A 56962-nucleotide genomic window follows, 5' to 3' on the forward strand; every position below is an offset into this window, starting at 1 on the left:
AACTTTTTATTTACCTGCAAAAAATTCAGGGGAACTTGACTTTGCACATTTCCTGATCCCCCTTGGGGCAGTGCCGCTCCAGGGCCCGGTGAAGTGAATATCGGCTTTGTTTTTGAGAGCAAAATATTATATCATAATTATAAGGAGCTGCACTGTCCGATCTTTTGAACTTGATCTGTTGACAAATGTAAAATATCTTTTTAGTACCTGAGTGGAAGTACAAAATATGTTTAACATGCTGTAAAACTTCAAAATGAGATGGAGAGAAAAATGAAACGGATAATATTTATACTGGTAATTATTCTGGCAGCATCCGTAAGTCTGCAGGCGCAGGTTTCAACTGCGCAGGTAACCGGGCACGTATATGATGAGAATAAGGCACCTTTGCCTGGAGTAACAATTGTCCTGTTTAACCCGGCAACAAACCGTACAACAGGAACAATGACCAACGAAAGAGGGCTTTATAACTTAGTTGGAATTCAGCCGGGAAGATATCAGTTATCAGCTACATTTATAGGATATCACAAAACAACCTCAAACATTCAGCTGACTGTGGGGCAAAATGCAGTAGTTGACTTCAATATGGTCCCCTCCTCAGTTCAGTTAGCTCAGGTGGATGTTGTTTCGAACGCTCCAAAGTTTGAGCTGTCAAAGTCCGACATTTCAACTACCGTAAGAGCAGAACAGATAATGCAGCTGCCTGCCGAGTCGCGTAACGTGCTTAACCTTGCGGGCTTGTCGCCGGGAGTAAAATCATACTCGCCTGTCGGAGGGCAGACACTTCCTTCGGCCGGAGCAGTATCTTCATAAAATTTCTTAAATCTTTATGTTAACGGAGTTGAATGGAAAAGCCTTTACAACGGAAATATCGTAGGCCTGGGTCAGACCGGTTCCCCGCTGGCGCAGGACGCTATACAGGAGTTCAAGGTGGTTCTTAACGCTTATGACGCCGAATATACCAGAGGCGGCTCATTTATTATTTCGGCAATTACCAAAAGGGGCTCAAACGACCTTAGGCTGACAACTTTCGGAACATTCCAGAATAATTCTTTCCTTGCACGCGGACCTTTCCAGCAAACAGTGCCTGACTATAACCGCCAGCAGGCAGGAATTTCAATCTCAGGCCCCATCGTCAGGGATCAGACATTCTATGCCGTAACTTACGAATTGCAGAACATTAACAACTTCCTTGACGTCATTCCGGGCCAGCCTAAATTTAATCCTGGGCTCTGGTCGGGCTATGCCGGATCCTTTAAGTCGCCCAGAGTAAACCATATAGGTTCAGTTGCTTTAACACACTATCTCGATCAGGATAACGTGCTCGACCTGAACTGGAACACGAGATACACAGACGCCAAGTTCTACTTCGGCGGCAACGTGGCCTATCAGGCAGGACTGCATGGTACGTACAAGGTAAATGACATTTCCTTAAGACATACACACATGTTCACCCCAAAGGTGATGAATGAACTTACTCTGCAGTACCTGGCATGGAGGCATGATGAACCAACCATGTCATCGGGACCGGCCTATATTTATCCAAGCATCCAGCTTGGACGAGGCGATTTCCCGATCCAGCTGAAGGAAGACCACTACGGCCTTATTGACAGGTTTACCTATATGACAGGCGATCATGTTTTTAAGGCTGGTATTGAAGCTAAAAATATACATGCGGCACCCTGGTTCCCGTACTACGCCCAGGGACAGTTTAACTTCACAACCGACACGAGCAGACTTCCCTATCAGGCTTTAATAGGCATAGGTACTACAAATCCAAATTCAACTGATGATGCCAGGGGCAAGACCAGCGGCTGGGCCCTGGGAGCCTTTATTCAGGACAGGTGGGAATTGTCAGGACGCCTGACCATCAACTACGGCGTACGCTGGGATGGTGAGGTGAATATGCTTAACAACGATTACACAGTGCCGTGGGTTAATGACACCGCCATTGTAAACCATGTTCCGTCAAATTATCTCAACCGCGGCAACCGCAAAAACTCGCTGAACAATATAAGTCCCCGCTTCAGCTTTAACTACGATCTGTTTGACAATAACCTGACATTCTTAAGAGGCGGTGCGGGCCTCTTCTACGACAGAACCGTCGGCTACTTGGGATACTTTGAGTGGCTGTACTCCAACTGGAAAATTTATACAATACAGAACCCCACGACAACTGACGTCAATGCACTCAAGCAGCAGATCTTAAGCGGAACAGGCTCGGCAAAGCCTGACCTTTACCTGGTTGACATAAACATGGACGTTCCCAGGATTTTCAACTGGTCTGTCGGCCTCAGCCATCAGCTCAGTGAAAACTTCGCCGTCTCGGCCGACTACGTCTGGAAGCATTACGACCGTATCTATAAGTCGTATAACGCAAACTACTATATACCAAGCCTGAAAACCAGGGCAATCAGCAATAATTTCGGGAATATGGATCTTTATTCAAGCATGGGCAAGGCTGAGTACTACGGCATTCTGTCGACCTTTACCTTCCGCAGAGGCGAAGTATTTGCACAGCTGGCTTATACACTCTCCTGGACGTACTCTCAGAACGATGCCAACAGCTACGTGCTGAAATCCTTATACTACATGCAGAGGAGCAACCTGGATGAACGCCACCGCTTCGTCCTCAATTTCTCGTATGACTTCCCGCTTGGAATTCAGTTCGGCGGCATATTTACTCTCGCCAGCCCGACACCTTTTACAAGGTATATCGGACAGGATATAAATAACGACAACAGCTTTACCGATGACTGGATAAACGGTCAGCGCTGGGATATCAAGGACCCCGCAAAAATCAGGAACTGGTATAAAATGCTGGACGTAAGGCTTTCAAAATACTTTGACTTTACCGAGACCTTCAGACTGGGAATTATGTTCGAAGCTTACAACGTGGGCAACTGGTTTAATTCTTCCGGTTACTTCGGAAGAATAGAGGATGCAAGCGGTAATCCCCTCTTGAACTATGGAACGCCGTCAGGCACATATATGCCCAGATCCATGCAGCTTGGTTTCAGGTTGTATTACTAATATCTGTCATTAAAAAGGCGCCCTGAAGAAGGGCGCCTTTTTTTATAACCTCATATCTCTAAACAGGGAGCATCACTTATGCAGCCGGTCCGATTGCGGAAGTTACTTGCACTCATTATAGTTTTCTGCTGCCTTAAGGCGGAAGTTCCCGCCCAAAGGCCTCTTCCGTTTGAGACGATTGAGTCAATTAAAACCACTTCTGCGGCCGTGTGGGATAAAAACGGCGACACGCTTTATTTTACCTCCTCAAACCGGCTTTTAAGCTACAGCATCAAAAAAGGGCTTCAGAAGGAATTTCCTATTAAAGACAGTCTTTCAGGTGAGCCAAGAGTTTCTTCTGACGGGAAAAGCCTCGGCGTGCAGTGCGGAAGTAAGGAAGTCTGCATTATTAACTTAAGCGACGGCTCAGTTTCAAAAAAAGCCTCAGGGGAGCTCACTTCAAGATGGGACATATTGCCCGACGGAAGCGATATTGCCTTCGGAGGACATGGCTTCATATGGTCCAGAGTCTCAGTAAAAGGCCAGCAGGCACACGTTAAAATCTCACCCGGGATGTTCGGCCAAAATGAGCTCTATATTGATGACCATAAAGTCCTTACCGAAGAAGGGATCGTTTGGATATTTTCACCCTATGGTAGCCCCGTGGAGTGGTCACCTGACGGAATGAGGCTTTATTTCCTCTCGGCAAAGACAGGATGGACAAAAATCTGGAGCATGAGATATGACGGCACAGATATCCGTCAGGAAACTTTCGGAGAGGGCGACGACAGGGACTTCAGGGTACTAAAAAACGGCTCCCTTATATTCGTTTCAAACAGGAATAAAAAAATGGAGTGGTCTCTCTGGCAGAAGACACCGAAAGGAAAAGCAAAACTCCTTTACGGCCAAGACTGCATGATCAGGGGGATAAACCTTTCACCAGACGAGAAAAAAGTGACATTTCTATATTCCACACCCGTTTTCCCCGAAGAGCTCTTTATCTTTGATATGGCCTCAGGAAAGACACTGAAGATAACGCACAATGCGCCGGAGGGGCTCAAAGGCCTTATATTTCCACGGATCGTAAAATACCGCTCCGGAAGCCGTGAGATAGAAGGGATGCTTTTTATTCCGGATACTGCCAGAGGAGTTCAGACGCTTCCTGCCATTGTCCTTCTTCACGGCGGCCCTTCGATGCACGACGGACTCTCCTGGAGCGGCATGCGCCAGTACCTGGCAGCGCGCGGCTACGCAGTCTTTGACATAAACTACACAGGAAGTGCGGGCTATGGAAAAACATTCGAGGAATCCGACCGCTACAGAATTGGCATTGAGGATTGCGACGACGTTGCCAATGCAGCCTTTTACCTGGCCTCACTGCCTGAGATAAGTAAAAACAGAATTGGCGTTACAGGCAGCTCCTATGGAGGCTATCTTACAAACCTTGTAATTGGACGCTACCCTGAAGTTTTTGCCGCAGCCGTGGACTGGTTCGGCATTACCGACTGGAGGACTATATGGGTTCCAAGGCTTCACCCGGTAGTAAGAAACTTCTTCCGCGACCGCCTTGGCGACAGCCTGGAGCACAAGGACCTCTACAGAATCTCAAGCCCGGTAACATATTCGAAGGCAATAAGGACGCCTTTAATGATAGTTCACGGGGATTCGGATTTTGTAGTGCCCTTCAGGCAGTCAGTTGAGTTTTATGATTCCTTAAGGGCAAACGGTAAGACCGTTGAGTTCATAAAATATTCAAAAGAAGGCCACGGCTGGGAAAGAAAAGAAACAAGGCTGGATGCATTAAACAAAATGACAGGCTGGTTTGACAGGTACTTAAAGAAAGAGTAATAAAAAGAGCTCCCGCATTGCGCCCTGTTATTTCTCAGGCAGAAAAAAAGATGTCAGGAATATTGGGTCCCTGACATCTTTTTTTTATTCTTACTTGTATAGCAGGTACTTTGATCTTATCTTTTTGAAATCCGCCAGCTCTTTCTGCCACGATTTAATTATATCTTCGGGACTCTTTCCCCCGTCAAGCATCGTTCTAAGGCGGGCGGTTCCGGCAAGCTGGTCAATTGCTTTTGTTCTCCATTTAAGGCTGTCGGCTCCTGTCGTCTTAAATGCCCAGAGAAGATATACTCCTGCTTCAACAGGCATAAAACTCTTCCTGTCCTTTACGCTTAAGTAAACTCCCCTGCACACCTTAGCGTTAAATTTTGGAGGCCTTGCGTTATTGGGAAGAAGCTTCGGCGTAAACTCAACGGCCTTAAAGTCCGCCCCTTTTATCTTTTTATTTTTCAGCAGCTGTGACACCTTATTCCCGTCTGCCCAGGGAGCTCCTATATACTGGAAGGGCCTGTCTGTTCCCCTGCCTTCTGAAATATTGACGCCCTCAAAAAAGCACGTTCCGGGATATACCTCCGCGGTTTCAAGTACAGGCAGGTTTGGTGATGTCTTAACCCACTTAAGTCCCGTCTCATCATACCACATGTTTCTTTTCCACCCTTCCATTTTAACTACCGTCAGGTTAGCCTTGCGGCCCCCGGAGAGCATATGTTCGCCGTTATAAAGCTCAGCCAGTTCACCAACGGTCATTCCATGCTGCACCGGGATCCTGCCGAAGGCAACAAAAGAATGAAGCGAATCGTCTGTTAAAAAGCCGTCCACATGCACTCCTGTTATAGGATTCGGGCGGTCAAGCACAATAACCGGTATGTTGTTCTCTGCTGCTGCTTCCATTATGTGGCCGAGCGTGGAGATATAGGTATAGAACCTGGCCCCGACGTCCTGTATGTCATAGATCAGTACCTCAACCCCTTTTAGCATCTCGGGCGAAGGCTTGTAGGTCTTGCCGTAGAGTGAGTAAGCAGGAACGCCGGTCTTTTTATCCACCGCGTTTTCAACCGCCCCTGTTGTGTCGCCTCTTACGCCGTGCTCGGGGCCAAAGAGTGCAATAAGCTTTACGTCCTTGTTTTCATGCAGAGCATCTGCAATATGACGTCCGTCTGAAAGCAGTCCTGTATGGTTTGTAACCAGGCCGATCTTTTTACCCTTAATTAAATTAAAGTACTTGGTAAAAAGCAGGTCATCTCCCGTTTTAACCTTTGCTGTCTGCGCCGTTGCAAGTGTACCAAAAAGGAAAAAGAACAGAACAAAAAATATTTTTTTCATCAGAATATCCTCTTGTCATTAAAATGATTTAGTTACTCATTATCTGTTTTTGTGTTTCTAATAAGCAGAAGACAATTTCCAACGGGCCTTTCCCCTTCCTTGTCTGAAGGGCGGTTAACGACATTACCATCAATAACCATTGTGGTCGAGCCGCCGCCGTCTAGATTAAGCCCGTTATAGATACCTTCAGAAATCATTAGGTCGGCGAACTCTTTAAGTGTAGCGCCGCTGCTCGATTCCTGGCGTCCGTCTACTGTAATAAAATATATGGTCAGGCTGTCGCTTGAAAAGCCTATGCCGGTTCTGGGATGTTTAACCCTGGAGAATTTAGGGAATGTCCCCTCAACGCTGTCAGCCTCATCTGCCAGATTCATTCCATTGCGCACGATCTGAGGCCACCCGCCTGTAACTGTGCGGATTCCTTTATAGTAGGGATTAAGCCTTACTATTACTTTTATTGTATCACCATACTTAACGCCGTTCTGAAGCAACTGGGCAAGGCTTCCTGTTGCCGTAAGAATGGATTTACCTTTTGTAATGGTATGCCTGCCTCCTAAAAGAACGCTGCTGGAAGCAACACACAAAAAAGTATCCGATTGTGTTACTACCGGTGTCAGTTCAACTTCAGCTTCATTTATATTCACTTTGGCCTCGGGCGTTTCATCCCCCTCATAAAAGTTATAGAGAGTGAAAGAATTGCTGTCGGCAGCGGAATTTATGCGCGTGATGCTCCTTTTGCTTCCGCCCGGCAGAATAACTTCGCCTGAAAAGCTGAACTTCTCAATGAGGGGCTTCTTGTCGTATGTAAATGCAAACTGCGAATGGATTTTATGTGAAGGATCAAACGGGGAATCGGTAACACGGACAGCCTTTAAGAACTGCCCTTCAATAACCATGTTGCTTTCCACTTCACCGGTTTTCATGTTGAAGAAGTCGGCATTTACGGCAGCCAGGATCTCATGCGTGCTGTCCTGGAATCTTGAGGCTATGTGGCTGGTTTTTTCCCTTCCCAAAAGCCTGTCATGAGCCTTAGCCGCCCTTATGTAATAATCCCCCTGCCTTAAATCGGCTTTAAGCAGGTTGATTGACAGTGTATCCTGCGCCCTGTAGATTTTTGAATAAGTAACGCCTGGGGCAATCTCCTCGGTAATGAGGGAATCTTTCAGCTGTGCCGTTAGGGTACAGCTTAGGCTGAAAAGAATAATAATTAGTGCGGTCAGTCTGGAAATCCGGTTCATATTCTCCATAATTTTCCCTCAAAGCTGATATATGAATTTACAAAGATTACGCTAAAAATTCATATAATAATGGAGGTGAAAGCTATAAAGAAAGCAGACCGGCTTAAAATTTAAGAAGGAAGCCTGTTAAGGGGGACACCATTTCCCTGAAGCTCTCCCCTTTATAGATCACCTGCTCAAGGAAAAGTCCTGACGGGGGAGCAGTATATTTTGCAGGCTCCTGCGAATGGCTTTTAAGGAAGTGCATGATGTCTTTTTCCGACATATTGCCGCGGCCTACTTCAACTAAAATGCCTACCATCCTTCTTACCATTTTCCAGAGGAAATGAGACCCCTGGATGCGGATTAAAATAAGGTCGCCCTCTTCTTTCAGCCGTATACTTTCTATCAGGACCTTGGTGGATTTTTCCAGCTTGTCGTCGTCTGAAAATGAGCGGAAGTCCTTCATGCCCAAAAAGAGTTTTGAGGCATTTTCCATCGCCTTAAAGTTCAGTTTGTCCTTAATCCACCACACGTAGGGTTTGCCGAAGGCGGTTCTTCTTTTAGAAATCTGGTAGATGTAGCTTCTGCTTTCAGCATCGTGACGGGCATGAAATTTCGGGTGTGTTTTTTCCACTTCCAGTATATTAATGTCGTGCGGGAGCTTGTCATTAAATTTCATCCTGATGATCTCAGGGGCAAGCATTGTTCTAGCCTCAAGGTGTGCCACCTGGCACAAGGCATGCACACCGCTGTCGGTTCTGCCCGAGCCCTGTATGTCTACTTTTTCTTCCTTGAAGATCTTCTCTGCAACATCCAGAAGCGTGCCCTGGACTGTACGGCTCTGCTTCTGCACCTGCCATCCGCTGTAGCGTGTACCGTCGTACTCGAGGTATATCTTAAATCGCGCCATCTTATTCTTAAACAATATCCTTTCTTTTAGGTAAGAAGCAGTTTATTTAACTGTCGTCAGGTTTTCAAATCTCCTTCCGCCCATAAATCTTTTGTTGTAGTATTCGGTACCAAGTGAGGAGACCATTACGCCCTGACGGCTTGAAGAATGTGCAAAAAGGTTATCGCCAAGGTAGATGCCTACGTGTCCCGGTCGGACCCTGCGGCGGGTATTGAAGAAAATGAGGTCGCCGAACTTAAGCTGCGACATGTCGTCAATTTGCTCTCCCTGCTGAAACTGCTCGCGCGCCGTGCGGGGAAGCTCATAGGAAAATGTATTACCGTATACGGTTCTGGTAAAAGCCGAGCAGTCGATGCCCTTGCTTGTAACGCCGCCAAACTTATATGGAGTATCCAGGTACTTAATGATCTCCATAATAATCTTTTCTTTGAGGTTAATCGAGTCGCTCGGTTCAGCGTACTGGTTGCCCGAGACATACTTTTCCACCAGCTGGGAAACACTGATGACGTCTTTTTCAGTAGGAAGGTCCTCACCATCCTCCTCGTCTGAAACATTGTCAAAAGAGTTATCAAGCGTATCGTCTTCTGCCATCTGGTTCTCAGGAGAAAAGCGCGGAGTGCTTGGAGACTTTTTCTTATTAGAAGAAGTTTTCGTGGAAGACTTCTTCTTGGAAGAATTTTTCTTTTTGCTTTTTTTGGTAGTCAGGGTAGACTTATGCTTTTTTCCCGATTTATATCTCTGAGCGTAAGAAGAAGGGGAACAGCCTACTACAAAAGCAAGTATGGTCCCCAGTAGCAATATTTTAAATAATTTTTCTATAATCATTAGCCAAAAGTAAACAATTCAACCTAAATATGCACGTAAATTTTTACTTCTGGAGGCATGTCTGAGTCTTCTGATGGCCTTTTCTTTAATCTGGCGCACTCTTTCGCGCGTAAGGTTAAATTTTTCCCCTATTTCTTCGAGCGTAAGAGAATGCTCCTTATTCAGTCCAAAATATAGTTTTATAACCTCAGCTTCCCTGTCTGTAAGGGTTGAAAGAGCCCGTTCAATTTCATTTTTAAGAGATTCCGACATCAGATTAAAGTCAGGTGAAGGCTGCTGGTCGTTCTGTATTACGTCCAGCAGTCGGTTTTCCTCTCCCTGCAGGAATGGTGCATCCATGGATACATGGCGCCCCGAGATCTTAAGCGTATCGGATACCTCGCTTATGTCCATGCTCAGTTCCTGTGCAAGTTCTGTTGCACTCGGTTCCCTTTCAAATTCCTGCTCGAGGTTACTGTAAGCCTTGCCTATTTTGTTTAAGGCACCAACCCTGTTCAAAGGAAGCCTGACGATTCTCGACTGTTCGGCCAGCGCCTGTAGAATGGACTGGCGGATCCACCAGACAGCATAGGAAATAAACTTAAAGCCCCTGGTTTCATCAAAGCGCTTTGCGGCTTTTATGAGCCCAAGATTTCCTTCATTGATCAAATCACCTAAAGACAGCCCCTGGTTCTGATACTGTTTGGCAACGCTGACCACAAAGCGGAGGTTAGCCTTAACAAGCCTTTCCAAAGCTACGGGGTCCTCGTTCTTGATGCTGACAGCAAGATCAATTTCTTCGTCGGGAGTTAATAGATCTACTTTTCCAATTTCCTGCAAATATTTATCGAGAGACTGGCTCTCCCGATTGGTATATTGCTTTGTAATCTTCACTTTAACTCTCCTTACTTAGTGATCTAAATTTATATAGTCAACTATTCCCACAATAGATGCATCCACAGGAGCCATGTCCACATCCATTGGAATAACAGCCTCGCTGGCCGTTATGTAATAGATGATTTCACCCGGTCCTGCACCTATTGTATCGATAGCTATAATTGGCTCACCTGTTTTTTCCAGCTTTCCGTTCAATGGCTGAACAAACTGCATCTTATAGCTGGTAAGCGTACTATATTTTTTAGTAGCCCATATTGTGCCGATCACTTTTCCAAGAAGCATCTTCAGGCGCTCTCTTTTTCGCCCTGCCCTGAGTGTTCTTTTACGGAAATGTCGAGCTTATCGACTATTGCCATAATTACTGCATCGACAGGCTTGTTTTTTGTGAATGTGGTCTGGCGTGCAGAACTTCCCATTGCAGCCAGTACAACCTCGCCTATACCCGCACCAACACTATCGACAGCAACCACAAAGTTACTTTTCTCGGTATAATCCAGATTCAGTTCTCTTACGATCAGAAATTTTGCACCAACGAGGTTCTCGTCTTTTCTTGTTGACCAGACCGTTCCGATTACCCTGCCTAAAATCAATTTGACCTCATGCTAATTTGGATTACAGATAAAAGTTTCAGTTTATTTTTTTTGGGCTATGATTTTTCCTGTCACTAATCAGAATTTACAGAAGTATTTTTGTCCTTATATTCGAACTTTCCGGACAAATTATTTAGCAATATACCATTTACAGTAAGTAAAGATAAAATGGGGAACTGTAACCCCCGCAGCCTTTTTCAAGCTAATTTATCTTTTAGAAAATGAAAAAGCAAGCAGAGATGTGCTTTTTCCGCTTAATTTTCAAAGAAAACTTGTCCCTTTAAGGGAATTATCGACTCTGAAGAAACTGGCCGCGCTCTGCGCCACGTCGGAAAACGTCTCTCTGATTCCTAAATTTATGCCCTCTTTCCCCTTCCTGTAGAAGAGCAAAGGAACATACTCTCTTGTGTGGTCGGTACTGACATCCGTGGGATCATTGCCGTGATCAGATGTAATTATGAGGCAGTCCGACTCATCAAGATTAGAAAGTATTCCGGGCAGTTCACCGTCAAATTCCCTGAGCGCCTTAAAGAAGCCCGCGGGATCGTTCCTGTGGCCGTAGTAAACGTCAAAATCTACCAGGTTGGCAAATATAAGGCTGTCTTTGGCCTTCAGTGTATATTCCTGAAGCTTCCGGATCCCTTCCAGGTTCGATTTTGTTTTTTCAATAACCTTAATGCCGCGGTAATTAAAAAGATCGTTTATCTTTCCGATTGCAACCGTAGTAATGCCGCTATGACTTAAGACGTCCAGAATGGTGTCACTTTCAGGATCGAGTGAGTAATCCTTCCGGTTTGTCGTCCTTGTATAGTTACCGCTTTCACCGATAAAGGGCCTGGCAATTACCCTTCCGGCAGAATCTTTTCCTGTCAGGACCTCATTACGCGTTATTTTGCATATCTCATAAAGCCTCTCGAGCGGGATTACACTTTCATGTGCTGCAATCTGGAATACTGAATCTGCTGAGGTATAAACAATTGGGAATCCCGTCTTTACGTGCTCGTCGCCAAGCTCCTTAATGATCTCTGTTCCGGAGGCCGGTTTATTGCCGAGCACCCCTTTTAAGCCCGTTGCCTTAAGGAATCTTTGAATCAGTTCTTCTGGAAAACCTTCAGGGTAGTAAGGAAAGTCGAATTCAACCTTTATGCCGCCAATTTCCCAGTGTCCTGTCGTTGAATCCTTGCCGTTTGAAACCTCGTTCATTTTTCCATAAGAAGCCATGGGTTTTTCTACCCTGCTTACTCCCTTTATATCGGTAATGTTGCCGAGGCCCATGGCCTCAAGGTTCGGCAGATTTAAACCGCCAACAGCCCTGGCCATATTTGCAAGAGTATTACTGCCCGTATCGTTATACTTTCCGGCATCGGGCAATTCGCCTGCACCGATCCCGTCAAGAACTATAATTACGAAATTATTCATAATAAACGGTTTAGTTATAAAAGCCTTAAAGCTTAGTTAATGTTTCTTACCGTATTGCCGCCCTTTTCCAAAGCCTTCTTTAAGGCCAGGTCGGCATTCTGGAGTACTTCTTCGGCACTGGTTTTATTGAATGTGGCTGCAACACCGATTGAAACCGTGAATGTCGTCTGCTTTGAAACCACGGCTATCGGCTTGCGTGCAATTTTAACCCTCAATTTTTCAGCCCACAGAAAAACATCTTTTGTCGTAGTGTTGAAGAAATAGACTCCAAAAACTCTTTCCGAGATCCTCCCGAGCAGGTTTGTTGCATTGGTCTCCTCTGAGATCGTCTGTGCAACGGACTTGAGCACCTTGGGGAAGGGATTGCCCTCAAAGAGCGATTCCTGCTCAAGGAAATCATCAATGTATACCAGAACAATTGCGCCCGGGATGTTCAGGCTCAGTGACTTCTGCAGGTCTGCATTCAGCCTTTCTATAAATGTATCTCTGTTCAGAGTTTTTGTTTCAATATCAACCGAAAGAAGTTTCTTCAGGACCGACTGTGCCGAGAACGAGTAAACAATAAAAGCAATAATTCTGGCGGTATTTCTCATGAAGTGTACGTCGGCATTGGTGTATGCGTTTTTCTTCAGGCTTTCAAAACACAGCACACCATAGCTCTGGTTGTCGTAGACGAGAGGGATTGCCATAAAGGATCCGTCGAATGAGACATCTTCGCTTTTGGAGAAGCGTATGAATCCTGAGGATGAGGTATCATCTATTTTAACCGGCATGCCGTTAACAATTGACTTGCCTACAAGCGTTCCGTTTAATTCAACCTCAAGGTTTTCACCAATGTATTTTAGAGAAGTGTTGTTGACAATCTTAACTGACTTGAACTTCTGTTCCATTGGCTTAAAGAAAACAAAAGTAAAAGCGTCCCACTGCAGAAGATTCTTTAATGATCCTTCCAGGGACTTAAAAAGCTCTTCTTCGTTGCTGAAGAATTTATCCTCGTTGAGGAGTCCGAGAAGCCCGTTGAGTTTCTTTTCAGCAAGCGAGTCGCTGTACTTCTCGTCAAAAAGCGCAATTACAATGGAGATGACGCGGACGAATCTTCCGAGCGAGTAAACGGTCTCGATTCCGAAGGCATCTCCCACCTTTGAATCCAGGGCCAGAATTCCGGCCAGGTTCTTGCCGTAGTAAAGAGGCACACCAACAAAGCTTTTAATTCCCTGCACAGATGAATAATATCTTATTACGTCCGCCTCAGCCGTAGGTGTAATTTCCGTCAGGATTTCAGGCTCTTCCTTCTGGACAATTTTACTTAAAATGTCGTCTTCCAGGTCGAACTTTCTCTGTGTAATGTCGGTTGAGCTTGAAACGAAGCGTTCCAGTGTAAGCTTTTCTTTCTTCTTATTGTACCAGAAGAAGACAGCCGTATGCGCCAGATAGGCTTCCTTTATAATTGTAAGAATTTTTTCGAGCAGAAAAGAGAACTGTTCGTCGTGCCCCAGGTTTGCCGGGAAAGCCTCATTTGCAATCTTAACAAAATTTTCTTTCAGGTCAGGCGGCTTAAAGAAGTTCTTCTTCCCTGCGTGAAGTTCAGGCACATAGGTCTCAGCCGTAATTACTTCAACGTTTTTCGTTCCGGAAATAATTGTAATAGCTTCACCGTCATCGGGAGCATAGGTGGGAGGTTCAATTGTAATATTGGGAGCCGGATAGGTTTCTTCACCTCTTACGGAATCCCTCAGGAATATAATAAAACCGACATAAATTACGATCAGCAGTATTGTGATCCCCTTGAATAAAGGATCATCAACAAAGAATAAAAGAAGAGCCAGCAGTGGTATAACTGAAAAAATTAGTATTCTTTTCTTTAGTTTATCTAGTGCCATCGTAACAGTGTCTCTATATAATGATTTTATGATAATATACCGGACTAAATATAAATTTAGATTTTAAAAATAGCAACAATAAATCTATTTTTTCTCCAAATCTGAAAGTCTTTCCATTATTTCCCTGTGCCCTGTATTATTCAGGGCAGAATAAAACATTAAGGTTTCACCCGGGACGAGTTCGGGGAAGGTCTTTAGAGCCTCGCGTTTTGCCTTTGCAAGTTCAGACTGATTGAGTTTATCCGACTTGTTGAGAAGAACTATATAAGGGATTGAGTTTTCCTTAAGGTAGCTGTTTAGGGCCTTGTCCAGAGCTGTTGGTGTGTGGCGGCTGTCGATAAGGTGAATGGCAAGAAGAATGTTCCTTCCCAAAGAGAAGTATCCTTCCATAATTTTCTGCCAGTAATTTCTTTCCTCCTTGCTTACCTTTGCGTAGCCGTAGCCCGGAAGGTCGACCATATAGAAAGAATTGCCTACCTGGTAATAATTAAGCGAGCGTGTCTTGCCTGGCACAGAACTGGTCTTTGCGAGGTTTTTCCTGTTGAAGAGTGAGTTAATAAATGAGGATTTGCCAACGTTGGACCTTCCGCAGAGTATCACCTCTGGAAGATTTGCCGATGGCAGTTTCTGGATGGAAAAAGCCGCTGTTATAAATTCTATTTTATTTAGCATAATAAAAAAAGAGTAACCTTTTTAAGGGTTACTCTTTTATATAGTTCAAAAGTAATTATTATTTCGATTCTTCAATTACTTTAGCGTCCTCAACCTCAGCCTGCTCTTTGGCAGCTTTTTTAGCTTCTTTGCGCTCAGTTTTCTGTTCCTGCTTTGCAGAAGCCTTCTGGTTGGCAACTTCGTTAAAGTCGACCAGTTCGAGGATAGCCATTTCGGCAGCATCGCCAAGGCGTCTTCCGAGTTTTACAACTCTTGTGTATCCGCCCGGTCTGTCGGCAATCTTAGGAACGATTTCACCAAAGAGTTCCTTAACAACATCAGCGTCGTTAATGAATCTGGCGATATGTCTGCGTGCGTGCAGTGTATCCTGTTTAGCCTTAGTAATTAAAGATTCAGCAAATGTTCTGGTTTCTTTAGCTTTAGCAACAGTCGTTTTAATTCTTTTATGTTTAAACAAAGCAGTTGATAAAGATTTCAGTGTTGCATTTCGATGACTGGCAGTTCTACCAAGTTTTCTACCTTTATTGTTATGTCTCATTACTAAACCTTTTAATGTTGAAAATCCGCCTTTGAGCGGCAAAATTAACTGTTATCGTTTTTATCATTTAGGTATTTATCTACATCCATTCCGAATTCCAGGCCGAAGTTATCGACTATTTCAATAAGTTCAGCAAGAGATTTTCTTCCGAAATTTCTGAATTTCAGCATTTCGTTTTCATCTCTGCGCACGAGCTCAGCCAGGTTCTTAATGTTTGCGGCTTTCAGACAGTTATGAGAGCGGACGCTCAGTTCAAGGTCGTCAACACTAGTAGTTAATATCTTCCTGATCCTTTCTCTTTCAGCATCCTGTTCACTTACAACTTTTTCTTCTTCCTGCTCAACATCGAAGTTAATGAACAGTTGAACATGATCTCTTAATATTTTACCGGAATTTGTAAGAGCATCTTCCGGAGTTATGGAACCATCAGTTGTGATTTCCAGAGTCAGCTTTTCGTAATCGTTCTTCTCTCCGATTCTGACATTCTCAACATCATACCTAACATTTTTAATCGGTGTAAATATTGAATCAATAGGAATCAGGCCAATAGACTGATCCGGAATTGAATGCTCGCTGGAAGGGATATAACCCTTTCCTGTACCGAAACGGATCTCCATTCCGAACTTTGCTTCCTTGTTAAGTGTAGCAATGTGCAGATCGGGATTTAAGATCTCTATGTCAGAGGAATTCTTCTGCAAATCGGCAGCCGTAAAATTATATGGCCCCTGGAATGATATTTCCAATTTGTTGGTTTTCTTGTTAAGAATTTTCATTCTTACCTGCTTGAGGTTGAGAACGATCTCTGTCACGTCTTCAACAACTCCAGGTATGGTAGAAAATTCATGCAACACACCATCTATTTTTATTGCCGTTATTGCTGCTCCCGTTAAGGAAGAAAGCAATACTCTTCTTAAAGAATTTCCGAGAGTTACGCCAAAACCTCTTTCTAAAGGCTGTACTGTAAATCTTCCAAAAGTGTTGGTATATGTAGATTCATCCAGCACAACAGATTCGGGCATTTTTAAATAAGGGAAACTCATTTATAATCCTCTTTTATAATTTATACTTTACGTACTTATCTAATTTTACTTAGAGTACAGTTCAACGATCAGCTGTTCGTTTGCATTCAACGGAACTTCAGCTCTTTCCGGAACCTGGAGGAAAGTGCCTGTAAGGGCAGCTTTATCCACAGACAGCCAGGAATAAACGTTGTCCTTTGTCCTCTTAAGTGAATCGTGAATAATATCGAGTTTTTTGCTCTTTTCACGTAATTTAACTACATCTCCGGGAGAAAGCAACAACGAAGGAATATCCACGATCTGATCGTTGATCAGAAAATGCCTGTGCCTGATAAGCTGGCGTGCAGCTTTTCTTGAAGGCGCAAATCCGAGTCTGTAGACCACGTTATCGAATCTTCTTTCAATAAGTTTCACCAGGTTTTCGCCGGTAATGCCTTTTTGCTTGTTAGCGTTTTCAAAATAGTTGTTGAACTGAGTTTCAAGCAGGCCGTAAATCCTTTTTACCTTCTGTTTTTCTCTAAGCTGAACACCGTATTCTGAAAATTTAGCTCTTCTTGATAAACCATGCTGTCCCGGAGGATAATTCTTCTTCTCAACGGTGCATTTTTCGGAAAAACATTTAGCTCCCTTTAAGAACAATTTCTGTTTTTCTCTTCTGCATAATTTACAAGCAGCTCCAATATATCTTGCCATCTAAAGTTTCTCCAATAAATTAAACTCTTCTTTTCTTAGGTGGACGACACCCGTTATGAGGTATCGGGGTAATGTCTTTTATAGAAATAATTTCAATACCCGCAGTATTTAAGGCACGAATAGCAGCTTCTCTACCGGCACCAGGACCTTTTACATAAACGTCAATCTTCCTTAAACCTAAGTCATATGCTTCTTTAGCTGCTGCTTCAGCGGAAACCTGAGCTGCATAGGGCGTATTTTTTCTGGATCCCTTAAAGCCGTTTTTACCCGCCGAAGACCATGAAATAGTATTGCCATAGATATCAGTTAAAGTAACGATCACATTATTGAATGTAGCTTTAATGTGGGCAACACCTACCGCATCTACATGAACTCTTTTTTTAGTCTTTTTAACTACTTTAGCCAAGTCTTATTTCTCCTTTTTTTCAAACATTATTTCTTAGCTGGGGTTTTCTTCTTTCCTGCTACTGTTCTGCGCTTACCTTTCCTGGTTCTTGAATTCGTGCGCGTCCGCTGACCTCTAACAGGAAGACCTCTGCGGTGTCTTAAACCACGGTAAGATCCAATGTCCATCAAGCGTTTGATGTTCTGCTGAACTTCACTTTTCAATGCACCTTCAACCTTATAGTCGTTGGTCATAATTGATCTGATCTCAGCAACTTCTTCTTCTGTTAGATCACCGATCTTCTTATCAGCATTTACTTTTGCTTTTTCTAAGATGGATAAAGCAGTATGCTGGCCTACACCGAAAATGTAAGTCAAGCCGATGTAGGCTTTTTTATTCTTTGGTAAATCGATACCTGCAATACGAGCCAAACTCTAGCCTCCTAATTTTCTTTTTAACCTTGGCGCTGTTTGTGTTTCGGGTTCTTGCAAATAACCCTAACGGTGCCTTTACGTTTTATGATTTTACAATTATCACATATTTTTTTAACTGATGCCCTAACCTTCATTATAGCTCCGCTATTTATATCTGTAAGTTATTCTTCCTTTATTCAGGTCGTACGGAGATAATTCTATAGCTACCTTATCCCCAACCAGAATTTTAATAAAGTGCATTCTCATTTTTCCTGAAATATGTGCCAGTATTTCGTGCCCGTTATCAAGCTTAACTCTGAAATGGGCGTTTGGCAATGTTTCAGTAACAATACCGTCTACTTTTATAGGACCCTGTTTTGACATATTTTTTTCAACAAACTGTAAGAATTTCTGGTTTACCGCCGTCAATAGCCACTGTGTGCTCAAAATGTGCCGATGGTGAGGCGTCATAAGTCAGAATCGTCCATCCATCATCAGCCATCCTAACACTGTATTTTCCGTAATTGACCATTGGTTCAATTGCAATTGTCATTCCGTTTTTGAGCAGGGCTCCTGTTCCTCTTTTACCGAAATTCGGAATTGAAGGATCTTCATGCAGATACTTCCCTACTCCATGCCCGCACAGATCTCTTACAATAGAGAACCCGTTTTCTTCAACATATTTCTGTACGGCAAAAGAAATATCGTGAATCCTGTTGCCTTCTACGGCCTGTTCAATTCCTTCGTATAAGGATTTTTCTGTTATATCCATTAGTCTCTGCTTCTCAGCAGAAATCTCTCCTACGGCTACGGTCAAAGCCGCATCTCCAAAATATCTGTTCTTTACGACACCGCAATCCAGAGAGATGATTTCACCTTCGTTAAGTACTCTGCCGCCCGGTATTCCGTGAACAACTTCATCGTCAACCGAGGCACAGATACATCCAGGAAACTTGAATGAGCCCGCCTGGGAATACCCCTTAAAAGCTGATTTCCCCCCCTGGCTCTGTATGTAATCATCGGCAATACGGTCTAGTTCCAAAGTTGTAATGCCGGGTTTTACATACCTTTTGAGAAGCTGCAGTGTTTCAGCAACAATTTTACAGCTCTCACGAATATAATCAATTTCCTTCTTAGTTTTTACATAAATCACAATAAACTCTCATCTTCTTCCCTTGATCTTACCGCTCTTCATGAAACCGTCATAGTGTCTCATTAGCAGATGTGATTCTATCTGCTGTAAGGTATCAAGAGCTACACCAACGATAATCAGAAGGCTGGTTCCGCCAAAGAAAGATGAAAACTGTCCGGAAACTCCGAATCCTGAGATAAAAGCAGGCAATATAGCAACTATTGCAAGGAAAAAGCTTCCGGGCAAAGTAATCTTAGTTAATATATTATCAATAAAGTCTGATGTCTGTTTTCCGGGTCTGATACCAGGAATGAACCCGCCCTGTTTCTTCATTGTATCGGCAACGTCCTTAGGATTAAAAGCGATAGCCGTATAGAAATAGGTAAAGAAAATAATCATCAGAGCGTAAATTACAGAGTAAGTAGCAGAACGGTACTCAAAGTAATGTGCCAGGCTCTGCATAAATTCATTATTCGGGAAGAAAGAAAGTACAGTATTCGGAATAAACATGATTGACTGTGCAAATATTATAGGCATTACACCTGCAGTGTTAACCTTAAGCGGGATGTACTGTGTCACGCCGCCATAAACCTTTCTTCCAACAACTCTCTTTGCATACTGAACCGGAATTCTTCGCGTTCCCTGTGTTACCAGCACAACACCGGCAATAACAAGAACCATAAATGTAAGAATAACCAGCTCAATAATTAAATTTCTCTGTCCTGAATCAAGTAATCTGTATTCATCCAGGATTGCATACGGGAAACGATCGATAATACCGATAAAGATTATAAGAGAGATACCGTTTCCGATACCCTTATCTGTAATCTGCTCGCCCATCCACATCATAAACATGGTGCCTGCAACAAGGAAGAAAATAGTGGAAACTGTAAAACCGATTCCTCTTACAGCATCAGGAACAATAGGAAGACCGTTATTGTTCAGATTCAGCAGGTGAATTGTTACGCCCCATGCCTGTAAGGCAGAGATTAAAACAGTTCCGTAACGTGTAAGCTGTGTGATTTTCTTTCTTCCGTCCTCACCTTCCTGCTGGAGTTTCTGGAAATAAGGAACTACAGCACCCATAAGCTGGATGATAATAGAGGATGAGATATAGGGCATAATTCCAAGAGCAAATATAGCAGCATTATGGAATGCACCGCCCACGAACAGATCGTATAACCCGAAAAGATTGTCAGAAGTTCTGTTTGACATAGCATCTGCCAGAACTTTTGCGTCGATTCCGGGTAAAGTTACGTGTGCGCCAATACGCACGATAACAAGTAAGGCAAAGGTATATAAAAGCCTTTGCCTAAGCTCGTGAATCTTAAAGATATTTCTGAAGGTTTCTTGTATTTTTGCCATTATTTTATAATTTTAATTGTTCCACCGGCAGCTTCAATCTTCTGTCTGGCTGATTCACTGCAGGCATAAGTCTCAACATTTAATTTAGCTTTTAATTCGCCGTCTCCCAGGAGTTTGAAAGGAGCATTTGCATTTGAGATTAAACCTGATTTATAGAGTACAACCGAATTGACCAATCCGTCTGTAATTTTCTTATCGTCCACAAGTTTCTGAAGCCTGCTAACGTTAACGGCAATATATTGAATTTTAAAGATATTTGTAAAGCCGCGTTTTGGAATTCTTCTCTGTAAAGGCATCTGGCCACCTTCGAACCATGCCTTTTTATTTGCACCTGAACGTGACATCTGTCCGTTCATACCTTTTGTTGAAGTGCCGCCATGACCGCTGCCTTGACCGCGTCCAATTCTTTTTGTATTCTTTTTTGAACCTTTTGCGTACGTGAGATTACTTAAAATATCCATTTATGTTCCTTAATCTTTTACTTCGACTTCTTCAATGCTTATTAAATGAGAAACCTTGTTTAACATGCCTCTTATCTGAGGAGTATCGTTATGGACAACTGTATAATTAGGTCTGCCTAATCCAAGGGCTTCAATTGTCAGTTTCTGCTTTTTATTTCTGTCGATCACACTTTTGGTTTGGGTAATTTTTAACTTTTTAGGCATTGCAAATCTCGTCTCTCTTAAGATTTAAATAATTCTTGTGTTGTTATTCCTCTCTTGGAAGCCATTGTTCTGGCATCTGTCAGCTCAAGCAGACCGTTCAGTGTCGCTTTAACCAGGTTGTGAGGATTACTGGAGCCCAGAGATTTAGTAAGAATATCCTGAACACCTGCTGATTCCAGGACAGCACGAACGCCGCCGCCAGCAATAAGACCTGTTCCCGGAGAAGCTGGTTTCAATAAAACCTTACCGGCCCCATACTTACCCAGGATTTCATGAGGAACAGTGCCTTTAATGATAGACACCTTATAGACGTTTTTCTTTGCGTCGTCAATTCCTTTGGAGATAGCATCTGTTACTTCATTAGCTTTTCCGAGGCCAACCCCTACATGTCCCTGTCCGTCACCTACAACCACAATAGCGTTAAAGCTGAACCTTCTACCGCCTTTTACTACTTTGGCGACTCGGTTTATATAAACAACTTTTTCTTTGAGACCTTCAATTTCACTTACTTTTAAGTTCTTCAATTTATTCTCCGTTTACTCATTGCTCAATTTAATTTCTGGTTTCCTGGCTGCCGGGAGAGGATTCGAACCTCTACAGACGCCTCCAAAGGGCGTTGTCCTGCCATTAGACGACCCGGCAACTTTCATTAAAATTTTAAGCCGCCTTCTCTTGCACCATCTGCAACAGCTTTTATTCTTCCGTGATAACGGTAGCCGTTACGGTCGAAGACAACAGATGTAATATTGTTTTCCAGAGCCTTCTTAGCAGCAATTTTTCCTACGACCTTGCTCATTCCAACTTTACCCTTAACGCTCTTAAGCTCTTCTAAGGCGTCTTTTGACTTGCTTGATGCCGATACGAGCGTGCGCCCTGTAACATCATCAATCAACTGCACATAAACCTGCGTAAGGCTTCTTGTGATTGTCATTCTGGGTCTTTCGGCAGTACCAGAAATATGTTTTCTAATTTTAATTTTAGAACGATATCTTGAATTTTTTTCTTTTGAACTCATTTTTCAGAATCTCCAATTCTACTTACCGGCAGTTTTGCCTGCTTTTCTTACAATTACTTCGTCAGAGTACTTAATTCCCTTACCTTTGTAAGGTTCTGGTTTTTTGAAGGACCTAATTTTAGCTGCGACCAGACCTACTAATTCTTTATCTATTCCGCTGATTTTAACCTGTGTTGGTGATGTTACCTCAAGAGTAATCTCGGCCGGCGGCATGAAATATATCGGATGTGAATATCCGAGGTTCATAAGGAGATTTTTCCCCTTTAATTCCGCCCTGTAACCAACGCCAACTATATCTAAAGTTTTAGTATATCCTTCCTGAACTCCGGTAACCATATTCTGTATCAGAGATCTAGTTAATCCGTGTAAAGCTCTGTTTTCCTTACTGTCATCAGGTCTAGTGACTAAAACCTCATCCGTATTAGCTTCAATTTTCATGCTTGGATGAAAGGTCTTAACTAATTCACCTTTCTGGCCTTTTACTTTAAGAGTATTACCTGTTACGTTAACAGTTACTCCTTTTAATGATACGGGCTTTTTACCTATACGTGACACTGTCAAACTCCATACAATAAATTACCAAATATGGCAGAGTACTTCCCCGCCAACTGCTTCCTTTTTAGCCTGTTTTTCCGTCATTAATCCTTTTGAAGTAGATATGACAGCAATACCAAGTCCATTTAACACTTTAGGCAGATTATCTTTTCCGGCATATATTCTTAAGCCTGGTGTGCTTACTCTCTTTAATCCTGAGATTGAAGGAGAGCCCTGAATATATTTAAGCTGAAGCTTCAGAAAGTTCTGCTTGTTGTCTTCAATTACTTCGTAACCTGTTATAAAGCTTTCATTTTTAAGAATTTCAGTTAAACTCCTCTTCATTGCTGAAGAAGGTATTTCAACAAATTTCTTTTTTGCTTTTACAGCATTCCGAATTCTTGTTAAAAAATCTGCAATAGGATCCGTAACTGGCATTTAATATTCTCCTAAATATTACCAACTTGACTTTTTAATTCCAGGAATTTCGCCGCGAAGAGCCATTTCTCTAAAGACCAAACGGGAAACTCCGAACTTTCTATAAACACCTCTTGCTCTTCCGGTCATCAAACACCTGTTGTGAAGCCTGATAGGGTTTGCGTTTTTTGGAAGTGCCTGTAAAGCATCATAATTTCCGCTTTCTTTCAATTCCTGTCTGATTTTCTTGTACTTATCAACCATTTTTTGTCTTTTAGCTTCACGAGCCAGCAACGATTTTCTAGCCATCTAAAATTCCTTTTTACGATTGTTTAATTTCTTTTTTTCTAAATGGAACACCAAAAGCAGTTAAAAGTTCATATGCTTCATTGTCTGTCTTGGCGCTTGTTACAAACGTAATGTCCATACCTAAAATTTTTGTAACCTTATCGGTGTTAATTTCAGGAAATATGATCTGTTCCTTAATACCAAGAGTATAGTTCCCGCGGCCATCAAATGACTTGTCGGGGATACCTCTGAAATCTCTAACGCGTGGTAAAGCTATTGAAATAAGACGGTCCAAAAATTCATACATCCTTTCACGTCTTAAAGTTACCATAACGCCAATCTTCACGCCTTCACGCAGCTTGAAGTTAGAGATGGATTTCTTGGCTTTTCTAACGCTTGCCTTCTGACCCGTGATGGTCTCCAGGTCCCTTGTAGCTTCATCAAGGTTCTTAGGATCCTGAACGGCAGAACCTACACCCATGTTAATAACGATTTTCTGGAGCTTTGGTATCTGCATTACGCTCTTGTAAGAGAATCTCTTCTGCAATTCAGGACCAATCTCTTTTTTATATTTTTCAGCCAACCTGGGTGTAACTTTTTCCTCTTTAGCAGGAGCCTCAGCTACGGCAGTATCCTTGCCGGCTTTTGCCCTGGGTTGTTCTTTTTTCGTTGTTTCAGTTTTCTGTGATTTCTTTTCAGCCATAGTAATAATCAAACCTCTATAAATAAAGTATTATGAAAGCATTTCACCACTGTGTCTGCTAACTCTTATTCTTTTCTGTTTTCCAGTTTTTTCATCAATAATTATCTGTTTGCCAACTCTAGCCGGTTTATTTGCCTTCGGATCCATAATCATAACGTTTGAAGCATTGATTGGAGCTTCCTTCTCAACAATGCCTCCCTGAGGATTTCTCTGATTTGGTTTAGTGTGTCTTTTTCTGAGATTAACACCCTCAATAATAACTCTATTCAGTTTTGGAAATACTTTCAGGACTTTACCGGTTTTACCTTTTGAGTTGCCTGAAATAACCACTACATTATCATTTTTATGTATTTTCATTTTGAAATCCTGCTTTATAACACTTCTGGGGCTAAAGAAATAATTTTCATGAACTTCTTGTCTCTTAACTCTCTTGCAACGGGGCCGAAGATACGGGTTCCCTTGGGTTCATTCTGATTGTTAATCAGTACGGCAGCATTTTCATCAAACCTGATATAACTTCCGTCCTTACGTCTAACTTCCTTAGTAGTACGGACGACTACTGCTCTTGAAACCTCACCCTTTTTTACGGTTCCGCCTGGTATTGCTGTCTTTACGCTGACAACAATTGTATCTCCAACGCTTGCATATCTCCTGCTGCTTCCCCCAAGTACTCTGATGCACCTTACTTTTTTTGCGCCCGAGTTGTCAGCAACTACTAGATTTGTTTCTTCCTGAACCATTTTGGTATTCTCCCTAAAACTTTCCCGTCAAGCCGGGATTTTTATAAATCTCAACTTTTACTTAGCTTTTTCAATAACTTCAACTAATCGCCATTTTTTCCGTAAGCTAAGAGGCCTTGTTTCCATAATTTTGACAAGATCACCAACTCCGCATTCATTCTTTTCGTCATGAGCCATTAGTTTTGTAGTTTTCTTGAAGTACTTCTTATAAAGGCTGTGTGCGACTTTGCGCTCTATAGCAACAATAATGCTTTTTTCCATTTTATTGCTGACTACATAACCAATTCTCGTTTTTCTTAATGGCCGTTGTTCCATAATTTTACAGCTCTCACTCCCTATTTATTTTCTTTCTGAACTTGTTGGCTATTTAATTCTCTCTGACGCAGAACTGTCTGCATTTTAGCAATATCTTTACGGATAAGCTTCAGCTTTGCTGTATTAGTAAGCTGCTTCAAAGCGTGCGAGAAATTTAAGTCCAGAAGGTCTTTTCTGTCTTCCTGGATTTTCTTTTTTATATCATCAGAAGTCATTTCTCTGATTTCATGAATTTTCATCTTTATCAACCTTAATTATTGTTCAAAATCAGGTCTGGTTACGACTTTAGTTTTAATTGGCAGCTTATGTGAAGCTATCTTCAGGGCTTCAACTGCCAGTTCTTTCGGCACGCCGGCTACTTCAAATAACACTCTGCCCGGCTTTATAACTGCTACCCAGAATTCAGGAGCACCTTTACCTTTACCCATTCTTGTTTCAAGTGGCTTTTTAGTAACAGGCTTATCCGGGAAAATTCTGATCCAAACCTTACCATCCCTTTTCATTTTTCTGGAGATGGCAACTCGGCACGCTTCAATCTGGCGGCTGGTGATCCAGGCTGGTTCTAAAGACTTCAGGCCAAAATCTCCGAAAGAAACCGCACTGCCGCGGAAAGCCTTTCCGGTCATTCTTCCGCGCTGCGTCTTTCTATATTTAACTCTCTTCGGCATTAACATAATAAAAAATCTCCTAAGAATTACTCTGTTGCTCGTTTACCAAGAATTTCTCCACGGCAGATCCATACCTTTATACCGATAGAACCATAGATGGTCTGCGCGGTAGCCGTTGCATAGTCAATGTCGGCTCTTAAGGTATGCAATGGAATCCTTCCTTCTTTGTATTGTTCGGTTCTGGCCATTTCAGCACCGCCTAATCTGCCGGCGCACATGATTCTGATGCCTTCAGCACCCATTCTCATAGCTGAGGTAATGGCACCCTTCATAGCGCGTCTGAAAGAAATTCTTCCTTCCAGCTGGGAAGCAATATTATCAGCTACCAGAAAAGCATCTAATTCAGGTCTTTTAATTTCTGTGATCTGTACTTTTACTTCTTTATCTGTAATCTGCTTTAATTCTTGCTCAAGTTGGGCAATTTCTTTCCCGCTTTTACCTATAACCACGCCTGGTCTGGAAGTAAAAATTGTTAAGATTATGTTCTTAGAGGTTCTGTCAATTATTAACCTGGCAATACCTGCTTTTTTTAATCTCTTCCTGACGTACTGCCTTAACTGGGTATCTTCAACCAACTTGCCGGCATAACTCTTACTTTCGTACCAGTTGGATTCCCAACCTCTTATGATCCCTAATCTAAAGCCAATGGGGTTTGTTTTTTGTCCCAAAAGTCCTCCAAAAATTACTCTTTAGTAGCAACTACTATTGTTAAATGATTTGATCTCTTTTTCATTCTATAAGCTCTGCCCATTGGAGCAGGTAAAATCCTCTTCAATGCAGGGCCCTGATTCACATAAGCTTCCTTAATGAATACATCTGCCTGATCAATTTTTGCCTCTTCATTCTTGTTGAAGAGATTTGCAATTGCTGATCTTAAAACCTTCTCTGCATCCTTGGATGCATGTTTAGGATGGAAATGCAGGACTTCCATAGCCTTAGTGACAGAAACGCCACGAATCAGGTCAATAACCAGACGCATCTTTCTGGGAGATGAATTTATATATTTGTGTGTAGCTTTAGCTTCCATACTAGCTGAACCTCGACTCTTAAAAAATTATTTTACTTTTGACGTTTTTTCGGCTTTTGTTCCAGGATGTCCCCTAAAGATTCTTGTAGGAGCAAATTCACCTAACTTATGCCCCACCATATTTTCTGAAATGTAAACCGGAATCATTTTGTTTCCATTGTGAACAGCTACCGTGTGCCCAACGAAATCAGGAGATATTGTGCTGGCTCTTGACCAGGTCTTTACAATTTTCTTCTGGTTGTTCTCATTCATCTGAGTAATTTTGTTGAGCAACTTAGCGCTGATAAAGGGTCCTTTTTTAACTGATCTTGGCATTATTAACTCACTTACGACGTTTAATAATAAATTTATTTGATGGATTTTTCTTCTTTCTGGTCTTGTAACCCTTTGCAGGTGTTCCCCAGGGGCTAACCGGATGTCCGCCGCCGGAAGTCTTACCTTCACCACCACCCATTGGATGGTCAACCGGGTTCATTGCAACGCCACGAACATGTGAACGCTTGCCTAACCATCTTGATCTGCCTGCCTTTCCAAGGCTAAGATTTTCGTGCTCTGAATTACCAACTACTCCATAAGTAGCCATGCATTCAGTACTGAGAAGTCTTACTTCTCCGGATGGCATTCTGAGCTGTGCATATTTGCCTTCCTTGGCAACCAGCTGAAGCGAGCAACCGGCGCTGCGGCCTAACTGTCCGCCTTTGCCAGGCTTAAGTTCAACGTTGTGAACAAAACTTCCAAGCGGCATTTCCTTTAATTTAAGAGCATTGCCTACTTTAATTTCACTTCCGGCACCTGAGGTTACTTTATCGCCAACTTTCAGGCCGTCAGGGGCGAGAATATATCTTTTTTCGCCGTCAGCATAGTGAAGCAGGGCTATTCTGCATGTACGGTTCGGATCGTATTCGATTGAGAATACCTTGGATTCAATACCGTGCTTATCGCGCTTAAAATCGATAACTCTGTATTTTCTTTTATGTCCGCCGCCAATATGTCTGGCAGTAACTCTACCTTGGTTATTCCTTCCCCCGGATTTCCTGAGGGCTGACACCAGAGTCTTCTCAGGTGTCGTCTTTGTTATTTCCTCGAACGAGGCGTACGACATAAATCTCGTACCCGGGGTCATAGGTTTTAATTTTCTGATTGCCATTAAATGCTACTCCAGTTCAAAAATCCGTTTACTGTACTTGTTCAAATAGGTCTATTTTCTGACCTTCTTTTAATGTAACTATCGCTTTCTTAAAGCGTGAGGTCTTTCCTGAAAATCTGCCGCTTTTCCTGAATTGGGTTTTCATCTTGCCTTCGTACCTGATAGTATTCACGTCTTCAACTTTGACATTGAATTTTTCTTCAATGGCCTTTGCGATGCTGATCTTATTGGCATGAATATCTACAACAAACCCGTATTTATTCAGTCCTTCATTTAAGTTATTCATCTTTTCGGTCAGGAGTGGTTTATATAATACTTCCCGCATCTCTTAGTTACCTTATAAATTTTTATCAAAAGTTTGTTCAATTAATTTTACGGCACTCTTCTGAAGAATAATCATCTGGTTGTTAAGCAGGTCATATGTAGAAGCCGTATTTGCTTCCATAATGTTTAACTTCTGAATATTTCTTCCGGAAATAAAAACATTCTTGTTGTTTTTATCGTAAAGGACGAGTGTCCTTTTGCCGTTCAATTTGAAAGCAGATAAGATCGCATTAAATTCTTTTGTTTTAGGAGCATCAAATCCAAAGTCTTCAACAACAATTATCTGTTCACCCTTGGCTTTAAGTGCAAGTGCGCTTTTTCTGGCCAGTTTGCTGACTTTTTTATTGACAGATTCCTTATACTCAATGGGTTTGGGTCCAAATACTGTACCGCCGCCAACCCAGAGAGGTGAACGTGTTGTACCGGCTCTTGCGCCGCCGCGTCCTTTTTGTCTCCACGGCTTTTTTCCGCCGCCCGCGACTTCACTGCGTTCCTTGGATTTATGCGTGCCCTGACGTTTGTTCGTCATCTGAGCTTTTACTGCCAAATAGATTGCATGCTGATTCGGCTCAATATTAAAGATGCCGTCGTTCAGATCTATCTGTTCGCCGCTTTTTGTGCCATCTATTTTATAAACATCTAATGTCATTTTTCAAACCAAATTGATTCTTAGAATTTCCGGGTTTGACCGGAACAATTACTTATTGATTTCAACGATTGAGTTAATGGCGCCAGGAACAGCACCCTTTACCATAATTATATTCTTTTCAGGAATAATTTTAACGATTTTAAGGTTTTGTACTGTTACTTGTTCAAATCCGGTACGTCCGGCCATCCTCTGACCCTTAAATACTCTTGAAGGGTAAGAACTTGCGCCAATTGATCCGGGAGCTCTAAGTCTGTCTGACTGGCCGTGTGTTGTACCACCAACGCCGCCGAAACCATGCCTTCTCATTACGCCCTGGAAGCCTTTTCCTTTTGAGCGGCCAGTAACCTTTACAGAATCTCCCTGAGTGAAAATTTCAACTCCAACACTGTCGCCAACCTTGTAATCGGCTACATTAAAATTTCTAAATTCTTTAACAATCTGGGCCGGAGTTAAATTTTGTTTTTTGTACTGTCCTAAAACAGGTTTGCTGACTCTATTTTCCTTGCGTGTCCCAAAGCCAAACTGTAAAGCTTCATAACCATTCTTCTCGATGGTCATTACATTCAGCACAGGGCAAGGTCCAGCATTTATAATTGTCACAGGAACAAGCTGACCGTCATCAGTAAAGATATTACTCATTCCTATTTTTTTACCAATCAATCCAGGCATTTTAGTATCCTTATAACTTTATCTCGATATCGACACCCGCCGGAATTTCCAATTTGCTTAAAGAATCGACGGTTTTATTATTTGAGTTATGAATATCTATAATTCTTTTATGTGCTCTTATTTCAAACTGTTCTCTTGATTTTTTATCGACGTGCGGTGAACGAAGAACAGTAAAGATAGTCTTTTTTGTAGGAAGCGGAATAGGGCCGCTTACTACTGCACCAGTACTCTTTACAGTCTTTATGATCTTCTCTGTCGACTTATCAATGAGAATATGATCATATGATTTTAACTTTATTCTAATCTTTTGACCAGGCACTTTAACACTCCTATGCAATTAGCCCTAAGGAGAATAAATTCTCCCTAGGGCTGGATAATTTATTCATAAATTTTAGTTACAACACCGGCACCAACGGTTCTGCCGCCTTCGCGGATAGCGAAACGCAGACCTTCTTCCATAGCGATTTCTGTAATCAGATCAACTTTCAGTTTTACGTTATCACCAGGCATAACCATTTCTGTTCCTTCCGGCAGGTGTGCAACACCAGTTACGTCTGTGGTTCTGAAATAGAACTGAGGCCTGTAGCCATTGAAGAACGGGGTATGACGCCCACCTTCTTCTTTTGAGAGGATGTAAACTGAACCTTCAAATACCTTATGAGGAGTAATTGAACCGGTTTTTGCTAAAACCATTCCTCTTTCGATCTCTTTCTTGTCAACGCCTCTTAACAGGATACCAGCGTTATCTCCAGCCATAGCTGAATCGAGTTCCTTACGGAACATTTCGATACCAGTAACAACTGTCTTCTTGTGTACGCCAAGACCGATAAGTTCAACTTCTTCCTGTATCTTAACCTGTCCGCGTTCTACCCTACCGGTAGCAACTGTACCACGGCCGGTAATTGAGAAAACGTCTTCAACAGGCATCAAAAACGGCTTGTCTACATTTCTTTCAGGAACTGGGATGTATGCGTCAACAGCGTCCATGAGCTCCCAGATGCAGTTTAATCTTTCATCTGTAACAGGAACTGAATCGTTGCTTGCAGCATCAAGAGCCTGAAGAGCTGAACCCTTAATGATTGGAATTTCATCTCCGGGGAATTCATACTGATTCAGAAGGTCGCGAAGTTCAACTTCAACGAGCTCGATCAGTTCAGGATCGTCAACCATATCAACTTTATTCATGAAGACAACTATTCTAGGAACACCTACCTGGCGTGCTAAAAGGATATGCTCTCTTGTCTGAGGCATAGGGCCATCTGTAGCAGCAACAACCAGTATAGCGCCGTCCATCTGAGCAGCACCGGTGATCATGTTCTTAACATAGTCAGCGTGTCCAGGGCAGTCTACGTGTGCGTAGTGTCTGTTAGCTGTTGAATATTCTACGTGAGCTGTAGCAATTGTAATACCTCTTTCTCTTTCTTCAGGGGCATTGTCAATTGAATCAAATGTTCTCTTAGCAGATAAACCTTTCTTGCTGAGCGCCATTGTAATAGCGGCTGTTAATGTGGTTTTACCATGATCAACGTGACCAATTGTACCGACGTTAACGTGAGGTTTACTCCTATCAAATTTTTCTTTGGCCATCCTCGGTTCTCCTTCTTATTTTACTTTACTTTATAATCTAATGTTAAATTGTCACGGACTTTTTTGACTGTGTTTTTTCTGCAATTTCCTCTGCAATTGACTTCGGAACTTCCGAGTAGTGAGAAAACTGCATCGTATAGATTGCCCTGCCCTGTGTCATTGATCTCAGGACAGTTGCATAGCCGAACATTTCAGAAAGCGGTACCATGGCTTTTATAACCTGTGCATCGCGTCTTGCAGCAAATCCTTCGATTTTTCCTCTTCTGGAGTTCAGGTCGCCCATTACATCTCCGAGGTAATCCTCTGGTGTAGTAACTTCAACTGACATCATTGGCTCCAGGAGAACAGGTCTTGCACGACGGGCACCTTCCTTGAACGCCATAGAACCGGCAACCTTAAAGGAAATTTCATCAGAGTCAACTTCGTGGTATGAACCGTCATACAATTTAGCTTTTATATCCACGACCGGAAAACCTGCAATAACGCCGTTACGCATAGCTTCCTGAATACCATTTGATACTGCAGGGATATATTCCTTAGGCACAACACCGCCGACAATACCATTTATAAACTCATAACCTTTACCAGGTTCATTCGGGCCGAGCTCAATCCAAACGTGACCGAATTTACCGCGTCCGCCAGACTGCTTAACAAATTTACCTTCAGCGTTAACAGTTTGTGTAATTGATTCTCTGTAAGCAACCTGCGGTTTACCAACGTTTGCCTCAACCTTAAACTCTCTTTTCATTCTGTCAACGAGGATTTCCAGGTGAAGCTCGCCCATACCGCTGATGAGTGTCTGACCGGTTTCTTCATTAACCTTAATCCTGAATGTAGGATCTTCTTCTGAGAGTTTCTGCAAAGCGTCAGAAAGTTTATCCTGATCTGCTTTGGTCTTAGGTTCAATTGCAATTTCAATAACCGGTTCAGGGAATACCATCTTCTCAAGAACAATTGGATCTTTTTCTCCGCAGAGTGTGTCACCTGTTTTTGTATACTTGAGGCCGATTATTGCGGCAATGTCGCCGGCTTTAATTTCATCTATGTCAAGACGCTGGTTAGCATGCATCTGCAGAATGCGTCCGACTCTTTCTTTCTTTCCGCTTACAGAGTTAAAAACGTATGAACCCGCTTTCAGGGTGCCGCTGTAAACTCTGACATAGGTCAGCTTTCCAACAAAAGGATCTGTCTGAATTTTGAAAGCTAAACCCGCAAAATCTTCTTTTTCATCAATTTTACGGTACACTTCGTCGTTTGAATCGGGGTGATGTGTCTTCAGGTCACCCACGTCAACCGGTGAAGGCAGAAAATCCACAACTGAATCGAGGAGCTTCTGTACACCCTTGTTCTTAAAGGAGGAACCGCAGAGAACAGGTATAATCTTCGACTGAATTGTAGCTGTACGTAAAACTTTTCTAATTTCTTCTTCAGTTATTTCCTGGCCTTCGAGATACTTTTCAAGAAGCGTGTCATCAACATCGGAAACAGCTTCAAGCATCTTTGTTCTGTATTTGTTAGCCAGTTCTTTCAGACTGTTAGGAATATCAATTTCATCGTATTCGGCGCCAAGGCTTTCTTCCTTGTAAATTCTGGCCTTAAATTTCATAAGGTCAATTTCGCCGGCAAACATGTCGCCTTCACCTATAGGAAGAACGATTGGAATAGCGTTTGCGCCAAGACGTTCATGCATCATTTCAACTGCATGAAAGAAGTCGGCACCGATTCTATCCATTTTGTTAACAAAAGCGATTCTTGGAACACCGTACTTGTCAGCCTGACGCCATACGGTTTCCGACTGCGGTTCAACACCGCCAACGGCGCAAAATAATGCAACTGCGCCATCCAGAACACGAAGTGATCTTTCTACTTCAACTGTAAAATCAACGTGTCCCGGTGTATCAATAATATTTACTTGATGACCTCTCCAAAAACAGGTAGTTGCAGCACTGGTAATTGTAATACCACGTTCTTTTTCCTGCTCCATCCAGTCCATCGTAGCTGCGCCTTCGTGAACCTCACCGATGCGGTGGGTCTTACCGGTATAAAACAGTATACGCTCTGTAGTCGTTGTTTTACCGGCATCGATGTGCGCCATAATGCCAATATTTCTTACTTTATCTATACTAACTCTATCTGCCATAAAACTTTAATCTTTCCTTTTATCCTTACCATTTAAAGTGTGCAAATGCCTTATTAGCTTCTGCCATTTTGTGTGTATCGTCTTTTTTCTTAATTGAAGAACCTTCGCCATTGGAAGCAGCTATTAATTCCGAAGCGAGTTTAGCAGCCATCGATTTGTCGTTTCTGGCTCTGGCATAGGTTTTCAACCAGCGGAAAGCCAATGCAAGTCTGCGCTCGGGCCTAACTTCCATAGGAACCTGATATGTTGCTCCGCCGACTCTTCTGCTTCTTACTTCAACATATGGCTGAACATTGTTAACAGCCTTGGTGAATACTTCCATGGCTGGTTTCTTTGTACGCTCTTCAATAAGGCTGAAGCTGTCGTAAATTACTTTGCGTGCAACTGATTTTTCACCATCATACATGATAGCATTGATGAATTTTGCTAGTACCAGATCGTTATATTTAGGATCCGGTTTAATATATCTTTTTGGGGCTCTTCTTTTTCTCATATTCTTTTATTTTGCTTTGGGTTTTTTAGCGCCGTATTTTGATCTGGCTTTTCTTCTGTCTTCAACACCACTTGTGTCAAGCGTTCCACGAATAATATGATAACGTACACCAGGCAAATCTTTTACCCTGCCACCTCTAATCAAAACTATGGAATGCTCCTGTAAATTGTGACCTTCACCCGGAATATAAGCTGTTACTTCCATTCCGTTTGTAAGCCTGACTCTTGCTACTTTTCTAAGAGCAGAATTCGGTTTTTTGGGTGTTGTGGTATACACTCTTGTACATACCCCTCTTTTCTGAGGGCAAGCCTCAAGTGCTGGAGCTTTGTTTTTTGCCAAGATCTGAACACGCCCTTTTCTAACTAATTGATTTATCGTGGGCACTAATATTCCTCCTAGTATTCATCGAAAAATTTTAGACTGTAAATATATACAGATATACAATTATTGTCAAGTAATAGCTTATTTTTTATTCAGAAATCCGTGTTTTTAGCACGGATTTCTGTGAATATATTTTAACTTACTGAAGTATTTACTTCTACAGGTTTCTCTTTTTCTGCCTCTTCGCCCTTCAATATAATCTTCTTATATTTCTTCAGACCTGTACCGGCCGGAATAAGGTGTCCCATAACAACGTTCTCCTTTAATCCGATCAGACTGTCTGTTTTGGCTTCTGTGGCGGCATTTGTCAGTACCTTGGTTGTCTCCTGGAACGAAGCAGCTGAAATAAAGCTGTCGGTCGAAAGTGCAGCCTGTGTAATTCCAAGAAGGACGTGTTCGAATGTTGCTGGCTCGGCATCCCTTGCCTCAACTGTCTTTTTGCCCTTGCGTGTCAGTTCAGCGTTATTCTCTCTGACCTTGTTTCTGGAAACAAGCTGGCCAACCTTGAACTTTGAGCTGCCCGGTTCAAGTACGTAAACCAGTGATTTGATCTTTTCGTTCTCTTCATTGAATTCAACGCGGTCAACATAGTCTTCCTCGATGAACTTTGTATCGCCAGAAGAAACAATTTTCAGCTTCTGAAGCATCTGGCGTACAATTACTTCAATGTGCTTGTCGTTTATCTTTACACCCTGCAGACGGTAAACGTCCTGAATTTCATTTACAAGGTATTCCTGAACGGCATTTGTTCCCTTGATCTTCAGAATGTCGTGAGGATCTATAGGACCGTCGGTGATCTTTTCACCCACAGGAATTTCGTCGCCTTCCTGAACCAGGATATGTTTACCGTAAGGAACAGAGTAAACTTTTTCGTACGACTGGTCCGGGGCAATAATTACTATTTCCCTTGAACCCTTCTTACGTGCGCCGAATTTCACGATGCCTTCAATTTCAGCAACTGTTGCCGGATCATGCGGGCTCCTTGCCTCAAAGAGTTCGGTTACTCTAGGCAGACCACCTGTGATGTCACGGGTCTTGGAAGCCGACTTTGAGATCTTGGCCAGGATTGTACCAGCCTGTACAAACTCCCCTTCATCAACCGAGATGTAAGACCTTGTAGGTATGTTGAACATCTTCTTGTTTCCGTCGTTGTCTGTAACGAGGATACTCGGTGTAAGGGTTTTGTCCTTTGACTCAATAACAACCTTCTGAACGTGCCCTGTCTGTTCGTCGGTTACCTGCTGCATTGTTACGCTGTCCACCAGGTCTACAAAGCTGATGCGTCCTGCAATATCAGTTAAGATAACTGCATTGTAAGGATCGTGGTTGTAGAGCGGAGCACCTTTTTTGATCACCTGATCGTCGTCAACCAGAAGTTCAGCTCCGTAGGGGATCTCATAGCGCTTCATCGTACGGTTGTCCTTATCAAGCAGGTTTATGGAGCCGCGGCGTCCTGTAACAACCTTAACTTTTCCGAAGAAGTCAGTTTTTTCAACGTAGTACACTTTTTCAAACTGTACGCTTCCTTCAACAGAAGCTTCAACCTGCGACTGGCTTGCAATACGTGAAGATGTACCACCAAGGTGGAATGTTCTCAGTGTCAGCTGTGTACCAGGTTCACCGATTGACTGTGCTGCAATGATACCAACGGCCTCGCCAATTTCAACCAGTTTTCCGTTTGTAAGGTTACGTCCGTAGCATTTTGCACAAACCCCGCGTTTTGATTCACAGGTAAGTACTGTTCTAATATATACTGAGTCAATATTTGCGTCTTCAATTACCTCGGCAATGTCCTCTGTAATGAGTTCGCCTGCGGCAACTATAACTTCATCTGTCCTCGGGTCGAATACGTCTTCCTGAGCCACACGGCCTGTAATTCTCTCGGCCAGTGATTCACGTTCAAGTTCAACGTCCTTCAATGCCGTAACAGCAACACCGCGGATTGTGCCGCAATCGTCTTCTGAAACGATAACGTCCTGCGCAACGTCGCAAAGCCTTCTTGTCAGGTAACCGGCATCAGCTGTTTTCAAAGCCGTATCGGCCAGACCTTTACGCGCACCGTGAGTTGAAATGAAGTATTCAAGCACCGACAAACCTTCCTTGAAGTTTGCCACGATCGGGTTTTCAATAATTTCACCTGACTGCCCGGTAAGGCTTTTCTGAGGTTTCATCATAAGACCTCTCATACCGGCAAGCTGACGGACCTGCTCCTGGGAGCCTCTTGCGCCCGAGTCAACCATCATGTGCAGTGAGTTGAAACCGCTCTGATCGCTTCTTAATTTTTCCATGAGCGATTTGGCCACATTGTTTGTTGTATGTGTCCAAACGTCGATAATCTTATTGTAGCGCTCGGCATCTGTAATAACACCCTGCTCGTGCTCGTTAAGAATATCGGCAACTTTCTTGTTTGAATCCTGGATCAGTTTTACCTTTTCTTCAGGAACAATCATATCTGCAAAGCTTACAGACAAGCCTCCTGCAGTTGAGTACCTGAAACCTAACTCCTTAAGGTCATCAAGGAACTTGGCGGTTACTTTATTTCCAAGCTTAATGAACAGCTTATAAATAAATCCGCTGAAGATCTTCTTAACAAGAACTTCATTCAGGTAGCCCATTTCCTTAGGCACGATCTGGTTGAATCTGACGCGTCCAACGGTTGTTTCAATCATTTTACCGTCAACTCTAACCTTAATGCGTGCGTGCAGATCGACTGCCTTTGAGTTATAGGCAATTAAAACCTCTTCCATCGATCCGAAGACAAGTCCTTCACCCTTTGCGCCTTCCTTTACCTTTGTCAGATAGTAGCACCCAAGTACTATATCCTGTGTCGGAACCACTATAGGGCTTCCGTTTTGCGGTGAAAGGATGTTATGGCTCGAGAGCATCAGAAGGACGGCTTCAAGCTGTGCTTCATAAGAAAGAGGCACGTGAACAGCCATCTGATCGCCGTCAAAGTCAGCGTTAAATGCCGTACAAACCATCGGGTGCAGCTGAAGAGCCTTGCCGTCAATAAGCAGCGGCTGGAAAGCCTGTATACCCAGTCTGTGCAGCGTAGGAGCACGGTTCAAGAGAATCGGATGCCCATCTATGATACCCTCAAGTATCGACCATATAATGGGGTCTTTCCTGTCAACTACTTTCCTGGCGCTTTTAACCGTCTTGTTGTGCCCGCGTTCAATAAGCTTGCGGATAATAAACGGCTTAAAGAGCTCGACGGCCATGTCTTTCGGAAGACCGCACTGGTGGAGCTTGAGTTCAGGACCCACAACGATAACCGAACGGCCGGAATAGTCGACACGTTTACCGAGAAGGTTCTGGCGGAAACGGCCCTGCTTTCCTTTGAGCATATCGCTTAAGGATTTCAAAGGGCGGTTGCTGTCGCTTCTGACGGCGTTTCCGCGTCTTGAGTTATCAAACAGTGCGTCAACAGCCTCCTGGAGCATTCTTTTTTCGTTTCTTAAGATTACTTCAGGAGCTTTAATATCTATAAGTCTTTTAAGTCTGTTATTTCTAATGATTACTCTTCTATAGAGGTCATTTAAGTCACTGGTTGCAAACCTTCCGCCTTCAAGTGGAACAAGAGGCCTGAGTTCAGGAGGAATAACCGGTATAACGCTTAAGACCATCCATTCAGGTTTATTAAGTACCTTGTTTTCCTTTTCGCGGAAAGCTTCCAGTACTCTTAAGCGCTTTAAGGCATCGTTCTTCTTCTGCTGTGAGGTTTCAACTTTAACCTGCTCACGCAAATCCTTAAACACACCATCTACATCTGTTCTCTTTAAGAGTTCCTTTATTGCGTCGCCGCCGATCTTGGCAACAAACTTCTTGGGATCTGTATCTTCAAGCTTTTCATTTCCTGCCGGAAGTGAATAAAGAATTTCAAAATACTGATCCTCTGAGATAAGATCTTTCGGGCTTAAGCCTGTAGGACCCGGATTAATGACAACATATGATTCGTAATAGATGATCTTTTCGAGTTCTTTGGTAGTCATCCCTATGATATTACCTATCTTTGAGGGAAGGGCTCTGAAGAACCATATATGTACAACAGGGACTGCGAGTGAGATATGCCCCATTCGTTCCCTTCTTACAGCCTTTTGTGTAACTTCAACACCGCATCTATCGCAAACAATTCCTTTATATCTGATTCTTTTATACTTACCGCAATGGCATTCCCAATCCTTAATCGGGCCGAAGATCTTCTCGCAGAAAAGACCGTCTTTTTCAGGACGGAAACTCCTGTAGTTGATCGTTTCCGGCTTTGTTACCTCACCGTGTGAACGGGAGAGTATATCATCGGGACTGGCCAGACCTATTGTAATCGAGTTTATGGATTTCATTGCGTTTTCTTGAATTCTATAAGGCATAATTTCTCCTAATTTCTAAGTGAAAATGCAGCCCGCTTTTCATTAAAAAAAGCGGGCTAAAAAGTTACTAATTAATTTTGATGTCAAGGCCTAAGCCCTGAAGTTCCTTAATTAGCACGTTAAACGACTCTGGAACGTTCGGTTCCATTAAATTTTCACCTTTTACTATAGCTTCATATGTTTTGGCACGGCCTGCAACATCATCACTCTTTACTGTCAGTATCTCCTGCAGAATATGGCTTGCTCCGTATCCTTCAAGAGCCCAGACTTCCATTTCACCAAACCTCTGGCCGCCGAACTGAGCCTTGCCGCCAAGAGGCTGCTGTGTAATAAGTGAGTACGGCCCGATGGACCTTGCGTGAATTTTATCGTCAACCATGTGACCCAGCTTAATCATATAGATCTGTCCGCAGGTCACTTTCTGGTGGAACTTTTCACCGCTGCGGCCATCGTAAAGCGTAGCCTTGCTTCCCGGGTCGAGTGCAGTCTTCAGGAGGTAATCCTCTATGTCCTCAACATGTGCACCGTCAAAGATCGGCGTAGCAAACTTAACGCCCAGCTTCTTGCCGGCCCAGCCGAGTGCTGTTTCGTATAACTGACCCAGGTTCATTCGTGAAGGTACACCAAGGGGATTAAGAACTATATCCACCGGAGTACCGTCTTCCAGGAACGGCATGTCTTCCATGGGAACTATCTTGGCTACAACGCCTTTGTTCCCGTGGCGGCCTGCCATTTTATCACCTACTGAAAGCTTTCTCTTCTTGGAGATATAAACTTTTGCAAGCTGTACGATTCCTGGAGGCAGCTCGTCGCCGCTCTGAATTTTGAGCTTCTCCCTCTTATAATCCTCTTCAATATCGTTCAAAATACTGAAGTAATTCTCATATAACTTCTTTATTATATTGTTTGTCTTCTTGGTTTCGAACCAGTCTAAAGCATAATCAAGTTTTGTGACATCTTCCATACCTGAAAAGGTGGATTCCTTAATTAATGCACCATTTCTCATTACTACGCTGCCGTCCAGATCCTTGATACCCGTAGTATTCATGCCGAGAGTGATCTTTGTAAGCTTTTCAACAAGCTTTCCATAGTACTCATCGCGTGTTTTCTTCCAGGCGTTATCGAGATTTTCAAGCTGTTTCTTTTCTGCTTTTCTGGATTCGGCTTCTTTGCGCTTGCGGCTGAAGAGCCTGGTTTTGATAACTGTACCCTTAAGGCCCGGTGTAGCTTTAAGTGAAGCATCCTTTACGTCGCCTGCCTTGTCTCCGAAGATAGCCTTTAAGAGTTTTTCTTCGGGTGTAGGATCGGTTTCGCCCTTAGGAGTTATCTTACCAATCAGTATGTCGCCTTCTTTAACCTCGGCGCCTTCCCTGATTATACCGTTTTCATCCAGGTTTCTGGTAGCTTCTTCCGAAACGTTAGGAATATCTCTTGTAAGTTCTTCCTCGCCTCGTTTGGTTTCGCGAACCTGAAGCTCGAATTCTTCAATATGGAGTGAAGTAAAGATATCCTCTGAGACTACTCTTTCAGAAATTACAATAGCATCCTCAAAGTTATATCCTCTCCATGGCATGAATGCAACCTGTACGTTGCGTCCAAGAGCAAGTTCACCTTTATCAATTGCAGGACCGTCGGCAATAGCCTCCCCTTTTTTAACCCTCTGCCCTTCTTTTACAATCGGCTTCTGGTTAGTGCAGGTTTCCTGGTTCGTACCGGAGAACTTGGTTAATCTATATTGTACTTTTCTTGAATCCTCAAAGCTTGTCAGAGCTTCAACGCTGTTCGGATTCATGTCGTATCTTACTACTATTCGTTCTGCATCCACATATTCAATAACACCGTCATCCTCGGCAGCAATAACTGCGCGCGAATCGAGTGCAAGCTTGCCTTCAAGACCAGTACCTACAATCGGCGATTCCGGCTTTAAGAGCGGAACTGCCTGGCGCTGCATGTTCGAGCCCATGAGTGCACGGTTGGCATCATCATGTTCAAGGAACGGGATGAGAGCCGCAGCAGCACTTACAATCTGTGCCGGAGCAACGTCCATATACTGAATCTGTGTCGGAGGAACCACGGGAAATTCACCCTTGTTCCTGCATTTTACCCTGTCGTTCAGGAAGTTGCCCTGTTCATCTGTTGCAGCATTTGCCTGTGCAATTGTAAATGCGTCTTCCTGGTCGGCGCTCAGGTATTCAACCTCAGGAGTAACCTTTCCACCAACAACCTTCTTGTACGGGGTCTCAAGGAATCCGTACCTGTTAACCCTTGAATATATGGTCAGAGAGGAAATCAGACCGATGTTCGGACCTTCAGGAGTTTCAATCGGGCACAAGCGTCCGTAATGTGAATGGTGAACGTCACGAACCTCAAATCCTGCTCTTTCTCTTGTCAGACCGCCGGGGCCGAGAGCTGAAATTCTTCTCTTATGAGTCAGTTCTGCCAGAGGATTTGTCTGGTCCATGAACTGCGAGAGCTGATTTGTACCGAAGAAAGCGTTAATAACGCTGCTGATTGTTCTTGCATTAACAAGATCCTGCGGCTGGAAGTTCTCGCTGTCGCGCATGTTCATTCTTTCTTTTATAGTACGCGACATTCTTGCAAGACCCACGTTGTACTGCTGGCCGAGCTGTTCGCCAACGGTTCTTACGCGGCGGTTGCCTAAGTGATCTATATCATCAACGGCAAAGTTTCCAACTTTCAGCTTAATTATATACTTCATAATAGCTATTATATCCTCAACAGTAAGGATAGTGATATTTGAAGGTATATTCAGCTGAAGCTTGTCATTCATGCGGAAACGGCCAACTTCACCTAAGTCGTAGCGCTTGTCGTTAAAGAACAGTTTTTCAATTAAGCCCTGAGCTGTTTCCATATCCGGAGCCTCGCCTGAGCGGAGCTGGCGGTAGATGGCAAAAAGTGCTTCCTCCTTTGTACGGGAGGTGTCTTTTTTTAATGTATTTAAGATCAGGTCCTGATCCGGAATGGTCTCGGAACTGATAAGTTTTATCTGGTCAATTGATGAATTCTGAAGTCTTTCTACATCCTCTTCTGTAAGCGCCATATCCTTGCTCAGGAAGATTTCGCCTGTTGTCATATCAAAGACGTCTTCAGCAACAATGCGTCCTGTAAAGCCATCTGCCGTAATATTCTTAACATCTACATTCTCTACCAGGTTAAACAGATCCAATATCTGCTCGTCGGTGGTAAAATCAAGAGCGCGAAGAAGAGTTGTTGCAGGAAATTTCTTTCTGCGATCTATATAAACATATAATATATTATTGATATCTGTTGCAAATTCCACCCAGCTTCCGCGGAACGGAATAATCCTGGCAGAATAAATTGGTGTACCGTTAGGATGGACTGTCTGAGAAAATGCCACGCCAGGAGAACGGTGCAGCTGTGTAACGACAACCCTTTCGGCGCCATTAATGACGAAGGTACCCTTATTTGTCATAAAAGGTAAGTTGCCCAGGTAGACTTCCTGTTCAACTGAGTTAACAAACTCCTGGGTTTCCTGATCTTTTGTAGATAAACGCAGCTTTGCTTTTAAAGGAGCTGAATATGTAAGTCCTCTTTCCTCACACTCAACTATAGAATATCTCGGTTTTTCGATATAATACTCGATAAAATCGAGCCTGTAGAACTCTTTGTTATCTAGGATCGGGAAATTTGCGAGGAAAACAGCCTGCAGGCCTTTGTTTTCTCTTTTCGAGGGGGGGACTTTTGACTGCAGGAATTCTTCAAAAGATTCAATTTGAATATCTAATAAATCAGGGACCTGAATTGTAGAGGGGATACGAGCAAAAGAGATCCTTTTATTATCCAATCTAGCCTCCATTAAATTTTCCTTTCTAAAACGCTATAAAACCAGACTGTACAAAATAATACAAAAGTGACAGGGCGGAGTTCACCACCCGATCACTTTTGTAATCAATAGCGCTATGTTAAATTATGCTTATCTTACTTTACTTCTACGGTAGCTCCAGCTTCCTCGAATTCTTTCTTCAGTTTTTCAGCTTCTTCCTTAGAAACGGCTTCCTTAACAGTCTTAGGAGCACCATCAACTAAATCCTTTGCTTCTTTCAGGCCTAAACCTGTATGAGCGCGGACAACTTTAATGACGTTGATCTTCTTGTCGCCAGCTGCCTGGAGGATAACATCGAATTCTGTCTTTTCTTCAGCAGGAGCAGCGGCAGCACCAGCTGCAGGTGCGGCACCCATCATAACAGGGGCAGCTGCTGTAACACCGAATTCATTTTCGAGTGCTTTCTTTAATTCTGAAGCTTCTAAAAGAGTTAAACCCTTAATTTTGTCAACAAGTTCTGCAATTTTCTCTGACATTGTATATTTCTCCTGATAAATTAATTTCTTTTACAATTTTTAACAGCTGAATTAAGCTGCTTGTTTCTTTTCTATGGCTTCAAGCACGCCAACTATATCTCTCATGACTGCATTTATGGCACCAACAATACCAGAAGCTGGTGAATCCAGGCTGCCAAGTATACCGGCAATGATTTCCGGTTTGGTTGGCAGAGTCGATAATGCGTCAAGCTGCTTTCCATCAAAGAACTGCGATTCAATATAGCAGCCTTTGAGCCCCAGCTTGCCGGAAGCATCAAAATATTTCTTGATGATCTTGGCAGGTGCAGTTGTATTTTCTTTTACAAATGCAGCACCGGTCATGCCGACCAAAAGGTCACCAAGCTTTTCGTATTTTTGTTCTTCCTGCAGAGCTTTCTTGAACAGGGTATTCTTAAAGACTTTATAGCTGATTCCTTCCTTGCGGAAGTCCTTACGGATAGCATTGATATCCGCAACGTTAACCTTGCTGTAATCAACCAGATAGCAAGCGTCCGAACCGCTGATAAATTCTTTAATCTGAGAGATTATTTCCTCTTTTTCTTTTATGTCCATTACTCTCCCAAATCAACTAATTCATAAATAAGTAGAAGCATTTATATTTACTGAGTACGTAATTTCTTATTTTATTGAAGCAACTTCATCGCGTGAAATCTTAAGCCCGGGACCCATTGTTGTAGAGAGATAAAGACTCCTGACGTAAGTTCCCTTTGCCGAAGAAGGTTTCATCTTCATGATAGTGGTCAGAAATGCTCTTGCATTTTCAACCAGCTTATCTTCAGTAAAAGAAACCTTACCGATAGAAGTATGAACAATACCCGTCTTATCAACGCGGAATTCAATCTTACCGGCTTTAACTTCCTTAACGGCTGTTGCAACATCCATCGTCACCGTACCGCTCTTGGGATTTGGCATCAGGCCTTTTGGACCGAGGATTCTTCCCAGTTTGCCGAGATCACCCATTACATCAGGTGTAGCAACGATAACGTCTATATCTGCCCAGCCGCCCTTGATTTTTTCGAGGTAGTCATCGAAGCCTGCATAGTCTGCACCTGCATCGAGTGCCTCCTGAGCCTTGGCACCTTTAGCTACAACCAGCACCCTGACCTCTTTACCGGTTCCGTTAGGCAAGCTAACTGTTCCACGAACCATCTGATCTGCGTGCCTTGGGTCAACGCCCAGGCGTATGGCGCAATCCAGTGATTCGGTAAATTTAACGCTGGAGACTTCCTTAAGTGTCTTTATTGCTTCATCAAGAGAATATTCTTTATTAAGATCAACTTTCTCTTTTATGGCTTTTATTCTTTTTGAAACTTTCATTATTATGTCAACCCTATTTTCCTATTGAGAATCCGACTGTGGCGGATTGCCGTATATTAAATGATTATTCTTCTACGGTAAAACCCATACTGCGGGCTGTTCCTGCAACCATGCTCATAGCCTGTTCAACGTCATTAGCATTCAGGTCAGGCATCTTCATTTCGGCTATTTCGCGAATCTGAGCTTTGGTAACCTTTGCAACCTTTGTCTTGTTGGGTTCAGCCGAACCTTTATCAGCTTTAGCTGCTTTTTTCAAAAGTTCTGCTGCCGGAGGGGTTTTGGTAACAAATGTAAACGATTTATCTGTAAAAACTGTAATAACTACAGGTATAATCAAGCCGCCCTTATCTGCAGTTCTGGCGTTGAACTGTTTACAGAATTCCATAATGTTAACCCCTTTCTGGCCAAGTGCAGGGCCAACCGGAGGTGAAGGATTAGCTTTTCCGGCGGGGATTTGTAACTTAATAAAACCAGCTATTTTTTTTGCCATTGTAAAAACCTACAATTATATTCTCAAACAATTAAAAATTAAAATTACAAGTTCCTATACTTTCAAACTTTAATTCAATAATTTAATTTTTAATTCTAACTTTATTTTTAAAATGATTACTTTTCCAATTCTGCCTGAACAAAATCAATTTCCACAGGGGTCTTACGCCCGAAGATGGAAACCATGACCTTGATCTTCATTTTTTCTTCGTTAACTTCCTGCACATAACCAGAGAAATTATTGAACGGACCGTCGATAATTTTTACAAAATCGCCGGCACGGAATAATGTTTCAAGGCGTTCATTTTCCTGATCCTGTGTAATACGGCCAACAATCCTTTTTACCTCTTCTGGCTGAAGAGGGTTCGGGTTCTTACCAGTCCCAAGGAAACCCATAACAGCAGGCGTGTTAAGGATAAAATCCTTTACCTGGTTGTCTAGGTCTGCCTGGACGAGTATATAGCCCGGGAAAAAGTTTTTGCTTTTGCTCTTCTTTTTGCCGTCTTTTACTTCAAAGACCTTCTCAGTAGGCACAAGGACATCCTGGATCTTAGCCCTAAGCTGATCGTGCTCCTTGAGTTCAGTTTCAAGAAGATTCTTGACTCTGTTCTCCTGGCCTGAAAAAGTCCTGACTACATACCACTTAAATTCCATTGGTACGCCTTAAAATATCCCTTTAAATATTTGTGTAATTGCCATATCAATTAAATAAGTAAATGCGGCAATGATCAAACACACTACAATAACGATAGTTGTTGATTCTTTCAATTCATCTTTTGTGGGCCAGGTAACTTTTTTCATTTCCTTGACCACATCATTAAAAAAATTGATGATTTTTTCTTTCATAACTAAATTTCTCGCCCGGGAACCCGGGATTTCGTTTAAAACTAGTTTTAGCTAATCCTAGCACGTCAGGAGGGACTCGAACCCCCAACCTGCGGTTTTGGAGACCGCTGCTCTGCCAATTGAGCCACTGACGTAAGAATAACTACTTTGTTTCTTTATGAACAGTATGCTTATGATCCCAGCGGCAGTACTTCTTAAATTCTACTCTTCCGGGATGAAGGCGCTTATTCTTGGTTGTAGTGTAATTTCTTCTTTTGCACTCTGTGCATTCAAGTGTTATTATATCTCTCATGGTATTTTCGTGTTAGTTTGAGCTGACGACCGGGATTGAACCGGTGACCTCATCCTTACCAAGGATGTGCTCTACCAACTGAGCTACGTCAGCAGCGTTAAACTTGTAAATAAATTGACAATTAAATTAAAAAGAGCGGGAGACGGGACTCGAACCCGCGACCAACAGCTTGGAAGGCTGTGACTCTAGCCAACTGAGTTACTCCCGCGTTAAATATCCGATTACGAATTTGAACGCAAAAATGTTGATGTTAGGAATTGACATCTTCAATTGTTGGTTGTAAAAACGATTCTTTAACAATCTCCAACGACCAATTTCTGATAGTCAACATTTGGTGGGCGGCGAGGGATTCGAACCCCCAAAGGCGTTTGCCAACGGATTTACAGTCCGCCCCGGCTCTCCAACTCCGGCGTCCGCCCGTATCAAAATGAGAAACAAATATAGCCCTAACTTTTGAAAAAAGCAAGCTTAGGCAAAGAAAATTATTTCAGTTTTTTCCATTTAATAAAATATTTAGAAAAAAACTGGGTTTTAAGGTAATTTTTAATGCACAAATTTAATTCTTCCAGAGCTCTCTGTCAAGTGTGCGGTACTGTATTGCCTCACTGACGTGCTGCGGCTTAATGGAATCCATACCCTCCAGGTCGGCTATTGTACGGCTTACCTTCAGTATCCTGTCGTATGCACGGGCTGAAAGCCCCAGCCTCGACATTGCTTTTCTAAGGACTTCACTTCCTGACGTGTCAAGCCCGCAGAACTGCCTTACCTCGCGCGACCCCATGTCGGCATTTGTGTAAATGTACTTTAACCCTGAAAATCTTTTAAGCTGTATGTCCCTGGCCCTGATTACCCTGCTCCTTATGGACTCTGAGGCCTCCCCTCTCGAGTTATCGGAAAGCTCCTTATACTTTACTGCCGGGACTTCGATGTGAATGTCAATCCTGTCTAAAAGCGGGCCTGAGATCTTTGCCATATAATGCACTATCTGCGGCGGAGCGCACGTGCAGCGCCTTGAGGGATCAGAATAGTATCCGCAGGGACAGGGGTTCATGGCTGCCGCCAGCATAAAGTTAGCCGGAAATTCAATTGACATTTTTGCCCGGCTTACCGTAACACGGCTGTCCTCAAGTGGCTGCCTCAGGACTTCAAGAACGTTCTTCTTAAATTCCGGCAGCTCATCTAAGAACAAAACCCCGTGATGCGCAAAGGAGACTTCCCCGGGCCTCGGAAAAGAACCTCCCCCGACTAAGGCCGCGTCTGAGACCGTGTGGTGCGGGCTTCTGAAGGGGCGGACAGTAACAAGAGCCTTATCGCGCGGCAATATGCCTGCAACAGAATGGATCTTTGTTGTCTCAAGCGCCTCCTCAAAGCTTAAGGGAGGCAGTATTGTGGGGATCCTTTTTGCAAGCATAGTTTTACCCGAGCCTGGAGGGCCTATCATAAGTATATTATGCCCGCCTGCAGCTGCCACTTCAAGAGCCCGCTTGACGTTCTCCTGCCCTTTGACGTCGGAAAAATCTATGTGATACTGATTTACCTGTGAAAATATTGCATCCTTGTCTGTAACCAAAGGACTTTTTTCCATGCTGTCGTTCAGGAGTTTTACCACTTCATCAAGGCTTTCAACAGGAAAAATATCAATGCCGTCAACAATTGAGGCCTCGCGCGCGCAGTCGGAAGGAAGGAGGATTCTTTTAATCCCTTTATTCCTGGCCTCGGCTGCAATGGGAAGTGCCCCTTTCACTGCCCTCAGGCGGCCATCGAGTGCAAGTTCACCTAAGAACACGGTGTCATTAAGCCACCTTTCGTTTATCTCTTCATTTGCCGCAAGAAGCCCCACGGCAATAGGCAGGTCAAATGAGCTCCCCTCTTTTTTAATGTCTGCAGGAGCCAGATTGACAGTAATTTTTCTTGCCGGAAAGTCGAAGCCCGAATTTTTAATTGCGGCCAGCACCCTTTCGCGGCTTTCCTTTACCGCATTGTCCGGAAGGCCGACAATAGTAAAAGCAGGAATCTTCTTTTCAATATGGGTTTCCACTTCAACTAAGAAGGCGTCAATTCCGTAGGTGGCGCTGGAGAGAATTTTCGAGAGCATGACATCTAACCCCTCAAAATGTAGATATGCTCTTACATTATTAATTTATTCTTTTAATGTCAAACTTAAAAAAGAACCTTAAGGGTAAGAACCGTCCTATTTTATTTAATCTTTTCGTTAATGATGAAATAATATTGCTCTCCTGCTGTAACTCCGATAACCGGGCCGGCAATAACCCCGACTAAAGCACCTCCAAGTAATCCTAAAAACCTGCCGCCATTATGGTTTTGAGGGTCTGTTAAATTCCCATATACAATACCTGCTCCAGCTCCGCAGAGAGCGCCGTATGCCAGCCCGGATAGAAAGCCCCCTGCCCTGTCTGTAACCTGTACAGAATAAACACTGCCGGTCTGAACAGATTTGATTTTTCCGTCTGCTATATCCGTCCATGAAGTAGTGTCAGGTCCGATTCTGACGTTATAAACCCTGAAAGGGTCTTTATCCTGCAGCCTGAGCACGGCATACTTGTTCTCACACTCTTCATTGATATTCATGTAATACTCATCTTTAGTCTGTTCTTTTTCAATCTGAGTGGTGCGTGCGCAGCCGGATAATGCCAGAATAAAAAGCATAGCTGCAAGAACTGATTTAGTCATTTTGTTTTCCATTTTTGTATGAGATAATATTCCTTTTAGAGTATATATATTGTGACGGAAGCCGGATTCGGAAAATTAGCAAAATTATATTTAAATTATTTCAATTTCTTGCCATTCCCCTGCTCTATCTATACCGATTTTCCCCCGCAATCTTAAATTGCTTATTAGAATCAAAAGACGTAATTTGAGTATAATTTTTAATGTTTCTTAATCCATAAACAGGAGTAATTCTGATGAAAGTTAAGCCGTTCAAAAACGAACCCATTCAGAACTTTAACGACAAAAGGATCCACGCCAAACAGGTGGAGGCTCTTGAAGCCGTTTGCAAAAAATTAGGCAAAACCTATGAGATAATGATTGGAGGAAAGAAGGTAAAAACTGAAAGCAAGCTTAATTCCTATAACCCTTCAAATAAGGACGAGATCGTAGCTTCGTTCTATAAGGGCACAAAGGAACTTGCCGACAGGGCAATCAGAGAAGCTGCAAAAAAATTCGAACAGTGGAAGCTTACCCCTGCAGAAGAAAGAGCAGCAATACTCTTCAGGGCAGCTGAAATAGCAAAAAGAAGAAGGTTTGAAATAAATGCATGGATGATCTATGAAGCCGGAAAAAACTTTGTTGAGGCTGACGCCGACACGGCAGAAGCAATTGACTTCATGGAATTCTACGCCCGCGAAATGCTCCGCTACGCCGAAAAGCAGCCTATTACTCCTATAAAGGGTGAAGAAAATGAACTGGTTTATATCCCTCTTGGCGTAGGCGTTGTCGTTCCGCCTTGGAACTTCCCCTTTGCAATCTTAGTCGGCATGTCTTCGGCCGCAATTGTAACAGGAAACACAGTTGTTCTTAAGCCTTCAAGCGATACTCCTATGATGGGTAGGCTTTATTATGAAATCATGCAGGAAGCAGGCCTTCCGGCAGGTGTGCTTAACTTCCTCCCCGGCTCAGGCGGAGAAGTAGGCGACACTCTGGTTTCACACCCCCTGACACGTTTTGTTTCCTTTACAGGCTCAATGGAAGTAGGTATTCATATCAATCAGCTCGCTGCCGGGGTTCAGCCCGGACAGAAATGGCTTAAGAGAGTTGTTGCCGAAATGGGCGGAAAGGACTCAATTATTGTCGACAGCGAAACCAACGTTGACGAAGCCGTTAAAGGCGTTGTAACTTCAGCCTTCGGCTTCCAGGGACAAAAATGCTCAGCATGCTCAAGAGCTATTGTTGATTCTAAAGTTTATAACGAATTTGTTTCAAAGCTGAAAGACGCGGTTTCAAAGCTCCAGGTAGGCCCTGCTACAGATAACGTTGCCATGGGTCCTGTAATTAATGAATCGGCCAGAAAAAACATCCTTTCCTACATTGAAGCCGGCAAAAAAGAAGGCAAGCTTCTCGTTGGCGGCGGAGCTTCAGACGGAAACGGATTCTTTATTAAGCCGACTGTTATTGTTGACGTAAAACCGGATGCAAAAATCTCAAAAGAAGAGATCTTCGGACCTGTTCTTGCCGTAATTAAAGCCCGTAATTTCGATAACGCACTTGAAATTGCAAACAATACACAGTACGGCCTTACAGGCGCGGTCTACACAGACAACCGCGAAAAACTTGAAAAGGCAAGAAAGCACTTCTTCGTTGGCAACCTTTATTTCAACAGGAAATGCACAGGTGCAATGGTTGGCGGCCATCCTTTCGGCGGCTTTAACATGTCAGGCACCGATAGCAAGGCAGGCGGAAGGGACTATCTGCTCCTTTTCATGCAGGCCAAGGCTATCAGCGAAAAAATTTAGTTCTTTACATTATTTAGTTTTTTACAGTATTAGTTCTCTTTTACCTTAGTTCTCTTTAACACTTGAAATAACAGATTATGCGGCGGCTTTTCCCTTAAGAATCAATTCTTTAGGAGAAGCCGCTTTATAAAAAAATCTTATTCAACCGAGGGAAAACAGATGAAAATTCATGAGTATCAGGCAAAAGAAATTTTTCGTAAGTTCAACGTTCCTGTTCCAAAAGGGAAAGTTGCTTTTTCAGTAGAAGAAGCCGTAGAGGCTGCCCGGGAAATTGGCGGCAGCGTCTGGGTCGTCAAGGCACAGATCCACGCAGGCGGCCGCGGCAAGGGCGGCGGCGTAAAGCTGGCTAAAAGCCTGGATGAAGTTAAGGAACTGGCCGGCCAGATCCTTGGTATGACGCTCGTTACACACCAGACAGGCCCCGAAGGCAAGCTCGTAAAACGCCTTCTTATTGAACAGGGCGTTAATATAGACAAAGAGCTCTATGTCGGCATTACACTCGACCGCGCAAAGTCAAAAGATACCATTATGGTTTCAACCGAAGGGGGCGTTGAAATTGAGAAGGTTGCAGCGGAAACTCCAGAGAAAATACTGAAAGAAACCGTTGATCCCGAAGTAGGACTGCAGCCCTACCAGGCAAGAAAACTCGCCTTCGGACTCGGGCTTTCGGGCCTTCAGAACAAAAATGCAGTTAAGTTCCTTACCTCGCTCTATAAGGTTTATCAGGCAACTGACGCTTCCCTTGCCGAGATCAACCCTCTGGTTGTGACAAAAGAAGGCGAGGTTATTGCACTCGACGCTAAAATGAATTTTGACGACAATGCCCTCTTCCGCCACCCTGATATTGTGGAATACAGGGACCTGGATGAGGAAGACCAGCTTGAAATTGAAGCCTCAAAGTTCAACCTCAACTATATTAAGCTCGACGGCAACGTTGGCTGTATGGTTAACGGAGCAGGCCTTGCAATGGCTACAATGGATATTATTAAGCTTGCCGGCGGTGAACCGGCTAATTTCCTGGACGTCGGCGGTACGGCAAACAAGGAAACAGTTGCAAACGGCTTCAAGATCATTCTGTCGGATCCTAATGTTAAGGCCATACTTATAAACATCTTCGGCGGTATTGTCAGATGCGACCGTGTGGCTCAGGGCGTAATTGACGCTGTAAATGAAATTCACGTGGAAGTGCCTATTGTTGTGCGCCTTGAAGGTACAAACGCCCGTGAGGCAGGCGAACTGCTTCAAAAGTCAGGCCTGAATTTTGAAGTAGCCAAAAGCCTCAGGGAGGCCGCAGAAAAAGTAACCGCGGTACTGCACTAAAACACACTGAAAAGCTGTAAAACAGGCAAAAAAACAAGTATATTCCACAAAATATATTTCAAAAACTTCACCAAAGGCGGAACTATCCGCCTTTCTTTTTGATTTATCATATTACATTCCGGGCATAATTAATTACTTATTATTACGGAAAGTTATCTTGCAGTTTAATTGCTCATTATGTTATATTTCAACTTGATTTTGAGCAGACAGAATAATAGATTTTCACCTAAGGTAAACTGGAGTTAGAATGAATTATTCCGATGATAAATTCGGAAACAGTGGCGATGATTATTTCTTTGATGAAAAAGAGCTGAAGGAAAAGATTGAAAAATACAGAAACCTTATAGCTGAAGGGGCCATTTTCATTTACATGGAATCAATTGAGGAGCTCATTGAGGCATGCCTGGACTACGACTATACCGAAGACGGGCTCTATTTTACGAATGCTCTGCTGGAAATTGCTCCTTATAATTCAGAACTGTGGCAGTTTAAGGGAATTTTCCTGAATAATTCCTTTGAGTTCGATGAAGCCTATAACTGCTTCAACCGGGCATTGTCCATGAATCCGAATGATGCTGAAACTCTTATTAATAAAGCTATGGCTGAAGACAATTTAGGCCTTGTCGAAGAAGCCATGGAGTCTCTTGAAACGGCACTCAGATTTGAACCCGGGAACGAGGAAGCTCATTTTTCGCTGGGCGTCATTTATGAAAGAGACGAAAAATATGATCTGGCCATCAGTCACTTTAAAAAAGCAGTCGAAGCTGACCCCGAATACGGCGAGGCTTTCTATGAACTGGGATACTGCTATGAGGATACAGGAAATTACGAAAAATCACTTGAAGCATATAACAAATTCCTGGATCTTGAACCCTACAGCGTAACCGGCTGGTATAACCGCGGAATTATTCAGATCCGAATGAGTAACTATAAGGAAGCTGTGGATAATTTTGAACTTGCGCTCGCACTTAAAGAAGATTTCTGCAATGCATGGTTCAATATGGGGATCGCTCTTGCCAACCTGGGACAGCTGACCGAGGCCCTGGAGGCCTTCCAGAAGGCTGCCGGACTTGACAAGACTGATGAAGCTATTTTCTTCAATATCGGACAGATCTATGAGGAACTCGACGACCTTGAAGGGGCAATTAATAATTACACCGAAGCAATAAAGTGTAAAAGCGATTACTTTGAGGCTTTTCTGGCCAGAGGATTCTGCTTTAGCAGCCTGGGCAGACTTCACATGGCGCTCAAGGATTACAATACTGCCATAAAACTCAACGACTCTTCACCGGACGCATGGATTGCAAAGGGCGATCTGGACCTTTCCTTAGGCAAACTGGACGAGGCGGCTGAAAGCTATAAAAGCGCCCTTTCAACCGATCCGGAAAATTACCAGATCTGGTTCAAACTGGCTGAAATCGATCTTGAGATCGGCAACTGGACTGAAGGCATGACGGCATATAACGAATGCATTAAGCTTAATCCTTCAGACGCAAACTCGTATTACGGCAAGGCAAAGGTAAATTTCATACTGAGCAAGACTCAGGAAGCTATCGAATGCCTTAAGAATGCCTTCAGGCTTGATCCTTCAATTAAGAAGGAGTTTGCAAAGGAATATCCTGAAATAAAGGCTTCCAAACTGTTTAGAAAATTACTCGACGAAAACTAATACATCTATTAAATACACTTTATGACATCATACAACAAATTCAATCTGGAGACACAGATTATCGGCATCATCGGCCATCCGATCAGACATACTTATTCACCGCTGATGCACAATATATCATTTGAACTGAAAAACCTGAATTACATATATCTTCCTTTTGACGTGCCTTTTAATACGCTTAAGGCTGCAATAAACGGCATGGTGGCACTCGGCATCAAGGGGTTCAATATAACACTCCCCCACAAGGAAAACATCATTCAGTACCTGAAAAATGTTTCTGAAGAGGCCAGCGTCATTGGAGCCGTTAATACAGTCGTAAACGACAGCGGTACACTAAGCGGCTATAATACAGACGTCTACGGCATTACAGAATCGCTTATGCCGTATAAGGACGAGCTTATGGGTGCAGATAACGTCACCGTCGTCGGCGCCGGCGGAGCGGCTAGAAGCGCAGTCTACGCCCTCATAAGAAACTTCCGCCCGAAGAATATAAACATTATTAACAGGACTGACCAGAAAGCTGAAAGCCTCAAGGAATACTTCTACTCCAAGATGCATTTTAGCAATATCTGCTCATATGAACTTGTACCTTTTGACCTTGTGGATGTGTTCAAAGATTCCAAACTTATAATCAATGCCACATCCGTCGGCATGAGCCCTAATGTTGATGATGCTATTACAACAATCCCGCAGTCGTTTACTAAAGGACAGATAGTTTTTGATTTTGTATACAATCCGCTTCAGACAAAGCTCCTGCGTATTGCTGAAATTGAAGGCGCTACGGTTATTGACGGGCTTAAGATGCTGGTCTATCAGGGAGCAAAATCCTTTGAACTCTGGACCGGAGAGGAGATGCCTGTTGAACAGATACTAAAAGCCTTAAAGCTCTACATTTCCACGAACTGAACTATAGGCAGTTAAATTTAATAAAAGCGGATCACTTCTGATCCGCTTTTTTCATATAAATTTATGGCTACTTTAATTTTCCCAGTGCCGAAATAATTCTGTCCACCCCTTCAACAATGTTTTCCATGGAAGTAGAGTAAGAAATCCTGATGTGGTCGTCACTTCCGAAGGCTATGCCCGGCACTACAGCCACTTTGGCTTTTTCAAGAATATAAAGCGCCATATCGCTTGAACTGTTAACTGTGTGCCCGTTAAAACTTTTACCGTAAAAAGAAGACAGGTCAGGAAAAATATAAAAAGCTCCCGAGGGTCTGGTAGATCTGACACCCGGAACCGAAATGAGCTTTTCGTAAATATAATCCCTTCTTCTTTTGAATTCCTTATTCATAACCTTTATCGTATCCTGTGGCCCGCTTAAGGCTGCAATGCCGGCATACTGTGAGACTGAAGAAGCCCCCGATGTGCTGTGGCTTTGTATTTTGGATGCACCTGTTATAATTTCCCTCCGGCAGGCGGCATAACCTATTCTCCAGCCTGTCATGGCGTACGACTTTGAAAGGCCGTTTACAACGGCTGTAAGCGATTTCAGTTCAGGACTTACCGAAGCCATGCTGGCAAAGGGGATATCGTCATAAATCAGCTTTTCATATACCTCATCCGAAATGACAAATATGTTCTTCTCTTTTATTACTTCACCCAGGGCTTCAAGTTCCTTTTCTGTATAAACAAGACCAGTGGGGTTGGATGGCGAGCATAGTATGAGCGCTTTTGTCTTTTCATTTATGGCGTCTAACAGGGCATCAGGCATAAGCTTAAAGCCGTCTTCAGCTTTTGTCTGGACTGTAACCGGCTTTCCGCCCGCAATTTTAACCATTTCAGGGTATGAAACATAATATGGAGCCGGTATCAATACCTCGTCCCCCTCTTCAACCAGCGTCATAACCACATTAAAGAGAGCCTGCTTTGCACCGTTGGAGACCAGTATCTCTTTTGGGTCATACTCCAGGTTATTTTCACGTTTCAGCTTTTCAGCAATTGCAATCCGGAGCTCAAGCATTCCCTCATTAACAGTGTACTTTGTAAAGTTATTGTCGATGCCTATTCTTGCAGCTTCTTTTATATGCTCCGGTGTCGGAAAATCGGGCTCACCTACGCTGAAGTCCACCAGGTCGGCACCTTCGGCTTTTAGTTGTATGGCCTTAGCCGCCACTTTCATTGTTGGTGAGGCCGCAATTTTTTTTATACGTTCTGAGATCAATTTAATTCCGTCCTTTATTTCTGTCTGTGAAGAGATAAAAATATTTAAATTACTCTAATTGTTCAATTCTTTAATTACTCATTGAAGAAAAAAAATCCCCCTTTTCCGCATTTAAGGAAAAGAGGGATCAGACAGGTAAAAGATCTTTCTAACTTTTTAAGCTTGCTGAAGGTGTGAGAGTCTCACGGGACCGGCACTAATTACCTCGTGAGTGCAGCCGTTTTGAAAGAGCTTGAAGTTTTCAATAAACCTGGCTGCAAGCGCGTCGTACTTTTTCCAGTATTCATTCTTGTCGCCCCATGAGTTTGAGGGTTCAAGCACGTCTTCGGGAACATCCGGGCATGTAAGAGGCACCTCGAATCCGAAAAGCTTATCCCTGCGGTATTCAACGTCGCAGAGCTTTCCTTCCAGGGCTGCATTAAGCAGGTTACGCGTATGGCGTATGCTTATGCGTTTCCCAACGCCGAAGCGTCCTCCCACCCAGCCGGTATTAACCAGCCAGCAGTTGACGTTGTGCTTTAACATCCTTTGCTTTAACATTTCGGCATATTCAAACGGATGCCGCACCATGAAAGGTGCCCCGAAGCATGCGCTGAACGTAATCTGCGGCTCAATTCCTAAGCCTATCTCGGTGCCTGCAATTTTTGAGGTGTAGCCGCTTATAAAGTGGTACTGTGCCTGTTCAGGGTTCAGCCTTGCAATTGGCGGCATAACACCCGAGGCATCGCAGGTAAGGAATATGATGTTCTTTGGATGCGAGCGGACCATCTTTTCAGGCACAACGTTCGGAATAAATTCCAGCGGGTAGGAAGCACGTGTGTTTTCCGTAATATGGTCGTCGTTAAGATCTATCATGCGCGAGACGGGATCGTAGACAACGTTTTCCAGTATTGTGCCGAAGCGTTTTGTGCATGCATGAATCTCCGGCTCATGGTCAGGCGACAGCCTTATTACCTTGGCGTAGCACCCGCTTTCAAAGTTAAAGACACCCTCCCGGCTCCAGCCGTGCTCGTCGTCTCCAATAAGCCTTCTTTTCGGGTCGGCTGAAAGAGTGGTTTTACCCGTGCCGGAAAGACCGAAAAATATTGCAACGTCCCCCTCTTTACCCACGTTTGCCGAACAGTGCATCGGAAGCACGTCACGGAATGTAAGAAGGAAATTCAGGACTGTAAAAACAGACTTCTTTATCTCCCCGCCATAAAGCGAGTTTGCAATAATGCATATCCTTTCCGAAAAATTAAGTATTATTGCCGTTTCCGAACGCGTGCCGTCAATAATAGGATCCACCTTAAAGCCCGGCACGGCAATTACCGTAAACTCAGGCACAAAGTTCTTTAAGACGTTCTGGTCCGGCGTAGTTATGAACATATTGCGAGCAAAAAGGCTGTGCCAGGCTTTTTCAGTAACAATTCTTACCGGAAGCCGGTACTCAGGGTCGGCTCCTGCGTAGCAGTCCTGCACAAAAAGCTCTTCACCCTGTGCCCATGCCTGAAAACGGTTAAAAAGAGAGTTGAACTTTTCAAGGCTGAAGGGGCGGTTATAAATTCCCCACCAGATCTTTTCTTCTGTTGATTCTTCCTTTACTATAAACTTATCTGCCGCGGCACGCGCAGTATGTTTACCCGTATTTACAAGAAGAGGCCCTCCTTTTGAAAGGTGCCCTTCATTTCTGAATATAATTTCTTCATATAAAGCCGGTTCAGGAAGATTCCAGTAAACCCTGTCAAGATAGTTAATACCCTGGTTTTTCAGCCTGAAATCCGAGGCCAGTTCCATTGCTTCTTT

The 56962-nt window shown here is 43.2% G+C and carries 64 protein-coding genes and 5 tRNA genes (1 of these 69 cut by a window edge); 7 read left to right on the forward strand and 62 right to left on the reverse strand.

The features are described 5' to 3' along the window. The first annotated feature begins 270 nt into the window (after window positions 1-270). The 3 genes from HF312_14680 (at window position 271) to HF312_14690 (ending at window position 4857) form a co-directional block, all read left to right on the forward strand. Window positions 271-810 (forward strand): carboxypeptidase regulatory-like domain-containing protein, encoded by a 540-nt coding sequence (locus HF312_14680; protein MCU7521465.1) that lies wholly within the window; start codon window positions 271-273, stop codon window positions 808-810. A gap of 117 nt (window positions 811-927) precedes the next feature. Next, a complete protein-coding gene (locus tag HF312_14685) occupies window positions 928-3030 on the forward strand; it encodes a TonB-dependent receptor (protein ID MCU7521466.1) in 2103 nt (700 codons plus the stop codon). A 93-nt stretch (window positions 3031-3123) separates the two neighbouring features. Continuing rightward, entirely contained in the window at window positions 3124-4857 is a 1734-nt protein-coding gene (locus HF312_14690) for a S9 family peptidase (GenBank protein MCU7521467.1), read from the forward strand. Between the two features lie 90 nt (window positions 4858-4947). Here the strand turns inward: HF312_14690 and HF312_14695 are convergent, their stop codons facing one another. The 60 genes from HF312_14695 to HF312_14990 all read right to left on the reverse strand — a co-directional run bounded on the left by HF312_14695 (window position 4948) and on the right by HF312_14990 (window position 48243). Next, window positions 4948-6180: a DUF1343 domain-containing protein gene (locus HF312_14695; protein MCU7521468.1), complete on the reverse strand. Its 1233-nt coding sequence runs from the start codon at window positions 6178-6180 to the stop codon at window positions 4948-4950. A gap of 32 nt (window positions 6181-6212) precedes the next feature. Continuing rightward, complete coding sequence (locus HF312_14700) at window positions 6213-7427, reverse strand: phosphodiester glycosidase family protein (GenBank protein MCU7521469.1); 1215 nt, start codon at window positions 7425-7427, stop codon at window positions 6213-6215. Between the two features lie 94 nt (window positions 7428-7521). Beyond that, window positions 7522-8310, reverse strand: a complete 789-nt coding sequence (truA, locus tag HF312_14705) for a tRNA pseudouridine(38-40) synthase TruA (protein MCU7521470.1) — start codon at window positions 8308-8310, stop codon at window positions 7522-7524. Window positions 8311-8352: 42 nt separating this feature from the next. Further along, complete coding sequence (locus tag HF312_14710; protein ID MCU7521471.1) at window positions 8353-8901, reverse strand: C40 family peptidase; 549 nt, start codon at window positions 8899-8901, stop codon at window positions 8353-8355. A gap of 252 nt (window positions 8902-9153) precedes the next feature. After that, complete coding sequence (locus tag HF312_14715) at window positions 9154-10008, reverse strand: sigma-70 family RNA polymerase sigma factor (GenBank protein ID MCU7521472.1); 855 nt, start codon at window positions 10006-10008, stop codon at window positions 9154-9156. A gap of 15 nt (window positions 10009-10023) precedes the next feature. Next, window positions 10024-10293: a EutN/CcmL family microcompartment protein gene (locus HF312_14720; protein ID MCU7521473.1), complete on the reverse strand. Its 270-nt coding sequence runs from the start codon at window positions 10291-10293 to the stop codon at window positions 10024-10026. Between the two features lie 2 nt (window positions 10294-10295). Next, window positions 10296-10601 (reverse strand): EutN/CcmL family microcompartment protein, encoded by a 306-nt coding sequence (locus tag HF312_14725; GenBank protein ID MCU7521474.1) that lies wholly within the window; start codon window positions 10599-10601, stop codon window positions 10296-10298. A gap of 261 nt (window positions 10602-10862) precedes the next feature. Beyond that, window positions 10863-12020, reverse strand: a complete 1158-nt coding sequence (locus HF312_14730; protein ID MCU7521475.1) for a phosphopentomutase — start codon at window positions 12018-12020, stop codon at window positions 10863-10865. 32 nt (window positions 12021-12052) lie between these two features. Then, window positions 12053-13900 (reverse strand): GAF domain-containing protein, encoded by a 1848-nt coding sequence (locus HF312_14735; protein MCU7521476.1) that lies wholly within the window; start codon window positions 13898-13900, stop codon window positions 12053-12055. Between the two features lie 84 nt (window positions 13901-13984). Beyond that, the gene (locus HF312_14740; GenBank protein MCU7521477.1) at window positions 13985-14572 is read right to left on the reverse strand and encodes a YihA family ribosome biogenesis GTP-binding protein; all 588 of its coding nucleotides are present in this window, start codon (window positions 14570-14572) and stop codon (window positions 13985-13987) included. Between the two features lie 58 nt (window positions 14573-14630). Further along, window positions 14631-15110 (reverse strand): 50S ribosomal protein L17, encoded by a 480-nt coding sequence (gene rplQ, locus HF312_14745; GenBank protein ID MCU7521478.1) that lies wholly within the window; start codon window positions 15108-15110, stop codon window positions 14631-14633. A gap of 44 nt (window positions 15111-15154) precedes the next feature. Then, complete coding sequence (locus tag HF312_14750) at window positions 15155-16150, reverse strand: DNA-directed RNA polymerase subunit alpha (protein MCU7521479.1); 996 nt, start codon at window positions 16148-16150, stop codon at window positions 15155-15157. A gap of 45 nt (window positions 16151-16195) precedes the next feature. Next, window positions 16196-16822: a 30S ribosomal protein S4 gene (gene rpsD, locus HF312_14755; GenBank protein MCU7521480.1), complete on the reverse strand. Its 627-nt coding sequence runs from the start codon at window positions 16820-16822 to the stop codon at window positions 16196-16198. Window positions 16823-16841: 19 nt separating this feature from the next. Continuing rightward, the gene (rpsK, locus tag HF312_14760) at window positions 16842-17228 is read right to left on the reverse strand and encodes a 30S ribosomal protein S11 (protein MCU7521481.1); all 387 of its coding nucleotides are present in this window, start codon (window positions 17226-17228) and stop codon (window positions 16842-16844) included. Window positions 17229-17254: 26 nt separating this feature from the next. After that, window positions 17255-17638: a 30S ribosomal protein S13 gene (rpsM, locus tag HF312_14765; GenBank protein MCU7521482.1), complete on the reverse strand. Its 384-nt coding sequence runs from the start codon at window positions 17636-17638 to the stop codon at window positions 17255-17257. Between the two features lie 23 nt (window positions 17639-17661). Continuing rightward, window positions 17662-17775 carry a 50S ribosomal protein L36 gene (gene rpmJ, locus HF312_14770; GenBank protein MCU7521483.1) on the reverse strand — a complete coding sequence of 38 codons (114 nt, stop codon included), beginning with the start codon at window positions 17773-17775 and terminating at the stop codon, window positions 17662-17664. A 10-nt stretch (window positions 17776-17785) separates the two neighbouring features. Continuing rightward, window positions 17786-18004: a translation initiation factor IF-1 gene (gene infA, locus HF312_14775; protein ID MCU7521484.1), complete on the reverse strand. Its 219-nt coding sequence runs from the start codon at window positions 18002-18004 to the stop codon at window positions 17786-17788. Between the two features lie 7 nt (window positions 18005-18011). Next, window positions 18012-18773: a type I methionyl aminopeptidase gene (map, locus tag HF312_14780; protein ID MCU7521485.1), complete on the reverse strand. Its 762-nt coding sequence runs from the start codon at window positions 18771-18773 to the stop codon at window positions 18012-18014. 9 nt (window positions 18774-18782) lie between these two features. Further along, entirely contained in the window at window positions 18783-20117 is a 1335-nt protein-coding gene (gene secY / locus HF312_14785) for a preprotein translocase subunit SecY (protein MCU7521486.1), read from the reverse strand. Continuing rightward, window positions 20117-20578: a 50S ribosomal protein L15 gene (gene rplO / locus HF312_14790; GenBank protein MCU7521487.1), complete on the reverse strand. Its 462-nt coding sequence runs from the start codon at window positions 20576-20578 to the stop codon at window positions 20117-20119. The genes secY and rplO overlap by 1 nt, the downstream gene beginning before the upstream one ends. A gap of 9 nt (window positions 20579-20587) precedes the next feature. Continuing rightward, window positions 20588-20782 carry a 50S ribosomal protein L30 gene (rpmD, locus tag HF312_14795; protein ID MCU7521488.1) on the reverse strand — a complete coding sequence of 65 codons (195 nt, stop codon included), beginning with the start codon at window positions 20780-20782 and terminating at the stop codon, window positions 20588-20590. 17 nt (window positions 20783-20799) lie between these two features. Further along, window positions 20800-21306, reverse strand: a complete 507-nt coding sequence (gene rpsE, locus HF312_14800) for a 30S ribosomal protein S5 (protein MCU7521489.1) — start codon at window positions 21304-21306, stop codon at window positions 20800-20802. Window positions 21307-21350: 44 nt separating this feature from the next. Then, window positions 21351-21424 (reverse strand) — tRNA-Gln (locus tag HF312_14805). A gap of 7 nt (window positions 21425-21431) precedes the next feature. After that, window positions 21432-21797: a 50S ribosomal protein L18 gene (locus HF312_14810; protein MCU7521490.1), complete on the reverse strand. Its 366-nt coding sequence runs from the start codon at window positions 21795-21797 to the stop codon at window positions 21432-21434. Window positions 21798-21815: 18 nt separating this feature from the next. Next, window positions 21816-22352, reverse strand: a complete 537-nt coding sequence (rplF, locus tag HF312_14815) for a 50S ribosomal protein L6 (protein ID MCU7521491.1) — start codon at window positions 22350-22352, stop codon at window positions 21816-21818. 21 nt (window positions 22353-22373) lie between these two features. After that, window positions 22374-22769, reverse strand: coding sequence for a 30S ribosomal protein S8 (gene rpsH / locus HF312_14820; GenBank protein MCU7521492.1), 396 nt, complete (start codon window positions 22767-22769; stop codon window positions 22374-22376). An 18-nt stretch (window positions 22770-22787) separates the two neighbouring features. Continuing rightward, window positions 22788-23057 carry a 30S ribosomal protein S14 gene (gene rpsN / locus HF312_14825; protein MCU7521493.1) on the reverse strand — a complete coding sequence of 90 codons (270 nt, stop codon included), beginning with the start codon at window positions 23055-23057 and terminating at the stop codon, window positions 22788-22790. Between the two features lie 13 nt (window positions 23058-23070). Further along, on the reverse strand, window positions 23071-23739 hold the full coding sequence (gene rplE, locus HF312_14830; protein MCU7521494.1) for a 50S ribosomal protein L5: 669 nt from the start codon (window positions 23737-23739) through the stop codon (window positions 23071-23073). Between the two features lie 30 nt (window positions 23740-23769). Then, entirely contained in the window at window positions 23770-24096 is a 327-nt protein-coding gene (gene rplX, locus HF312_14835) for a 50S ribosomal protein L24 (GenBank protein MCU7521495.1), read from the reverse strand. Window positions 24097-24110: 14 nt separating this feature from the next. Next, on the reverse strand, window positions 24111-24479 hold the full coding sequence (gene rplN / locus HF312_14840; GenBank protein ID MCU7521496.1) for a 50S ribosomal protein L14: 369 nt from the start codon (window positions 24477-24479) through the stop codon (window positions 24111-24113). A 57-nt stretch (window positions 24480-24536) separates the two neighbouring features. Beyond that, a complete protein-coding gene (rpsQ, locus tag HF312_14845; protein ID MCU7521497.1) occupies window positions 24537-24794 on the reverse strand; it encodes a 30S ribosomal protein S17 in 258 nt (85 codons plus the stop codon). 20 nt (window positions 24795-24814) lie between these two features. After that, window positions 24815-25033 (reverse strand): 50S ribosomal protein L29, encoded by a 219-nt coding sequence (rpmC, locus tag HF312_14850; protein ID MCU7521498.1) that lies wholly within the window; start codon window positions 25031-25033, stop codon window positions 24815-24817. A gap of 15 nt (window positions 25034-25048) precedes the next feature. Further along, on the reverse strand, window positions 25049-25468 hold the full coding sequence (gene rplP, locus HF312_14855) for a 50S ribosomal protein L16 (protein MCU7521499.1): 420 nt from the start codon (window positions 25466-25468) through the stop codon (window positions 25049-25051). A gap of 20 nt (window positions 25469-25488) precedes the next feature. Then, the gene (gene rpsC, locus HF312_14860) at window positions 25489-26130 is read right to left on the reverse strand and encodes a 30S ribosomal protein S3 (protein ID MCU7521500.1); all 642 of its coding nucleotides are present in this window, start codon (window positions 26128-26130) and stop codon (window positions 25489-25491) included. A gap of 14 nt (window positions 26131-26144) precedes the next feature. Further along, window positions 26145-26489, reverse strand: a complete 345-nt coding sequence (rplV, locus tag HF312_14865; protein ID MCU7521501.1) for a 50S ribosomal protein L22 — start codon at window positions 26487-26489, stop codon at window positions 26145-26147. Window positions 26490-26516: 27 nt separating this feature from the next. Next, on the reverse strand, window positions 26517-26804 hold the full coding sequence (gene rpsS / locus HF312_14870; protein ID MCU7521502.1) for a 30S ribosomal protein S19: 288 nt from the start codon (window positions 26802-26804) through the stop codon (window positions 26517-26519). 7 nt (window positions 26805-26811) lie between these two features. Next, window positions 26812-27636: a 50S ribosomal protein L2 gene (gene rplB / locus HF312_14875; protein MCU7521503.1), complete on the reverse strand. Its 825-nt coding sequence runs from the start codon at window positions 27634-27636 to the stop codon at window positions 26812-26814. Between the two features lie 28 nt (window positions 27637-27664). Beyond that, on the reverse strand, window positions 27665-27961 hold the full coding sequence (gene rplW, locus HF312_14880) for a 50S ribosomal protein L23 (protein ID MCU7521504.1): 297 nt from the start codon (window positions 27959-27961) through the stop codon (window positions 27665-27667). Window positions 27962-27973: 12 nt separating this feature from the next. Next, window positions 27974-28609 carry a 50S ribosomal protein L4 gene (gene rplD / locus HF312_14885; GenBank protein ID MCU7521505.1) on the reverse strand — a complete coding sequence of 212 codons (636 nt, stop codon included), beginning with the start codon at window positions 28607-28609 and terminating at the stop codon, window positions 27974-27976. Window positions 28610-28657: 48 nt separating this feature from the next. Beyond that, window positions 28658-29278: a 50S ribosomal protein L3 gene (gene rplC, locus HF312_14890; protein ID MCU7521506.1), complete on the reverse strand. Its 621-nt coding sequence runs from the start codon at window positions 29276-29278 to the stop codon at window positions 28658-28660. Window positions 29279-29288: 10 nt separating this feature from the next. Beyond that, window positions 29289-29597, reverse strand: a complete 309-nt coding sequence (rpsJ, locus tag HF312_14895; protein ID MCU7521507.1) for a 30S ribosomal protein S10 — start codon at window positions 29595-29597, stop codon at window positions 29289-29291. Between the two features lie 59 nt (window positions 29598-29656). Then, window positions 29657-30865: an elongation factor Tu gene (gene tuf / locus HF312_14900; protein ID MCU7521508.1), complete on the reverse strand. Its 1209-nt coding sequence runs from the start codon at window positions 30863-30865 to the stop codon at window positions 29657-29659. A 43-nt stretch (window positions 30866-30908) separates the two neighbouring features. Beyond that, window positions 30909-33005, reverse strand: coding sequence for an elongation factor G (fusA, locus tag HF312_14905; GenBank protein ID MCU7521509.1), 2097 nt, complete (start codon window positions 33003-33005; stop codon window positions 30909-30911). Window positions 33006-33030: 25 nt separating this feature from the next. Then, complete coding sequence (gene rpsG, locus HF312_14910; GenBank protein ID MCU7521510.1) at window positions 33031-33498, reverse strand: 30S ribosomal protein S7; 468 nt, start codon at window positions 33496-33498, stop codon at window positions 33031-33033. A gap of 6 nt (window positions 33499-33504) precedes the next feature. Next, window positions 33505-33882, reverse strand: coding sequence for a 30S ribosomal protein S12 (locus HF312_14915; GenBank protein ID MCU7521511.1), 378 nt, complete (start codon window positions 33880-33882; stop codon window positions 33505-33507). Between the two features lie 131 nt (window positions 33883-34013). After that, the gene (rpoC, locus tag HF312_14920) at window positions 34014-38246 is read right to left on the reverse strand and encodes a DNA-directed RNA polymerase subunit beta' (GenBank protein MCU7521512.1); all 4233 of its coding nucleotides are present in this window, start codon (window positions 38244-38246) and stop codon (window positions 34014-34016) included. Between the two features lie 67 nt (window positions 38247-38313). Next, window positions 38314-42084 carry a DNA-directed RNA polymerase subunit beta gene (rpoB, locus tag HF312_14925; GenBank protein MCU7521513.1) on the reverse strand — a complete coding sequence of 1257 codons (3771 nt, stop codon included), beginning with the start codon at window positions 42082-42084 and terminating at the stop codon, window positions 38314-38316. Between the two features lie 122 nt (window positions 42085-42206). Next, complete coding sequence (rplL, locus tag HF312_14930) at window positions 42207-42587, reverse strand: 50S ribosomal protein L7/L12 (protein MCU7521514.1); 381 nt, start codon at window positions 42585-42587, stop codon at window positions 42207-42209. A gap of 51 nt (window positions 42588-42638) precedes the next feature. After that, complete coding sequence (locus HF312_14935; protein ID MCU7521515.1) at window positions 42639-43160, reverse strand: 50S ribosomal protein L10; 522 nt, start codon at window positions 43158-43160, stop codon at window positions 42639-42641. Window positions 43161-43226: 66 nt separating this feature from the next. Beyond that, window positions 43227-43925: a 50S ribosomal protein L1 gene (locus tag HF312_14940; protein MCU7521516.1), complete on the reverse strand. Its 699-nt coding sequence runs from the start codon at window positions 43923-43925 to the stop codon at window positions 43227-43229. A 64-nt stretch (window positions 43926-43989) separates the two neighbouring features. Further along, on the reverse strand, window positions 43990-44415 hold the full coding sequence (rplK, locus tag HF312_14945) for a 50S ribosomal protein L11 (protein MCU7521517.1): 426 nt from the start codon (window positions 44413-44415) through the stop codon (window positions 43990-43992). 116 nt (window positions 44416-44531) lie between these two features. Further along, complete coding sequence (nusG, locus tag HF312_14950; protein MCU7521518.1) at window positions 44532-45068, reverse strand: transcription termination/antitermination factor NusG; 537 nt, start codon at window positions 45066-45068, stop codon at window positions 44532-44534. Between the two features lie 9 nt (window positions 45069-45077). After that, window positions 45078-45260, reverse strand: coding sequence for a preprotein translocase subunit SecE (secE, locus tag HF312_14955; protein MCU7521519.1), 183 nt, complete (start codon window positions 45258-45260; stop codon window positions 45078-45080). A 61-nt stretch (window positions 45261-45321) separates the two neighbouring features. Further along, window positions 45322-45394: transfer RNA gene (locus HF312_14960), tRNA-Trp, on the reverse strand. Between the two features lie 8 nt (window positions 45395-45402). Next, a complete protein-coding gene (rpmG, locus tag HF312_14965) occupies window positions 45403-45552 on the reverse strand; it encodes a 50S ribosomal protein L33 (protein ID MCU7521520.1) in 150 nt (49 codons plus the stop codon). Window positions 45553-45572: 20 nt separating this feature from the next. Continuing rightward, window positions 45573-45645, reverse strand: a tRNA-Thr gene (locus HF312_14970). Window positions 45646-45686: 41 nt separating this feature from the next. Next, window positions 45687-45760: transfer RNA gene (locus tag HF312_14975), tRNA-Gly, on the reverse strand. A gap of 124 nt (window positions 45761-45884) precedes the next feature. Further along, a tRNA-Tyr gene (locus tag HF312_14980) sits at window positions 45885-45971 on the reverse strand. A 137-nt stretch (window positions 45972-46108) separates the two neighbouring features. Further along, a complete protein-coding gene (locus HF312_14985) occupies window positions 46109-47647 on the reverse strand; it encodes a YifB family Mg chelatase-like AAA ATPase (GenBank protein ID MCU7521521.1) in 1539 nt (512 codons plus the stop codon). Window positions 47648-47748: 101 nt separating this feature from the next. Then, the gene (locus HF312_14990; protein MCU7521522.1) at window positions 47749-48243 is read right to left on the reverse strand and encodes a hypothetical protein; all 495 of its coding nucleotides are present in this window, start codon (window positions 48241-48243) and stop codon (window positions 47749-47751) included. A gap of 233 nt (window positions 48244-48476) precedes the next feature. On the opposite strand from HF312_14990, the gene pruA reads away from it, so the two are divergent. The 4 genes from pruA to aroE all read left to right on the forward strand — a co-directional run bounded on the left by pruA (window position 48477) and on the right by aroE (window position 53919). Continuing rightward, window positions 48477-50024, forward strand: a complete 1548-nt coding sequence (pruA, locus tag HF312_14995; GenBank protein ID MCU7521523.1) for an L-glutamate gamma-semialdehyde dehydrogenase — start codon at window positions 48477-48479, stop codon at window positions 50022-50024. Window positions 50025-50183: 159 nt separating this feature from the next. Further along, the gene (gene sucC, locus HF312_15000; GenBank protein ID MCU7521524.1) at window positions 50184-51344 is read left to right on the forward strand and encodes an ADP-forming succinate--CoA ligase subunit beta; all 1161 of its coding nucleotides are present in this window, start codon (window positions 50184-50186) and stop codon (window positions 51342-51344) included. Window positions 51345-51591: 247 nt separating this feature from the next. Then, window positions 51592-53013: a tetratricopeptide repeat protein gene (locus HF312_15005; protein ID MCU7521525.1), complete on the forward strand. Its 1422-nt coding sequence runs from the start codon at window positions 51592-51594 to the stop codon at window positions 53011-53013. A gap of 21 nt (window positions 53014-53034) precedes the next feature. Next, window positions 53035-53919, forward strand: coding sequence for a shikimate dehydrogenase (gene aroE / locus HF312_15010; protein MCU7521526.1), 885 nt, complete (start codon window positions 53035-53037; stop codon window positions 53917-53919). 67 nt (window positions 53920-53986) lie between these two features. On the opposite strand, the gene HF312_15015 is transcribed toward aroE, so the two are convergent. Both HF312_15015 and pckA read right to left on the reverse strand, forming a co-directional pair. Next, window positions 53987-55135, reverse strand: coding sequence for a pyridoxal phosphate-dependent aminotransferase (locus tag HF312_15015; GenBank protein MCU7521527.1), 1149 nt, complete (start codon window positions 55133-55135; stop codon window positions 53987-53989). Between the two features lie 198 nt (window positions 55136-55333). Further along, window positions 55334-56962, reverse strand: partial view of a phosphoenolpyruvate carboxykinase (ATP) gene (pckA, locus tag HF312_15020; protein MCU7521528.1) — the 3' portion only. The gene runs 36 nt beyond the window's last position; the window shows 1629 of its 1665 coding nt (coding positions 37-1665); its start codon lies off the right edge, out of view — the gene reads right to left on this strand; it ends in the stop codon at window positions 55334-55336.

Source organism: Ignavibacteria bacterium, assembly GCA_025612375.1.
Lineage (GTDB): Bacteria > Bacteroidota > Ignavibacteria > Ignavibacteriales > SURF-24 > JAAXKN01.

Excerpts from the sequence above, each read along its gene's own strand:
- HF312_14680 (MCU7521465.1), top strand. The coding sequence starts at position 271 with ATGAAACGGATAATATTTATACTGGTAATTATTCTGGCAGCATCCGTA.
- HF312_14695 (MCU7521468.1), bottom strand. The coding sequence starts at position 6,180 with ATGAAAAAAATATTTTTTGTTCTGTTCTTTTTCCTTTTTGGTACACTT.
- HF312_14700 (MCU7521469.1), bottom strand. The coding sequence starts at position 7,427 with ATGGAGAATATGAACCGGATTTCCAGACTGACCGCACTAATTATTATT.
- truA (MCU7521470.1), bottom strand. The coding sequence starts at position 8,310 with ATGGCGCGATTTAAGATATACCTCGAGTACGACGGTACACGCTACAGC.
- HF312_14710 (MCU7521471.1), bottom strand. The coding sequence starts at position 8,901 with ATGGCAGAAGACGATACGCTTGATAACTCTTTTGACAATGTTTCAGAC.
- HF312_14720 (MCU7521473.1), bottom strand. The coding sequence starts at position 10,293 with ATGCTTCTTGGAAAAGTGATCGGCACAATATGGGCTACTAAAAAATAT.
- HF312_14730 (MCU7521475.1), bottom strand. The coding sequence starts at position 12,020 with ATGAATAATTTCGTAATTATAGTTCTTGACGGGATCGGTGCAGGCGAA.
- HF312_14735 (MCU7521476.1), bottom strand. The coding sequence starts at position 13,900 with ATGGCACTAGATAAACTAAAGAAAAGAATACTAATTTTTTCAGTTATA.
- HF312_14740 (MCU7521477.1), bottom strand. The coding sequence starts at position 14,572 with ATGCTAAATAAAATAGAATTTATAACAGCGGCTTTTTCCATCCAGAAA.
- rplQ (MCU7521478.1), bottom strand. The coding sequence starts at position 15,110 with ATGAGACATAACAATAAAGGTAGAAAACTTGGTAGAACTGCCAGTCAT.
- HF312_14750 (MCU7521479.1), bottom strand. The coding sequence starts at position 16,150 with ATGAGTTTCCCTTATTTAAAAATGCCCGAATCTGTTGTGCTGGATGAA.
- rpsD (MCU7521480.1), bottom strand. The coding sequence starts at position 16,822 with ATGGCAAGATATATTGGAGCTGCTTGTAAATTATGCAGAAGAGAAAAA.
- rpmJ (MCU7521483.1), bottom strand. The coding sequence starts at position 17,775 with ATGAAGGTTAGGGCATCAGTTAAAAAAATATGTGATAATTGTAAAATC.
- infA (MCU7521484.1), bottom strand. The coding sequence starts at position 18,004 with ATGTCAAAACAGGGTCCTATAAAAGTAGACGGTATTGTTACTGAAACA.
- secY (MCU7521486.1), bottom strand. The coding sequence starts at position 20,117 with ATGGCAAAAATACAAGAAACCTTCAGAAATATCTTTAAGATTCACGAG.
- rplO (MCU7521487.1), bottom strand. The coding sequence starts at position 20,578 with ATGGATATTTTAAGTAATCTCACGTACGCAAAAGGTTCAAAAAAGAAT.
- rpmD (MCU7521488.1), bottom strand. The coding sequence starts at position 20,782 with ATGCCTAAAAAGTTAAAAATTACCCAAACCAAAAGTGTGATCGACAGA.
- HF312_14810 (MCU7521490.1), bottom strand. The coding sequence starts at position 21,797 with ATGAGTTCAAAAGAAAAAAATTCAAGATATCGTTCTAAAATTAAAATT.
- rpsH (MCU7521492.1), bottom strand. The coding sequence starts at position 22,769 with ATGCCAGTTACGGATCCTATTGCAGATTTTTTAACAAGAATTCGGAAT.
- rpsN (MCU7521493.1), bottom strand. The coding sequence starts at position 23,057 with ATGGCTAGAAAATCGTTGCTGGCTCGTGAAGCTAAAAGACAAAAAATG.
- rplE (MCU7521494.1), bottom strand. The coding sequence starts at position 23,739 with ATGGCTGAAAAGAAATCACAGAAAACTGAAACAACGAAAAAAGAACAA.
- rplX (MCU7521495.1), bottom strand. The coding sequence starts at position 24,096 with ATGAAAATACATAAAAATGATAATGTAGTGGTTATTTCAGGCAACTCA.
- rplN (MCU7521496.1), bottom strand. The coding sequence starts at position 24,479 with ATGGTTCAGGAAGAAACAAATCTAGTAGTTGCTGACAACTCGGGCGCA.
- rpsQ (MCU7521497.1), bottom strand. The coding sequence starts at position 24,794 with ATGGAACAACGGCCATTAAGAAAAACGAGAATTGGTTATGTAGTCAGC.
- rpmC (MCU7521498.1), bottom strand. The coding sequence starts at position 25,033 with ATGAAAATTCATGAAATCAGAGAAATGACTTCTGATGATATAAAAAAG.
- rplP (MCU7521499.1), bottom strand. The coding sequence starts at position 25,468 with ATGTTAATGCCGAAGAGAGTTAAATATAGAAAGACGCAGCGCGGAAGA.
- rplV (MCU7521501.1), bottom strand. The coding sequence starts at position 26,489 with ATGGAAGCTAAAGCTACACACAAATATATAAATTCATCTCCCAGAAAG.
- rpsS (MCU7521502.1), bottom strand. The coding sequence starts at position 26,804 with ATGCCAAGATCAGTTAAAAAAGGACCCTTTATCAGCGCTAAGTTGCTC.
- rplB (MCU7521503.1), bottom strand. The coding sequence starts at position 27,636 with ATGGCAATCAGAAAATTAAAACCTATGACCCCGGGTACGAGATTTATG.
- rplW (MCU7521504.1), bottom strand. The coding sequence starts at position 27,961 with ATGCGGGAAGTATTATATAAACCACTCCTGACCGAAAAGATGAATAAC.
- rplD (MCU7521505.1), bottom strand. The coding sequence starts at position 28,609 with ATGACATTAGATGTTTATAAAATAGATGGCACAAAAAGCGGCGAACAG.
- rplC (MCU7521506.1), bottom strand. The coding sequence starts at position 29,278 with ATGCCTGGATTGATTGGTAAAAAAATAGGAATGAGTAATATCTTTACT.
- tuf (MCU7521508.1), bottom strand. The coding sequence starts at position 30,865 with ATGGCCAAAGAAAAATTTGATAGGAGTAAACCTCACGTTAACGTCGGT.
- fusA (MCU7521509.1), bottom strand. The coding sequence starts at position 33,005 with ATGGCAGATAGAGTTAGTATAGATAAAGTAAGAAATATTGGCATTATG.
- rpsG (MCU7521510.1), bottom strand. The coding sequence starts at position 33,498 with ATGAGAAAAAGAAGAGCCCCAAAAAGATATATTAAACCGGATCCTAAA.
- rpoC (MCU7521512.1), bottom strand. The coding sequence starts at position 38,246 with ATGCCTTATAGAATTCAAGAAAACGCAATGAAATCCATAAACTCGATT.
- rpoB (MCU7521513.1), bottom strand. The coding sequence starts at position 42,084 with ATGGAGGCTAGATTGGATAATAAAAGGATCTCTTTTGCTCGTATCCCC.
- rplL (MCU7521514.1), bottom strand. The coding sequence starts at position 42,587 with ATGTCAGAGAAAATTGCAGAACTTGTTGACAAAATTAAGGGTTTAACT.
- HF312_14935 (MCU7521515.1), bottom strand. The coding sequence starts at position 43,160 with ATGGACATAAAAGAAAAAGAGGAAATAATCTCTCAGATTAAAGAATTT.
- HF312_14940 (MCU7521516.1), bottom strand. The coding sequence starts at position 43,925 with ATGAAAGTTTCAAAAAGAATAAAAGCCATAAAAGAGAAAGTTGATCTT.
- rplK (MCU7521517.1), bottom strand. The coding sequence starts at position 44,415 with ATGGCAAAAAAAATAGCTGGTTTTATTAAGTTACAAATCCCCGCCGGA.
- nusG (MCU7521518.1), bottom strand. The coding sequence starts at position 45,068 with ATGGAATTTAAGTGGTATGTAGTCAGGACTTTTTCAGGCCAGGAGAAC.
- secE (MCU7521519.1), bottom strand. The coding sequence starts at position 45,260 with ATGAAAGAAAAAATCATCAATTTTTTTAATGATGTGGTCAAGGAAATG.
- rpmG (MCU7521520.1), bottom strand. The coding sequence starts at position 45,552 with ATGAGAGATATAATAACACTTGAATGCACAGAGTGCAAAAGAAGAAAT.
- HF312_14985 (MCU7521521.1), bottom strand. The coding sequence starts at position 47,647 with ATGCTCTCGAAAATTCTCTCCAGCGCCACCTACGGAATTGACGCCTTC.
- HF312_14990 (MCU7521522.1), bottom strand. The coding sequence starts at position 48,243 with ATGACTAAATCAGTTCTTGCAGCTATGCTTTTTATTCTGGCATTATCC.
- pruA (MCU7521523.1), top strand. The coding sequence starts at position 48,477 with ATGAAAGTTAAGCCGTTCAAAAACGAACCCATTCAGAACTTTAACGAC.
- sucC (MCU7521524.1), top strand. The coding sequence starts at position 50,184 with ATGAAAATTCATGAGTATCAGGCAAAAGAAATTTTTCGTAAGTTCAAC.
- HF312_15005 (MCU7521525.1), top strand. The coding sequence starts at position 51,592 with ATGAATTATTCCGATGATAAATTCGGAAACAGTGGCGATGATTATTTC.
- aroE (MCU7521526.1), top strand. The coding sequence starts at position 53,035 with ATGACATCATACAACAAATTCAATCTGGAGACACAGATTATCGGCATC.
- HF312_15015 (MCU7521527.1), bottom strand. The coding sequence starts at position 55,135 with ATGAAAGTGGCGGCTAAGGCCATACAACTAAAAGCCGAAGGTGCCGAC.